At 39.0% G+C, this 50,668-nt stretch carries 35 protein-coding genes and 2 pseudogenes; 23 read left to right on the top strand and 14 right to left on the bottom strand.

The window, feature by feature from the left end:
* Nucleotides 1–126: 126 nt before the first annotated feature.
* Both C9E89_RS16015 and C9E89_RS16020 read right to left on the bottom strand, forming a co-directional pair.
* The gene (locus C9E89_RS16015; protein ID WP_107009342.1) at nt 127–1,500 is read right to left on the bottom strand and encodes a hypothetical protein; all 1,374 of its coding nucleotides are present in this window, start codon (nt 1,498–1,500) and stop codon (nt 127–129) included.
* Between the two features lie 80 nt (nt 1,501–1,580).
* Nucleotides 1,581–2,081 carry a flavin reductase family protein gene (locus C9E89_RS16020; protein WP_107009343.1) on the bottom strand — a complete coding sequence of 167 codons (501 nt, stop codon included), beginning with the start codon at nt 2,079–2,081 and terminating at the stop codon, nt 1,581–1,583.
* A 210-nt stretch (nt 2,082–2,291) separates the two neighbouring features.
* Between C9E89_RS16020 and C9E89_RS16025 the strand changes: the two genes are divergently transcribed.
* From C9E89_RS16025 to C9E89_RS16055, 7 genes are all read left to right on the top strand, one after another.
* Nucleotides 2,292–3,206, top strand: coding sequence for an alpha/beta fold hydrolase (locus C9E89_RS16025; RefSeq protein WP_107009344.1), 915 nt, complete (start codon nt 2,292–2,294; stop codon nt 3,204–3,206).
* 24 nt (nt 3,207–3,230) lie between these two features.
* Nucleotides 3,231–4,595, top strand: a complete 1,365-nt coding sequence (locus C9E89_RS16030) for an LLM class flavin-dependent oxidoreductase (RefSeq protein WP_107009345.1) — start codon at nt 3,231–3,233, stop codon at nt 4,593–4,595.
* A gap of 10 nt (nt 4,596–4,605) precedes the next feature.
* Nucleotides 4,606–5,025 (top strand): RidA family protein, encoded by a 420-nt coding sequence (locus C9E89_RS16035; RefSeq protein WP_107009346.1) that lies wholly within the window; start codon nt 4,606–4,608, stop codon nt 5,023–5,025.
* A 305-nt stretch (nt 5,026–5,330) separates the two neighbouring features.
* Nucleotides 5,331–6,830: an APC family permease gene (locus C9E89_RS16040; protein ID WP_171405153.1), complete on the top strand. Its 1,500-nt coding sequence runs from the start codon at nt 5,331–5,333 to the stop codon at nt 6,828–6,830.
* Between the two features lie 64 nt (nt 6,831–6,894).
* Nucleotides 6,895–7,221 (top strand): hypothetical protein, encoded by a 327-nt coding sequence (locus C9E89_RS16045; protein ID WP_107009348.1) that lies wholly within the window; start codon nt 6,895–6,897, stop codon nt 7,219–7,221.
* A 13-nt stretch (nt 7,222–7,234) separates the two neighbouring features.
* On the top strand, nt 7,235–8,635 hold the full coding sequence (locus C9E89_RS16050; RefSeq protein WP_107009349.1) for an NAD(P)/FAD-dependent oxidoreductase: 1,401 nt from the start codon (nt 7,235–7,237) through the stop codon (nt 8,633–8,635).
* The gene (locus C9E89_RS16055) at nt 8,632–10,095 is read left to right on the top strand and encodes an NAD(P)/FAD-dependent oxidoreductase (RefSeq protein WP_107009350.1); all 1,464 of its coding nucleotides are present in this window, start codon (nt 8,632–8,634) and stop codon (nt 10,093–10,095) included. Before C9E89_RS16050 ends, C9E89_RS16055 begins: the two co-directional genes overlap by 4 nt.
* A gap of 81 nt (nt 10,096–10,176) precedes the next feature.
* Here the strand turns inward: C9E89_RS16055 and C9E89_RS16060 are convergent, their stop codons facing one another.
* Entirely contained in the window at nt 10,177–11,112 is a 936-nt protein-coding gene (locus tag C9E89_RS16060) for an AEC family transporter (RefSeq protein WP_107009351.1), read from the bottom strand.
* A gap of 405 nt (nt 11,113–11,517) precedes the next feature.
* Between C9E89_RS16060 and C9E89_RS16065 the strand changes: the two genes are divergently transcribed.
* Nucleotides 11,518–12,435, top strand: coding sequence for a LysR family transcriptional regulator (locus tag C9E89_RS16065; RefSeq protein WP_107009352.1), 918 nt, complete (start codon nt 11,518–11,520; stop codon nt 12,433–12,435).
* A 117-nt stretch (nt 12,436–12,552) separates the two neighbouring features.
* Here C9E89_RS16065 and C9E89_RS16070 read toward each other — a convergent pair whose 3' ends face one another.
* The 4 genes from C9E89_RS16070 to C9E89_RS16085 form a co-directional block, all read right to left on the bottom strand.
* A complete protein-coding gene (locus C9E89_RS16070; protein WP_107009353.1) occupies nt 12,553–13,536 on the bottom strand; it encodes an LLM class oxidoreductase in 984 nt (327 codons plus the stop codon).
* 543 nt (nt 13,537–14,079) lie between these two features.
* Nucleotides 14,080–14,316, bottom strand: coding sequence for a VF530 family protein (locus C9E89_RS16075; protein ID WP_107009354.1), 237 nt, complete (start codon nt 14,314–14,316; stop codon nt 14,080–14,082).
* A gap of 215 nt (nt 14,317–14,531) precedes the next feature.
* Nucleotides 14,532–16,136: a PepSY-associated TM helix domain-containing protein gene (locus tag C9E89_RS16080; RefSeq protein ID WP_107009355.1), complete on the bottom strand. Its 1,605-nt coding sequence runs from the start codon at nt 16,134–16,136 to the stop codon at nt 14,532–14,534.
* 3 nt (nt 16,137–16,139) lie between these two features.
* Nucleotides 16,140–16,430, bottom strand: a complete 291-nt coding sequence (locus C9E89_RS16085) for a hypothetical protein (RefSeq protein WP_107009356.1) — start codon at nt 16,428–16,430, stop codon at nt 16,140–16,142.
* Nucleotides 16,431–16,855: 425 nt separating this feature from the next.
* Here C9E89_RS16085 and C9E89_RS16095 point away from each other — a divergent pair, with 425 nt between their 5' ends.
* The gene (locus C9E89_RS16095; RefSeq protein ID WP_107009358.1) at nt 16,856–17,578 is read left to right on the top strand and encodes a 4'-phosphopantetheinyl transferase family protein; all 723 of its coding nucleotides are present in this window, start codon (nt 16,856–16,858) and stop codon (nt 17,576–17,578) included.
* Between the two features lie 81 nt (nt 17,579–17,659).
* Here the strand turns inward: C9E89_RS16095 and entS are convergent, their stop codons facing one another.
* From entS to C9E89_RS16115, 4 genes are read right to left on the bottom strand one after another with little or no spacing between them, the layout of a single operon-like run.
* Nucleotides 17,660–18,913: an enterobactin transporter EntS gene (entS, locus tag C9E89_RS16100; protein ID WP_107009359.1), complete on the bottom strand. Its 1,254-nt coding sequence runs from the start codon at nt 18,911–18,913 to the stop codon at nt 17,660–17,662.
* Nucleotides 18,903–26,054: a non-ribosomal peptide synthetase gene (locus tag C9E89_RS16105; RefSeq protein ID WP_107009360.1), complete on the bottom strand. Its 7,152-nt coding sequence runs from the start codon at nt 26,052–26,054 to the stop codon at nt 18,903–18,905. Before C9E89_RS16105 ends, entS begins: the two co-directional genes overlap by 11 nt.
* A 12-nt stretch (nt 26,055–26,066) precedes the next feature.
* Nucleotides 26,067–26,282 carry an MbtH family protein gene (locus C9E89_RS16110; RefSeq protein ID WP_107009361.1) on the bottom strand — a complete coding sequence of 72 codons (216 nt, stop codon included), beginning with the start codon at nt 26,280–26,282 and terminating at the stop codon, nt 26,067–26,069.
* Entirely contained in the window at nt 26,245–27,615 is a 1,371-nt protein-coding gene (locus C9E89_RS16115; protein WP_107009362.1) for an alpha/beta hydrolase-fold protein, read from the bottom strand. Before C9E89_RS16115 ends, C9E89_RS16110 begins: the two co-directional genes overlap by 38 nt.
* 272 nt (nt 27,616–27,887) lie before the next feature.
* On the opposite strand from C9E89_RS16115, the gene C9E89_RS16120 reads away from it, so the two are divergent.
* The 4 genes from C9E89_RS16120 (at nt 27,888) to C9E89_RS16135 (ending at nt 32,509) form a co-directional block, all read left to right on the top strand.
* Nucleotides 27,888–28,658 (top strand): SDR family oxidoreductase, encoded by a 771-nt coding sequence (locus tag C9E89_RS16120; RefSeq protein ID WP_107009363.1) that lies wholly within the window; start codon nt 27,888–27,890, stop codon nt 28,656–28,658.
* A gap of 64 nt (nt 28,659–28,722) precedes the next feature.
* Nucleotides 28,723–29,943 carry an isochorismate synthase gene (locus C9E89_RS16125; protein ID WP_107009364.1) on the top strand — a complete coding sequence of 407 codons (1,221 nt, stop codon included), beginning with the start codon at nt 28,723–28,725 and terminating at the stop codon, nt 29,941–29,943.
* An 11-nt stretch (nt 29,944–29,954) separates the two neighbouring features.
* On the top strand, nt 29,955–31,604 hold the full coding sequence (locus C9E89_RS16130) for a (2,3-dihydroxybenzoyl)adenylate synthase (protein ID WP_107009365.1): 1,650 nt from the start codon (nt 29,955–29,957) through the stop codon (nt 31,602–31,604).
* 29 nt (nt 31,605–31,633) lie between these two features.
* Entirely contained in the window at nt 31,634–32,509 is an 876-nt protein-coding gene (locus C9E89_RS16135) for an isochorismatase family protein (protein ID WP_107009366.1), read from the top strand.
* A 75-nt stretch (nt 32,510–32,584) separates the two neighbouring features.
* Here C9E89_RS16135 and C9E89_RS16140 read toward each other — a convergent pair.
* Nucleotides 32,585–35,742, bottom strand: a pseudogene (locus tag C9E89_RS16140) (efflux RND transporter permease subunit).
* Nucleotides 35,743–35,911: 169 nt separating this feature from the next.
* Here C9E89_RS16140 and C9E89_RS16145 point away from each other — a divergent pair.
* Nucleotides 35,912–37,867, top strand: coding sequence for a TonB-dependent receptor plug domain-containing protein (locus tag C9E89_RS16145; protein ID WP_107009367.1), 1,956 nt, complete (start codon nt 35,912–35,914; stop codon nt 37,865–37,867).
* A gap of 113 nt (nt 37,868–37,980) precedes the next feature.
* On the opposite strand, the gene C9E89_RS16150 is transcribed toward C9E89_RS16145, so the two are convergent.
* Nucleotides 37,981–39,288, bottom strand: a complete 1,308-nt coding sequence (locus C9E89_RS16150) for an MFS transporter (protein ID WP_107009368.1) — start codon at nt 39,286–39,288, stop codon at nt 37,981–37,983.
* A gap of 376 nt (nt 39,289–39,664) precedes the next feature.
* On the opposite strand from C9E89_RS16150, the gene C9E89_RS16155 reads away from it, so the two are divergent.
* The 9 genes from C9E89_RS16155 (at nt 39,665) to C9E89_RS16195 (ending at nt 50,349) form a co-directional block, all read left to right on the top strand.
* The gene (locus C9E89_RS16155) at nt 39,665–41,305 is read left to right on the top strand and encodes an AMP-binding protein (RefSeq protein WP_213069648.1); all 1,641 of its coding nucleotides are present in this window, start codon (nt 39,665–39,667) and stop codon (nt 41,303–41,305) included.
* Between the two features lie 57 nt (nt 41,306–41,362).
* On the top strand, nt 41,363–42,130 hold the full coding sequence (locus C9E89_RS16160; protein ID WP_107009369.1) for a glucose 1-dehydrogenase: 768 nt from the start codon (nt 41,363–41,365) through the stop codon (nt 42,128–42,130).
* A 39-nt stretch (nt 42,131–42,169) separates the two neighbouring features.
* Complete coding sequence (locus tag C9E89_RS16165) at nt 42,170–42,967, top strand: enoyl-CoA hydratase-related protein (protein ID WP_107009370.1); 798 nt, start codon at nt 42,170–42,172, stop codon at nt 42,965–42,967.
* Nucleotides 42,968–43,485: 518 nt separating this feature from the next.
* Nucleotides 43,486–43,968, top strand: a complete 483-nt coding sequence (locus tag C9E89_RS16170) for a MarR family winged helix-turn-helix transcriptional regulator (protein ID WP_107009371.1) — start codon at nt 43,486–43,488, stop codon at nt 43,966–43,968.
* A gap of 66 nt (nt 43,969–44,034) precedes the next feature.
* Complete coding sequence (locus C9E89_RS16175) at nt 44,035–45,180, top strand: acyl-CoA dehydrogenase family protein (RefSeq protein ID WP_107009372.1); 1,146 nt, start codon at nt 44,035–44,037, stop codon at nt 45,178–45,180.
* A gap of 167 nt (nt 45,181–45,347) precedes the next feature.
* Entirely contained in the window at nt 45,348–47,366 is a 2,019-nt protein-coding gene (locus C9E89_RS16180; protein WP_107009373.1) for an FAD-dependent oxidoreductase, read from the top strand.
* 78 nt (nt 47,367–47,444) lie between these two features.
* Nucleotides 47,445–48,419 carry an NADPH:quinone oxidoreductase family protein gene (locus tag C9E89_RS16185; RefSeq protein WP_107009374.1) on the top strand — a complete coding sequence of 325 codons (975 nt, stop codon included), beginning with the start codon at nt 47,445–47,447 and terminating at the stop codon, nt 48,417–48,419.
* A 339-nt stretch (nt 48,420–48,758) separates the two neighbouring features.
* Nucleotides 48,759–48,941, top strand: a complete 183-nt coding sequence (locus C9E89_RS16190; RefSeq protein WP_107009375.1) for a hypothetical protein — start codon at nt 48,759–48,761, stop codon at nt 48,939–48,941.
* Nucleotides 48,931–50,349: an amidase gene (locus C9E89_RS16195; protein ID WP_107009376.1), complete on the top strand. Its 1,419-nt coding sequence runs from the start codon at nt 48,931–48,933 to the stop codon at nt 50,347–50,349. The genes C9E89_RS16190 and C9E89_RS16195 overlap by 11 nt, the downstream gene beginning before the upstream one ends.
* 118 nt (nt 50,350–50,467) lie before the next feature.
* Here the strand turns inward: C9E89_RS16195 and C9E89_RS16200 are convergent.
* Nucleotides 50,468–50,668: pseudogene (locus tag C9E89_RS16200) on the bottom strand (hypothetical protein); the annotation flags it as partial.

Here is a 50,668-nt window from a genome sequence, read left to right on the forward strand (position 1 = left end):
AGAATTTTCATTCAAATATTTAAATTTACTTAATGAAGTAAAATTAGATCTTTCTAAAGTGTATTATTTTTATCAACGATGGCAAGCCATTTATGATTATTTTTTTAGCTTGCCGTTGGTTAAACTTTAGTAGGTAATTGCTGCTATAAGCCCTGCAAAAATATTCGTTTTGTCTGAACCGATTTGACTCCCATTATTTTTTGCTGATTTTTCAGGCTTATAGAAACTTAATACAGGAATAAGAGAAAGAGTATCATTGACTTGATACATTGCAAAAAAATCGAACTCTTTGCCCGAATAGTTGGGTTGATTTTTGGTGTCAATAGATTCAAATTTATAAAAATTTGCACCCAATAATAAACTTTCATGAGGAAAAGCTTCTAGACCAATCATGTGAATATTTGCATTACTATTAAATGGTCCTGCAAAATTCCCTGCAACTTCCCCTAGAATCCAAGTACCTAATTTTTCCACACCTACAAACATCGCATCCCAATGTTCAGAATAATGTGTATAGCGATAATTTACAGTGGGCGTCCATGGTAATTGAGTGAAATGATAACCAGCACTTGCATACCAAGCTTGATCATGATGTTTTTGATCAATCACCTCATATTCATCAGTTAAATTTTTTTCTTTTTCTTGTCGGCTATAATTAAATCCAAGTTTGACATTTTCTATACCCATATTACTTGTGCCATATAGACTATAAACTTGCATATTGTCACGCATAAATATCGTTGGATTGAGTCGCATGGCTTGGTTGTGATTGAAATCTAAAAACTGAATATAGTCTGCACCAATATGATGATCGCCTATTTTATAACTTAAATCTAGCGAAGCAAATTCAGAAGATGCGTGAATGGGATTATCGGATTGTACCCACGCCAATTCTGTTTTTAAGCCTTCTGCCTGACCTACTTTAATCAATGCAGCTTTATGAAATGAACGACGAGCCGCTGTATAATACGCTCCACCACGGTTTACCATCTGACTGTCTGCATCTTCAAAGTTACGATTCTCACCTAAATTTGCACTATCATCGGTCACTAAAAAACCATCACCTAAATGATAAACTTGCGAACCAAAAGAAATATCTAAACCATTTTCCCCTAGAATTGGTAATAAATTTCCTGATTTCCAGCCAATGTAGGCATTTTCTAAAGAGGACTTATTTTCTGTGCCACGGCTATTACCTGCCATGTCTCCATCACCACGTGTAAAAGAAGTAACGCCTGCAATAGCACCATAAATATGGCTATCTGCTGCAGTATTTATTTTTCCTGAAAGACCATATTTAATAAAGCCTTCAGCCCATTGACTACCATTTTGATCTGTGGGGTAGTAGTTTTCTTGTGAATTAAATATTCCTACCCAACTACTTAAGTCAACATTGAGTTGTTTTTCGTTATCCTGATAAATTTGAGCTGCAAAACTATGCTGTGTAAAAATGAGATAAGACAATAAAATAGAAGGCTTAAATAAACTTTTTAGTTTCATTAATCGAAGTCCTTTTCCTTGGATCTGTGATATTTAGAAATAAAAAAGGTCAGTATTTTTTAGTTATACTGACCTAAACATTATTCAGATTTATCTAAAACTCTGAAATTTGATTTATGAAAAACGATAGGTTCATGATTGCCTTGCGTGAAAGATTTAACTTTGAGCAAAACCATGGTGTGATCACCTGCAGGATATTCAGCATATATTTCACAGGTAAAATAAAGTGATGCTTCAGGCAGGTACATTGCATTATTGACACCATAAGAAATATCAATATTTTCAAAGCGTTTACTTTTATCTTTAGCACTAATCTGGTGACACAAGCTTTTTTGGTGTTCTGCAAAGACAGAGATTCCCAACTCTTTTGCATTTTTTAGAATAGGCCATGTCGATGATGTGTTTTGAATGGCAACACTGACCAATGCAGGTTCAAGTGAGATTCCAACATTAAAAGCTGCTGCAACAAGTGCATGGTCTTCATCATGATGACGTGCAGCAATCGCAACAACACCTGATGGATAGTGAGAAAAAGCTGTACGGAGTGCAGCGGTATCAAAAATAGAAGTATGTGTGTTCATCGTATGTCCTTAAAGAGAAATGTGTGTTGATAAGTAAAGCTCAGCTCACAATCCTTTTTGATTGTTCCTAAATAAAATCTACATACGCTGCAAAAAAATACACTACTCCTGAAAGGTGACTTGTCATTTTGTTTGTCACCTTTTTATGTGATTGTTTAAATCCTATTTTCAGCCGAGATTAGTGAGCAAGATATTCTCGGAGTTTTCAACATGCCTCAAATTGAATTAATCAAAAACCTAAAGATTGACACTGCAAAGTTTGCGACACGTCAATGGAAAAATTGGACAGAACCAAAAATTATTGAGGTCGATGGGCTAGAAGTCGCATATCGTCGTGAAGGTCAGGGTGAAACTTTGGTGTATTTACATGGTGGTGCAGGAACACGCCAATGGGGACCTATACATCAAGCTTTAGCTGAAAAATTTGATGTGATTGCACCTGAGCATCCAGGTTATGGCGATACGCCACGTTTTGATGATCAAGATTCTTGGGCAGATTTTGTCTTACATTATGATGCTTTTTTCCGAAAAATGAATCTGACGAATTTTCATTTGGTGGGCACATCTTTAGGTGCGTGGTTAGCTGCAAATTTAGCGGTATATTTTCCTGAGCGTTATGCTTCTGTGACTTTAGTCACGCCATTAGGTCTTCATATTGAAGATGAACCCTTCATTGATGTATTTCGTTTTCAGCCAGATGCGGCTTTGGCTGCTTTATTTAATGGTCGTGCAGCTGAATATGAGGAATTATTAACACAAGAAGGTGGTGTTCAAGATATTTTGCAAGCTTTTCATGAAGATGCAACATCGGCACTTTTATTTTGGAATCCACGTTATGACTATAAACTCAATCGACGTTTACAGCGTGTTCAAGCACCGACATTGATTATTGCTGCTGAAGATGACCGTATTACAGGAAATTTACAACCTGTTCGTTATGCAGCGTTATTGCCAAATAGTGAGCTAAAAACGTTAAGTCATGTGGAAAATTCGCCTACCAGCCACGCTTTAGTTTATGAAAACCCAAAAGAAGTGACTGATCTCATTGTCAATTTTATTAATAAAAGTAAGCAAGCTGATGCATTGATTGGCAGCCTTAATCAAAAAGTTATAGAAAAAGCGTAAAAACAGATCAAAAAGGAATTGAATATGACAACATCAAACTCAGATGCATGCAAAATTAAACACGATGTCGAATTTTTCGGAACAGTGGAAGGCGTTTATCCAAATATTCCGTACTCTGGTGATCGTCCATCAAAGTCAATTTATATTGATTTACCAAATACTTATTATGATCCAATCCAAGGTCAGAACGTTTTAGAAAATACTTTGGACGTACTGGTGAGTATGGAAAAATATGGTTTAGACGGAGTGGCATTTACAGAGCAGCACAATGGACCAATTAACCCTTTTCCATCGGGTATGGTTGCAGCAGCTTATATTGCAGCCCGAACTTCTCGTTTAAAAATTGTGGCGAGTGGACCTTTGTTAAATGCTTACCAGTCTCCGATACGTTTGGCAGAAGAGATTGCATTGGTTAGTCAAATGTCACATGGACGTTTAATTGTTGGCTTACCGATGGGCTTAGGTCAACAATACCATTCTTTGGGTATGAATCCAGCAACTGCACGTGAACGTCATAAAGAAGGTCATGATCTCTTAGCGAAAGCTTTGAGTGAGCCTGGACCATTTACATGGCGAGGTAAGTTTTTTAATCAAAATTATGTCAATGTATGGCCACGTTTAGATCATAAAGTAGATTTTCTATTGCCAAGTGGGGGTTCTTTAGAAACCTTAGAACTCGCTGCCCAACGTCGTTATACCTATCAAACGGTATTGAATCATCGCCCTTTAATGAAAGCAACGATGGATAAATTCCGTGAACTATGTCGTAAAGAAGGCTATGAACCAGACCCAAAACAAAGTGCATGTGTGATTCAGGTACATGTTGCAGAAACCGATGAAATTGCACGTAAAGAGGTTGAGGCAGAATATTTATGGGATTACCAAAATTATTTTGAAACATCCGCAGTAGAAACCTTTCCACCAGGTTATACCTCGTTAAACTCAATGAAAGCTATTTTGTCAAATGGTTATGGTTTAGATACCAAAAAAATGACGCTACAAGATTTAATTGATAATAACTGGGTTGTTGTCGGCTCTCCACAAACAGTGATTGAAAAATTAGAAGAAACGATTTTAGAAACAGGCTGTGGTCGTGTTTTATTGAACTTTTCAACAGGTATTAAAAAACGTTGGTTATTGGATAAATGTCTCACCATTTTTTCACAAGAAGTATTGCCGCATTTCCGTAAAAATGGCAAACCATTGGATGAACGGACTTCTCCACAAGGTTTTGACACAACAATGGAATATGCTGTCAAACGTCGCAAAGATGTACCAAGCCCAGCCATTGTTCGTGATGGTTATTTAATTGATATTTGGAAAAATGCAATTCCTGGTGAAGATCCTGTGATTCGAAAATGGGAAGAAACCAACACGACACAGGGTTAAGGAATAGAACATGAATAAAGCTGTTTGGCATTCAAATTCACAACCAGAACCGCCCCATCCGTTTGCACATTTTTTGGCAAATGAGGAGTGGATTTTAATCAGTGGTATTGGTGGGCATGATGCTCAGGGTCATATTTCAGTTTCTGTTACTGAGCAAGCCATAAGCGCATTTGAGAAAATCAAAATGATGCTAGAAAGTCAAGGCAGCGCTTTGAATCAAATTGTATGGTTTAGACCCTATATCACAGATCAGAAAGATGTTTTGGCTGTTGATGCTGTAATACGTCAATATTTAAATGGTGTACGAACAGCAAGTGCCGCTTTGACAATCGTCGGTTTAGTAGATTCACGTATGAAGGTTGAGTTTGAAGTCTGGGCATATAAGGGCGCAGTCATACAGAATGACAACTCAAATGTGTTTATAGACTAGCGTATTTAATCAAAATTTCCGAATGGAGCATGGACGACGTTCGGATATCTTCTACAAGTCTTGCTTTGAAGGGATTGAATTCATCTAAAAATGTATTAAAAAATGATTTTTACATATTTAAAAAATAGAGAATATTCAATTGAGGATGCAATTTTTATTGCATAGCAAGTGAATGAGCATGGATGAACAAATAATATGTTGATATTAAATTAATTCCATTTGCAGTCATATATCTGCTGATCCTATCAGTATCCCTTTCAAAGCTTGCTTGTTGCAATTCATCATCAATGCTTGAAGGAACAACTATGAGCAATACATTAGAAAATCAATTTGCTCGTGCTGATGTGCAAGAAGTCGGCATGCCGCAAAAAACATTGACGACATGGAAAATCGTTGTACTTATTTTAGCCGCTTTAACGCCCTTATCTGTGGTGATGGCAACCTTGCCTTTAGGACTTGCCTTTGGTGGACCATCTTCGGCATTAACTTATTTACTTGCAGGTTCAATTATTGGCTTATTTTGCATTGGCTATGCTGAAATGGTACGTCAAATTAGCCGTCCTGGAGCTTTTTATAGTTATATTTGTCGTGGCATTGCTAAGCCTTTTGGGGTAGGTGCAGCCATGATCGCGGTTGTGGGATATGTATCAGGGTGTTTAGGTTCATTTGCTGTAGGTTCTGCGGTGATTGGCGAAACAGTTACATCTTTAGGATTTAATTTAAGTTGGCAAACGAGTCTGGTCGGCTTAGTTATTTTTGTTGCTGTGATGGTATGGAATCAGATTGATTTTAGCGCATTTATTGGTGGTCTGATCGTTATTTGTGAATTATTACTGATCGCAGCCTTACTGATAGGCATTATTAATTTACATGGCATTCAAGCGACATTTTCTCCTGAAGTGATTCAATGGAATATATTTCAATATGGTAATTGGCATGTTGCATTTATTTTTTCATTTTTGGTTTTTCAAGGCTTAGAAGCAGGTGCTTTATATGCACCCGAAACCCGTAATCCTGAAAAAATGATTCCCCGTGCTTTAGCAATATCAGTGACCATTTTATCTTTAACCTTTTTTCTTGTTTCATGGGCACTTATTTCATTTTCTAGTCCAGCAACTTTGATGGATCAAGTCATATCTCAACATATTTTTGGTTTTATTATTGCGGTTATTCAAGCATCGCTAGGCGAAACAGGATTGTTTTTATTTGGTGTTGTGACTGTGCTTGGAGTAATGATCTGTACTTTAGCCGTTGTTAATTTTATGGCGCGTTATTTAAATGGTTTAGCAGGTGATAAAATTTTACCTCGTTATCTTGCGACTTTAAATCGAAATGGCGCACCTTCAAATGCTGCATTTACCTTAATTGCAGTGTCATGCATTGTCATTATTTTTTCTGTGTCATGTGGGATCAGTCCTTATAGTCAGCTAAGCCCACTTGGTTTTGGTGTTGCTGCGATTAGTGGTACATCATTACTTATTTTGTCTTCTTTGGCTGTTGTTGGTTATTTTATGCGTAGTAAAAAGAGCCAAGGTCATTGGTGGAAAACTTTTCTTGCACCCATTTTTTCAATCATACTTTTAGTCATGGCGATGTATATCGAGTTAAAGGGATTTAACTTTATTACAGGAATGGAAGCTGCATGGACGAACTATTTGCCTTTATTGGTCTTGTTTGCATTTGTATTTGGCTTTTTTTATGCACTATTTTTAAAGAAAAACAAAAGCAGTATTTATCACCATATCGCAGCAGGCGACAACATGGAAGAAGTGATCCGTATTCGTGAAGAAAATCGTGAAGTCTAAAAATGAACACACTAAGCAAGTAGACCAAGCAAATAGATCATACACGTCTAATCTGAGAGAAAATATGAAAATTATTGCAACAGAAACACATATAGAAATTATAGAGCTAGATGACTTTAACAACTTTCATGTCGAAGCTTATGGTGATGTCAATCAAGTCATAGAACATTTTATCCAAGCGAAAGCAGGGCTTGTAATCAATCAGGAATATGCAGAGCTGAGCTTAGATTTTATTAAACAGCAAGCAGGACATAAATTACAAGATGCACATTGGATGTCGAGTCTAAGTCATATGCTGGATTATGCTTTAAATAAAGGCTGGTTCAATCCAGTTCAACAAACAATAAGAGCGCATATTGAATGGATGACGCTACAAAAATCTGAAGTATAGAAGGGCATAGATCATGAAAAAAACTATGATTTCTGATACGGCACTCAATTCAATTCAACTATTGCCGCAGCCACGTCACACTGCTTTAGGTGTGTTAAGGTCTGTGGAAGTAAAGGGCACGCATGTTTTACCGCAGTCTGCTGATGTTGTCATTATTGGAGCAGGGATTTGTGGTGTATTGAGCGCTTATTATTTAGCGAAACAAGGCAAAAAAGTTGTGGTATGTGACAAAGGTGAAATTGCTTGCGAGTCTTCTAGTAAAGCTTTTGGTTGGGTATCTCAATTGCTCACTTCGGAACATAAAGTAAAACTGACTCGACGTAGTAAGTGCTTATGGCGAGCGTTACAGCAAGAGATCGGCGAATTGGGTTATCGTGAACAAGGTATCACTTATTTTGCAGAATCTGCCGAAGAATTTCAGTCTTATCAAGATTGGTTGACCTCTGTGCAGTCACATGTCGATCCTGATATTAAAATTTTGCAAGCACATGAAGTCAGCCGCATTGCCACCGAATTTTCAGGTCAATGTTATGGTGCAATTACTGCACCAACCGATGGTTGTATTGAACCTGTGCTCACAACGGCTGCGATCGCAGAGGCTGCCAAAAAGCGAGGCGTCATTTTTGTGACACAATGTGCGGTACGTGGTTTAGATCTACAAGCAAAAAAAGTGCATGGGGTATTTACTGAAAAAGGATATATTCAAACTTCTCAGGTTATTTCAGCAGTCAATACATGGACACGGATTTTTTGCGCACATCATCATATTGATGTTCCTCAACTTTATGTAATTATGTCAATGGGAAGAGTAGAAGACTTTAAAGATAGTCCTATGGGATGTGGCGGGAAAGGTGCTTTTGCATGGCGTAAACAAATTGATGGTGGATATTCATTAGGACTGATCACTGGGATGAGCGCACCTATCACCCGTGATGCAATGAAACTATATAAAAAGTTTTTACCTATTCAGAAAATGTTAGGTGGTTCTAAAGGCGTTAAAGTTAATTTTGGTCAAAATACACTCAATGACTGGAAAATAAAACGAACATGGAATCATCATCAAAGCTCACCTTTTGAAACACATCGGAGCTTTACAGGTGCTGTTGATTTGACTGCTGCAGAAACCTCAAAACAATTGATGTCTCAATTTTTTCCGCATTTAAAAACAAAATCTATTACTGAGTCTTGGAGTGGAACAGTCGCTTTTACACAGGATAATGCACCTATTGCGAGTGCAGTAAATGATATAGAAGGTTTTTATGTTTTGATGGCAAGTGGTTATGGTTTTTCATGGGGACCTGCACTGGCAGAAATGTTAAGTGATTTATTATTGAAACAGTCAGAACATCCTGATTTACATACTTTTCGTTTAAGCCGATTTAGTGATGGTACGACTTTGGAGCCACAGTTATGAGCGAACAAGTGCATATTCAGGACTCTACTGTAGCGTATGGGCAAATATTTAAACATTTAACACGATCAGGTTTTGCTGTTTTAAAAAATAGAGGAGGAGTGAGTTTAGATCAGGGTATATCACGTGCACGGAAAGTACAAAGTGACTCAGTATTGCCTAAAACAGTGGATGTGGTCGTGATTGGTGCAGGCAATATAGGCAGTTTAACTGCTCTGACTTTAGTTGAACGTGGCTTAAAAGTTGTACTTTGTGAAAAAGGCAGCGTGGCAGGCGAGTCATCTGGACGTTCTTTGGGATATATCGAAAGCCTATTTTCAGACCGTGTTAAATTAGAAATGGTTGCACGTGCAAAAGTACTTTGGAAAGATATTGATCAGCGTGTACAAGGTCCTACAGGCTATGTCAAAACAGGTTCTGTCACAGGTTTTTTGTCTGAAGAAGGTCTAGCTGCTGCAGAAGATTGGGTGAATACCGTCAAAGATATTGAAGGCATTGATGGATATATAATGACCAAGACAGAACTCAAAGAAAAATCATATCATTGGAAAGAAGATTTTGTGGGTGGATTACATCAACCGAGTGATGCTTGTGCTGAACCTCAGCATTTTGCTTCCTCTGTTGCGGAAGCTTTTAGAGCCAAAGGAGGACAATTATTTCAAAACTGCGCGGTTGGAGAAATATTAACACAAGCTGGAAAAGTGATAGGCGTTGCAACAGAGTTGGGTGAAATAAAGTGTCACTCAGTTGTTCTTGCTGGGGGAGCTTGGACACCCTATTTAGCAAAAAGTTTGGGTTTAGATTTACCACAATTTATGGCATTTGCCAGTATTGCGCGTGTTGGGTCATCAGCTATAGATCTAAACAGATTTGAAATGAATCAAAAATTTCCTTTAATTTCAGCGGAAAGTGATATTGCTGTTCGTTATTCTAGTCAAAATAGCGTCGATATTTGTGCGCCTGCTGTACGCTTACCTATCACTGTGAATATGCTGAAAAACATGCCAAAATTAATGCAAGCATTGGTTGCGATGCAAGGGCAATTTTCACCTGTATTTGATATTAATACATTGAAGTTTGAATATAAAAATATGCATAGTTACAAGGCGAATGGCTTAGCACCATTACAAAAATATCGTGTATTGGTTCCTGAAGTTTTTACACCACCTTTAAATGATGCAATACAACGTTATACAGACTATACGGCAGATCATCAAAGAACTTTGCAGGAAAGTTGGGCTGGATTTTTAACAACAACGCCTGATCATTTACCATATTTATCACAAGTAGATAGCATTTCAGGTTTGTTTATTGGTTCAGGTTTTTATAATGGTTTGACTGTAGCGCCTGCTGCTGCTGAGGCACTGGCTGATTTAGTCATGCAAAGAACACCTAAAATTGATTTAGCATTATTCCGTTTTAATCGTTTTATGAATGGTAGCCCGATTATTTTCCGTCCTTAGTTTGATTTTGGTTTAACTTTTTATAAAAAATAAAACCCTGAAATTTCAGGGTTTTTATCATTTATTTTATATAGAATTTTCTTAAACGCGTAGATAATGAATCACTAAACTCATACTCACAATAGACAATAAAGTCGTCACCAGTAAAATAGGAGGAACTTTCTGCATATCATATTGTTGCCCAAAGACAGCATATAGCCCAACCATAGAAACACTCGAGAGTAACACGCCAGCAAAAATCATTTCTTTTGAAGTATTTGGAACGATTAAAAAAATAACATACACCAAGAGAGGCATGATAATCAGTTTTAAACCAGCAATAATGACAATATCTCTCGCTATTTTCTGCTGAGTATGGAGAGAAATACCGTATAAACTGCCACCAATGACACATAAACCTAATGGTGCTGAAGTTTGACCTATTGATCTTAACGTAAGTTGTAAAATTTCAGGCAATTGTCTTTGCGAAGCACTGAATATAAAGCCTAAAATAAGTGCAATAATTAATGGATTTTTAACAATATTCATCAGTCCTGATTTTAAAATTTGTTTTACTGATGTTTGCTGCTGACCTAACTCAAGACAAATGAGAAACATTAAAAAAACGATAAAATTTTCGACTAAAAAAGTCATACCAAAATAAATTGCTGCTTTTTCTCCTAAGAATAAATACAGTAAACCACTGCCAATAAATCCTGTATTTGACATTGCTGCGCCCATTCCCATAACAGCAGCATGGCTCAGAGGCATTTCAAATTTCTTCAAATAAATCAATACAGTCACAATAAAGACGATACTCGACGCAAGACCGTAACTCATGAGATAAGGTATTTGTATTAACGAATGAAAATCTTGAGATGAAATACTGACTAACAACAAACAAGGCAATGAAACTTTAATAATAAATAGCCCAATGACCTTCATCGCCTCTTTATTTAATATAGAAAAGTACAGACTCAGATAGCCAATAAAAATCGTTATAAATATTGGGAAAATAACAGATATAATTTCTAACATGTATATCCTTATACATTGAATGAGAAGTGAAATGACTATTTTGGATTGTGATTTTGACTTGGATCACAAAGAAGTATTTAAGTCGTGGTTTATTACATGATGCTTCATCGGCATTACAGATGAAAATCTATAAATATTGACAATAAATAAAAAATATTAGCATGTATTATTACTAAAAAAGTCATCCAATAAGGTGACAAAAGACTTGAGCGAGTTGATAAATTGATGGTGATTGGACTTCTTGCATTAGTTAATTTATTAGATGAAATTTCCAATAATCACAAAGGGTTTTTGTGTGTTTTTATGCATAAATTTGCTAAAAAATAAGATTAAATTGATTATAATTAAAATATTGTAGAATAATTTTCCCTTATTGAGGGGCTGTATTTAAACTAGGTAATATGTATGGAAATCAATCGTATCAGTGATTTATCTGCCTTTGTGAGTTCTGTGAAATATGGCAGTTTTACTCAAGCAGGCAAACATTTAGGACTTTCACGTTCGGCGATTGGTAAAAGTATTGTACGACTCGAAGAACAAATGGCAGTACGTTTACTCAATCGCACTACACGTAGTCTGAGTTTGACTGATGACGGGCGTATTTTATTTGAGTACTGCCAGCAATTATTACAAAATCTGGATGAAATTGATCAGGTGATGGCAACACGACGAATTCATCCGACAGGAACATTGAAGATTACAGCACCACATTCGCTAGGGCATCAGTATATTTTGCCTGTATTACATCAATTTTTAAAAAAATGGTCTGCTTTAAATGCAGATATTTCATTTACTGATCGTTTTGTCGATATTATTGATGAAGGTTTTGATATTGGTATTCGTGTTGGTGAACCTAAGGAAGATTCACGGCTTTTGACACGTACAATTGGTTGGCAGCGTATGCAAACGTGTGCTTCACCTGAATATTTAGCGTTAAATGGTTATCCAGAGCAGCCGCAAGATTTATACAAGCATCATACTATTTTTTTTAATGGCAGCGCACAACGTAAAAACTGGCGATTTAAAATTGATCATCAAATTTGGGTTTTTGATGGTACTGAAAAAATGAAAATAGATAGCTCAGATGCAATTTTGGAATCAGCTATTTTAGGATTTGGTATTATTCAGTTACCTGCTTATTTAACTAAAAAAGCGATTGATCAAGGAAAACTCGTTGCAGTGCTAGAAGATTATGCGCTTACAGATGAGCCTATTCGAATTATTTATCCAAGTAAAAAACATTTATCACCTCGTATTCGTATGTTTATTGATGATCTCGTGGAACAATGGGGAGATCTTCCACCTTGGGAACGTAATGAATAGACGCAAAATAGGGGCATTTCACGTCTAAATTGATCACTATGAATGAATGTTATGGGGGGTATTTATGTCCAATAAGCAGTATTTTGAGTTAAGACAAGACTCAATGATAAAATTTACTTATTCTAAATGATTAGAAATACTAAAGTGAGGAACAACATCTTCGATGAGTTCTTGCAAAACTTCTTTGGCAGGGCGACGTGTTGGTTTTAAATTCAGTGTAATATGGGCGACACCATCTAGACGCTGTTGTTCCCAAAATTCCATCAGTGCTTTACGACCTGTCCTTAAAAAAATATTATTATACAAATGTGCTGGCTCATCAGGATTTTCACTTAAGTCGAGAAAATTAGCATAGCCAAAAGGATGCCATGTGCTGCCATCTCCTAGATGTTCAATTTCTTGTACAATACTTTTTGAACGTTTTGGATCGACGCCATGCCAAATCCAAGCATCGGATTGATTGGCAAACCATGACATATCTTGACGTGCACGTCCAATCGTTAACATAGGCAGTCGACCTTGTATCGGTTTGGGAACTAAGTCGATTTGCCCTGATAAACAACCATGATGTTCTGTAGTCATTTTAGGGAATTTATTTTCTGTCAATGTACGAATCATGTGCCATGCTTCACGAAAGCGTTCTGCACGATTTTCAAACTCACAATCGAAAGCAGAATATTCTACAGGACGATCACCACTAGACATGCCTAAGAGAAAGCGCCCACCTGAGAGTTGGTCTACAGAGGTGGCTTGTTTTGCAGTGAGCACAGGATTACGTAATGGCGAAACGATACCTGCTGTACCTAAAGTAATATTTTCAGTGATCGCTGCTAGATAACCTAAGTCTACAAAAGGATCATAGATTTGTGCTACATCTCCAAAATTTGGATCATAGAATGGGACATCTCTGATCCATAAAGCTGAAATCCCGCCTTTGTCTGCCATTTTTGCAAGTTCGGCATGATCGGACATATCAGGTATAGGGCTGTTTGCATAGCCTTTAAAAGGAGCGATCAAACCAAAACTAAGTTTATTTGGCTGAAAAACACGTGTAAATGCACGATGCTGTGCCAAGTGGGGAGGGAGAACTAAATCAGTCATATTTTACTCTATTTTGCTACATATCCTCATCATAAAGCTTTAATAAGGGAATAAGATTCCCATATATAGGGTGAAAATAGCATAAATATAAATCTATTTTAAATTCATATAGATATGTTTAAATGAAGTTAAAGTATTGATCTAAAATTGACTAGATAACTCAGGTTGATCAGATGATGGAAATTTAACAATTTATGTCACGCCATGCAGCAGGGGTGGTTGAAAAATGCTGATTAAATAATCGAATAAAAAAACTGACATTTTCATAGCTCACCTGAATAACCAACTTGATGAAAAGTCACCGACATAAAATACTTGAAAAAACATAAATAGTATTTTAATAAACACTATATAACGGATATATAGTGTTTTTATTTTGTGTGATGTCATTTAAGGAAGGGAAGTGTATTTTGATTTTTGGTCACAATATTTTGTGGATAAATCAACAATAATAACCAACATATAAATGCTCAATCAATCTCATCTACACTTTGGTATAAATTTATATGACGAAGCTAAGCAGGAATATCTGATTATTAACAATTATGACTTCTGTTTAGCCTTTTGGCGTAAGACGTATAAATATAAGCTTTCTACTTTTTCACGTGCCCATGGCGTGGTACGCAAGAATCGCAATGATGATTTAACGCTTGGATCTATGCAAAAACATCTAATTTCAATTTTACGACTTAAGCCTTCAAAGCCACCATAGTAGTCTAGTAATTCATCTAAAATATCAGCAAGTTTTTTGCCATGTAAAGGGTCATTAGAGGTGCTCATATTGGATTAATCATATTTGAGAAAAAATACATTATAACCTAGGTCAGATAGAAAATTTCTTGGATTGAGTATGAATGCTAATCATCAAACAAACATCTCCTGACTGATCAGCATTATCCTAAAATGGGTATATGTGCATAGAGTTTTGGTCAGGATCTATCTTAAGCATAAATCATGATGATCGTGTAATCACGATTATGCTTAAGATGGCAAGCTTATGGTGCCCAGAGTGAACCTGCGCTCGCTATTTTAGCGCGATCTTGTGCTTGCTGATAAAAGCGCATAAACATAAGTGCAGTACAGAACGCGATGATATCAATCCAAATCACCATATTATGATGCAGCCAAACCCCAGTATGTGGGATGAGAAATGCAAATAATGAGGTCAATGGAATGAGAGCTAAACTGATCGCAATAGCGGCGAGTAAGTGTGGTAGAGCTTTGGCATACCCGATAACAAAAGCATAGGCAGTACAGATCAGAAAAATACTGTAATAGCTATACATAAAGAAATGATTCATGCTAGAAATATCTAAGATGGCATAGAACCAACGGCTGAATAGAAGTGTCCCTGTAATGGCTAAAATACAGCCCAAACATGTGCCAATCGTGAGATTAGCAAAGAATGTAACATCTTTACGCTGTGTAGGAATTGGGTCTTGAGCGCGTTTTTGCTTTTTAGCCCGTGTTTCAATCCATAGAATATTGCCTGAATAAAATAAAAATGCGCCGCCCATGCCAAAAATAAAATAAATCCAACGTACAGTATCACCACCAAAACTGCCAAAATGTAAGCTGAACATGGCATTAATGAGTTTGTTACCTGCATCGGTTTGAGTATTGATTCCGCTATAATTAAACTTTTCAACTTGATAGGGATGCATGCGCATAAAATCATTGGACGCACCACGCAGCATTTGTTCGCTGCTATATAAAGCGATACGAGCTGAAGCCTTTTGGGGTTGATCTAAATTATTAAACTCAATGTAATCGACAGCATATTCAGGAGCGACTTTTTTCGCTTGTGCCAAAATTTTATCAATATCGAGTTGAGTTGAAGGAATATATATTTGCTCTTGCTTGCTTGGACTAAACACAGGTTTGCCTTTAAGTGCAAGATGTCCAATCGAGTCATAAAAGAAATCATGAAATGCAAAAACAATAACCGAAATGCAAATAATGATGTGAAAGGGCAGACTGGTAATCCCAACCACATTATGTGTATCCAACCAAAAACGCTTTTTATTTTTGCCGGGGCGGACTGCAAAATAATCTTTAACCAAAGTCGGCAAGAGTAGAAGCAGACCTGTCATGAGTGCCAAAAAATATAAAATGGCAACCACACCCATGACATAGACGCCAAATCCATGGTGACCAGCCATTCCGGGGATACCAGCTGTTTCATGTAATTGTTCAATGAGCCAACCCGCTTTGGAAAGATTGGTCTGCTGTGTAATTAATTGACCTTGTGAGTCCAAACTGGCAAGCCATGTGCTTTGTGCAATATTAAAACCCTCATTACGTTTAGATTCTTTCCATAGTAATGGGGCATATTGATGCTCTGTCGAACGAAGATTTAAAGTAAAGGACTTTTCCGTTGCTGGATATTGAGCCTGAACTTGTTGAATGAGTTGCTGATATTGTTCAGGTTTAATTGCAGGTAAGATCTGCTCCTGCGGGGTTGCCCATTGGCTAATTTGATGTTGAAACATACTCAAACCACCTGCAAAGAAGCAAATGAAGAGTAAAATTCCTGAACTTACTCCCACCCAAGTATGCATACTTTTAGCGAGTTTCATGAGATCGGAACGGACTTTCATGGATTATCCTCGTAATAGAAATAGACAGGCGTAGGCAAGAAGATTGGCGGCTGCCATATAAAAAATTGCGGCTTTGCCAGTGTGAAATAAAAAACTGATGAAAAGTAGTGGCATCCATAACCAAGGAATACTCCACATGGCGAGCTGTACCAATAAATCCATTGCAATAAAGTGCTTGCCAATCACCACGATTAAATTTCCTAAAGCGATCGCCAAACTTAATCCAAAGATTGCCCCAGCGAAAGATTTAGACCACCAGTCTGGTTGAATGGTCTTTTCAATTTTATTTTTCATGGGTTTAACCTGCGTTTAAAGAGTGTAATAAATGGAATATGCGACCAAACCAAGATCATTAACACGACCCAAACAAAGCAGGCGACGACTTTAGGCAAACTGATTAACAGCACAATGAGTGCGAGCAACAGCAATCCAAGACCAATTATTTTGAAAATCTTGGGGAGCGGAGATGCGAGTAAATTTTGATTGTAATGACTGCAATAAATACTGAAGGTGCCTAAGAGCGTAAGTATGATTCCGAACGTTTTCATAAGGATGATAAATCATAAGCGATTGTTTATTTGCTAGACAGTATATATAATTGATAATCATTTACAAATGAAATTTAATACTATTTACTAGCATATCTAATGATGAATTCTATTTAAATTTCCTTTAACAATGACGTCCTTTGTGAACCTTCAACTTATTTTGTATTTTCAATGAATGAGCCATTATATTTTCAAAAGTATTTTACCGATTACGTCTTTGAACATGCACAAAAACTTGAGCTGATGCAGGACTGCGTCTGTTACCAGTTGGATTTAGAACATATTGATGTGCATCTTTTTAAAAATCTCACACCACCAAAATATCTAGAGCAAGCTGTATCAACACGGCTGAGTGAGTTTTATAGTGGGCGAATTTTAATACAAGCAATACTGATGCAGTATTATGAGGTTTATGAAGGAGTAACTTCACTTTCGCAGCGATTACCACAGTGGACTCCACCATTTCGAGGTAGTATTAGCCATTCGAAAAATCAGATTGTAGTCGCGGTATCGGCATCTACAGCTTATTTGGGTATTGATATTGAACATTGGGTTAGTGAGGCTTTGATTGCAGAGGGTCAGCATCTGATTCTGAACCATCAAGATTATAAAATTTGGGATGAGATAAAATCAGAATTAAGTTTTCAGCAATTTTTGACTTTGGTTTTTTCCATTAAGGAAAGCTTGTATAAAGCGGTTTATCCTGAAGTTAAGCACTATATTGATTTTCTAGATGCGGCGATTACTGAAATTTCATTACCAAACCGATGTGTTAAATTAAAGTTTTCAAATGAAATTCAGAATAAATTTCAATTGGTTCAAGAGTATGAGGGCTATTGGGAGATACAGGAAGATTATGTACTGACTTGGGTATATAAGACCAACCAAAAATAGCATTGATCTAGAGATACAGCCACTCATATAGATATTAGTACTCAGAAGGAAGCATGGCGCTTTCTTCTGAGTTAAAACAGATTAACTTTCCTGTAAATTCGGATCTTGCAACCCAGCTTTACGAATTCCTGTAAAGCCAATCAGACAGAGTAAACCCAGCAATAGACTGATCAGACCAAAATAGAAAATGCTGCTCGTGATTGGAAGTAATCGAGTGAGTAAGCCCATGCCCGTAGTGGCGATAGAATCTGCTGAAGCATCTTGAGCCAACCAAATGGCATTAATGCGTCCTAAATAGTCATCTGGTGTATGACCTTGTACGATGCTGTATTGCAGTAAATTTGCAACAGCAGAGCAATAACCAAATACTGTCAGAATGAACAAAGTCAAATTGAACCATGAACTTAAACCGATCGCAATCATGCAGGCAAAAACAGCTAGGCAGAAATACAGCATGATATTGCCAGGACGAATCAGTTGATTGGTCCAACCACTGAGAAATGCAGCGATGATGCCGCCTAAGGGGACAGCCGAATACATCAATCCTAATTCAAATGCACCGCCTGCAAACTGTTGTTCTACCATTTGCGGGAAGACGATGCGGATGGCACTGCTGAAACTCAAGAGAGTGCCAATCAAAATGGTCGTACCGACAATCTTATTTTGAAAAACGAATTTAAAACCTTGCAAGAGCTGTTGTAGCGGGGATTCCATGACAGCACCGTGTTGTGAAGGCTTGAGGCTCGGTAAGTTTAGTAACAGAATGACAGTCAATAAAGTACCGATGGCTGCAATCCAATAAGCAGCAGCGACATTGCTCGCTGCAATAATAATGCCACCCAAGGCTGGGGCAATCACGGTGGCGAGTCGCACGGAAAGCATACTCACCGCGCGCGCTTGCACAATGTTTTCGCGCCCAACAATCATGGGCATGACTGCCATCATCGCCGTGACACCTAAGGCACCAAAGAAACCATCCCATGCACTAAAAACATAAATCAAACTCAGCGAGGGTTGGTTGGACATCGCATTCAAAGCCAATCCGATAAAGCCAATGCCACAAAAGCTTCGGGCAAACAGAATCAGCTTTTTTCGATCATAGCGGTCAGATAGAACCCCACCCAGCAATAAACCAATAAACATGGCAATGCCTTCAATCGCAGTGGCAATCGCAACATGAAATACATCATGCGTCATTTGATAGACTTGTTGCGGAATTGCCACAATCAACATTCCAATAGTCAATAAAGACAAGGTACGTGCAACAAAGACATTGCGAAAATGGCGATTGGTTTTGAGTATACTAAAATCTGTCAGCAGCATTTTAAAGGACATGATCTGCACCTTTTAACTGACGTGCATGCTCAATGTGTGTATTTAAAATAAGACCTAATTTTTGCAATTGTTTTGGGGATAGAATATTGCTGTGATTTGCATCTGACATGGTTGTGATAGAAAGCTGTGCCACCAACGGTTGCCACTGGGCTTGAGGCTGAATGTAAGACAGCAAATCTTTTTCTGCAACGACTACATGTAAATGACCATCAAACTTTGGCATTTTATACGGTTTTAACAAGCGTACTGCATCACGATAGTTGGCAAAAATGTCCTGTTGTAAGCGCTGAGTTTCTTGGTACAGGCTAACATCAGCCTCTTCTAAAATATCATTAAAGAACTGCTCTTGTTCGGCTTCAGCATTCATTTCTTCTACCGATGGGTCTAACCATTGGTGGATTTCCGCAGGGTAAGTATCTAATAAACCGAGATAATCAACGCGTTCATTTTGTTCACGAAGTTTTGCTGCCACTGCATATGCGACTGTGCCACCTAAAGAATGACCTAAGAAACTATAGGGTCCCTGTGGTTGTATAGTGCGAATTAACTCCAGTTGTTTCTCTGCTAACTCATCCATTGATGCACTATTGGCGAGTAAACCCTCTGGACGTGGCGACTGTAAACCGATGATCGGGATATTTGGGTCTAAATACGGGGACAAAGCGGTGTATTGCCATGCAGAGCCTGAGCCAGGAGAGAAACAGAACAGTGGGTGAGTCGTTCCTGAACGGATGTGCAAGATTGGTTGCATTCCGTTTTGTTCTACATGCTGTAAGCGCTCTTGTGAAAGTAACAGTGCAGCAATACGTTCAATGCTGACTTGAGTCATGAGCATGCCCATCGGTAGGGATTGGTTGAATACTTTACGCAGCTCAATCACCAATTTCATGACTAAAATCGAATGCCCACCTAGTGCAAAGAAATCGGCATCAACTGATATATCTTCTTGAATATTTAGAAGTTTTTTAAAGATGATGGCAACTTTATGTTCGGTTTCAGAGTTGGGTAAACGCTTGATTTGTGTGTCTAACTGAGTTGGTTTTGGTAGAGCTTTGCGATCCAACTTACCATTATGACTGAGGGGGAATTCAGCCAGCGACATAAAATGACTTGGGCACATATAGGCTGGTAAGGCTTTTGCCAGTTTCTTTTTCAGAGAGGCAGTGTCTAAGCTAGTGTTTGTTTTTACATAAGCGATTAATTGGGGTTCTTGTGATGCGTTCAATGCAACAGGGTGTACGACCACATCATCGATCTGTGTGATTAGACAGATTTGCTGTTCAATTTCACCTAGTTCGACACGTTGACCGCGAATTTTTAATTGATCATCAGCACGTCCAACATACTGAATACTGCCATTTTCCTGCCAATGTGCAATATCACCCGTACGATACATACGTTTGCCAACTTGGAATGGATTGGCAACAAAACGGTTTGCCGTTAGATCAGGACGATTGTGATAGCCCAACGCCAATTGCTCACCCGCAATATAGAGTTCGCCATGCACGCCTACGGGAACAGGGCGCAAATATTGATCCAAAATATACAGCTCGGTGTTCCATACAGGATAGCCAATAGGAACACTATTTTCCTGAGTTGCTGATGGCGCACGAGCATTCATATAACTCACATCTACCGCAGCTTCAGTCGGACCATATAGATTGTATAAAGCACAACTGAAATGCTGAAAAAAGTTTGTAGCTAATGCGATCGGCAATGCTTCACCACTACAGAACACGCGTTTCAGCGGAAGTGATCGACGCTGTTCTGCACTCATCAAGGTGCTCACCGCATTTTCAAAAACCGATAACATCGAAGGTACAAAATGTAGTGTGGTGATTCCTTGCTTTTGAATAATATCTAACAGTTTTAGTGGGTCTTTATGCGCATGTTCTGGTGCCATGACCAATCGTGCCCCGACTAAATATGACCAGAAAAACTCCCAAACAGAAACATCAAAAGTACTTGGAGTTTTTTGCAAAATCACATCTGTAGTATTGAGTGGATATTGGTCTTGCATCCATAAAATTCGATTGACAATTGCTTGGTGGGAAACCAAAACGCCTTTAGGTTGCCCTGTTGTACCTGATGTATAAATCATGTAGGCAGGGTGTTGTGGACTCACAAGCGTCGTTTGATAATCTACCAATGCGAGTGCGTCGGGGGTGAGTAAGGCATCAAAGTTAAAACGCGGTATTTGAGCATCGGGCAGTAAGGATGGTTCAGTAATGATGAGCCGTGGCTGTGCATCTTGAAGCATATATTGAATACGCTCATTTGGATGCTGTAGATCAATCGGTAAATACGCTGCTCCTGCTTCAATCACAGCAAGAATTGCGAGACTGAGCTTGACCGAACGAGGTAAGGCAATGGCAATCACATCACCTGCTTGAACGCCGTGCTGTTGGAGTTGCTGTGCCAAGCCATAGACCTGTTCGCGAACCTGTTGCAAACTCAGTTGATGCTGTTCATCGACCAAAGCTAAGGCTTGAGGATGTTGCTTCGCAGCTTTGTTTAAGAGTTGCTGTAAAGTGGTTGCTGGCACAGCATGCTGTGTTTGGTTGATGGCTTTTAGATGTTGTGCTTCTTTAGGAAGCTGTAAAGGATATTCTGCTAATACCCGATCAGGTTGATCTAATGCAGTTTCAATGAATTGAACCATGCGTGCCATCAATTGTTCAGGTTGAGCGATTACACCACGATGTTCTAACAGTAATTCAATCGATTGATCAGGAATGACCAATAATGCCAATGGATAATGGCTATAGCCGCGATTGGTCAGTTTTTCAATTTTAGCATCACCCAATTGTTGCTTTAAGTAATGATGATCAGGATAGTTTTCAACAACTAATAATGTATCGAACAAATTGCCTTTACCCAACAGGGTTTGAATTTCATTGAGTCCTATACCATCTTGTTCGAGGTGGCAAATATGGCTGTGTTGCAAATGATCCAGTTGTTGCCACAGGCTTTGTTGCATGTTCAATTTTACTTGAACAGGAATGGTATTTAGGAACAAACCAATTTGTTGTTCTAAACCCATAATTGGGGCAGTGCGCCCTGAAACTGGCGTACCAAAAACAATTTCTTCGCGGTAGGCATAAGTCTGTAGGGTCATTGCCCAGATCATTTGCATGAAGACATTTAATGTAATGCCTGCCTTACGTAATCGTTGCTCCAATTGGGTACTCAGTGCTGGACTAAGTTGATAAGCATATTCTTCGACAGCTTGTTTTTTTGCATGTTCAAATAAAATGAGAGGTTGCGTATCCTGTAAATCTTCAGTCCAAATGCGGCGTGCAGCAGTATGATCTTGCTGAATAAGTTGCATCACCACGTCATGGTATGAATCAGTTAAGCTTTTGAGTGGAGTCAATGGATGTTGGTAGGCATCGATCAGGTCTTGTATAAATAAGGGGGTAGACCAGCCATCCGTCAGCAAGTGATGGACGATAATGATTAATTCCGCATGCTGTGCAGTATGTTGAATCAAGATCGTACGCAGTGCGCCATATTCTTGATCCAATTGCATAGTGTGTTGCAAGGCGTGTTGAATTTGCGTTTCTAGTTGATCCGTACCGCAGACCAAACTTGTTAACGGCCAATTTTGAGTTGGCTGTTGTGTATAGATAAAAATCGGTTCTTCAGTATTTTGGGTATCAAACCAACCACTCAATTGAGGGTGTTTGCGTAAAACAGTATTCAGTGCTTGTTGTAAGCGTAAGGGATCGATTTCACCGTGCAGACTGATTTGAGTAAAGGCATTATAGCTTGCTTGCTGCTGTTCTAGTTGAGCATGGAATAACATGCCTTTTTGTAATGGCAACAAGGGCAAAACATTGTACTCATTGCCATATTCAGCTTTGATCTTTTGGGTGATATTTGCATCTATAAGTGAATGTAGCTGCTGAGGAATGCTAGGTTGCTGCTCCAGTTTTTGCAAGCATGTAGATAAAGCTGCAATATTTTTAAGTTGGAATACATCACTTGGTTTAAGTATGTAACCCTGCTTGCGTAAGTGTGTACACAGCATAATGGCAGAAATACTGTCGCCACCCGTCATGAAAAAGTCGTCATCAATACCAATATTTTCTATTTTCAAAATCTGAGCACACAAATCACAGAGCAATTGTTGCTCAGGTGTTTGTGCGATGCGACTTTGTGTCCGAATTTGTGGGCGTGGCAAGGCTTTTTTGTCGACCTTACCGCTGACATTTCGCGGGAATTGCTGCATGACCGTTAATGCCGAAGGCACCATATAGTCAGGGAGGTTTTGGCGTAATTGGCTTAAATAAGTCTCACTTAACTGTTCCGCTTGTTCTTCATTCCATGTTAAATCTTTGACTACACAGTAGCCCAATAGGCGATGACTATTGTTAATCGGTTCAGCAATGACCACCACACTTTCTATATTAGGCAGAATGGATAAGGCATTTTCAACCTCACCAATTTCTACCCGATAACCTCGGATCTTGATTTGATCATCACAACGCCCCATAAATTCCAATTTACCTGCATTGTTCCAACGCACTAAGTCGCCAGTTCGATACATACGTTGCCCAACATCAAAGGGATTGGCAACAAAACGCGTTGAACTTAAATCAGCGCGCCCAAGGTAGCCATTAGCAATCCCAAAGCCAGAAATATATAGCTCTCCAATCACGCCTGTAGCACACAATTGTAAATTGCGATCCAGTACATAAGCTTGGGTATTGCCAATTGGGTTGGCAATCACTGGACGATCCGTCTGTTTTAATTCAGCACGGAAGGTATCGACGGTATATTCGGTTGGACCATATAAGTTATGTGCAAATAAATGAGTTTGCGCATTTAATTGCTGCCATAAAGCCAAAGGTGCAGCTTCACCGCCAATCAGGATCAGACGAGGATGATGTTGATCTGTGGCAAATAAACCGTTGGTGATCATTTGTGCGCAAAAAGAAGGTGGTAAATCTAAAGTATCGATATGACGATGCTGAATTTCCTGAACTAAGCCCCAAGCATCGCGGCGCATATTTTCATCAAAAATATGCAGCTCTTGACCCCATAACATCCAAAAAACTTGCAACCACGACGAGTCAAAAGAGAAAGAGTGGGTATGTGCTGCACGTAGTGGACGATGTGGATATTGTTGATTCACCGCATTTAAGGCAGGTTGGTAAATGGTGTCACGATGCGAGAGAATGAGATTCAGTAATGAACCATGTGTATTCATCACCCCTTTAGGACGCCCTGTACTACCTGACGTAAAGATAACGTAAGCTACATCTTGAAAATCAAAATGGCGCTGTATTGCTGGAATGGTACTTGAGTCTTGATCTTGGATGGCTGCAATGACATTGGGATCATCAAGATGGATTTGCTTTAAGTTTTTGGGTAATTGATTGGTCAGTGACTGCGTAGTAAGGGCAAACAGCGGATTTGCATCTTCACACATCATTTGCATCCGATCAATCGGATAATCCAAATCGAGAGGCAAGAAACTCGCCCCTGAATTCAGGACAGAAAGCATCACAACCACAGATTCCGCAGAGCGTGGAATTGCCCCTGCAATCACAGTATTCTTTTGCGCACCTTGTGCTTGAAGGTAGCGTGTTAGTTGATTGATTTTAAGACTTAATTCAGAAAAACTGAGCTGATAGAGCTGCTCTCTCTCACCACTGATTAGTGCAATGCGGTCAGGGTATAGCGCCGCTTGTTCATAGAAAATATCTAAAATATTGTTGTATTTTTCAGGGTGAGAAATCTTCGCACCAGTTCCTGCTTTGATCAGTGCTTGCGCTTCTGACTTCGGCAAGATATTAATATCTTGAATGGCTTGGCGAGGTGATGATAAACCTTGTTCTAAAAGCAGCGTGAGACGTTGCCCATGTGCAAATAATTCATTTTGGGTATAACGCAGCGCATCGGCACGTAACTCAATGATGAGTTCCTGATTTTGTACAATAAAAGAAAACTCAAAATCATCAATCGGACCTGTCGAAATATGATGTGTTTTCACCTGATGATCGTTCAAGTTCAGGTCTTGATCGAAAGCTTTATAGTTCAGAATTGGACCGTAAATGCGCTCGTGAATATCAATTGAATTAAGATCGCGTAGAATTTGTTCAGCATCATATTTTTGATGTGGACGGATGCGTTGTAATTGTTGCTGCACCTGCAAGGCTAAACTCAGCCAATCTTCTTGTGGCGAGAGTTGAAATTTAACGGGTAGGACATTGACTGTAGGTAGGGTCGAGCGGATGGCTTTAGAGCCAAGACGACGCATGAATGGAATGCCCACGACTAACTCAGCTTTGTCACTCATTTTGTAAAGATACAATAATGACAAAGCCATCATCATATCGGGAAGTGCGACTTTGTATTGTGTAGCAAGATCTTGAGTTTCTTTTAGAATACCTTGAGAAAAGCGTAATTGATGCTTAATAAATCGCGCTGTAGTTTTCGCTGCAGCATGATGAATACTGAGCGTGATGGGTGAAGGGAGATCTTCACAATAATGCTGCCAAAATTGTTGATCGGTCTTGAACTGTTGACTATTTTCATAAGCCAAACGCTCTTGAATTACCTCTTGTAAAGCAATAAAGGGAGAAGGTTTTGGTGTTTGTTGAGCAGCCATTTGCTGATAAATTTCAATAATCCGCTTGCTCAGATTAATTAAACTAAAGCCATCTAACATAATGTGATGATAACGTTGATACCAATAGATCGTGTCATGCGTGATAAATAGAACTTGGCGGTACAATTGCTGTTGATCTTGCTTTAACGATTTAGCATGTTCACGATCGGTCGGCATCCAATCCCACACCCGTTGCATTGCCTGTTTAGGTGGAAGATGGCGGAAATCAAACTCTTCAATCACCATTTGAGATTCAGGTTGCACGTGCAAAACAGCATGATCAGGCTGTGTAGAATAAGTTGCAGTCACGGATTCTGCTTCTGAAAGCCCCTGTTGAATAGCCTGCTTAAATTGGTGCAAATCAATATTATTCGGCAGTTCCAAACAATGTGCAATCGCGTATAAATCTTCAATTTCGCTTAAATGGTCAGCAAGGAAAATGCCACGCTGCGTAGATAACAGCGGAAACTGCATTGGATAACTCGCATCATGATGAAGTACGTAGGATAATGGTTGATTCATGCTGCTACTCCCTTAAGCCTGCTGAAATGGATTGATTGAATGCCAATGCTTTTCGACATAGTCAATGCAAGCCCCACGGCTATCAGGACCAAACTGACTATCCCATCCTTGTGGTACAGGATGTGTTGCAGGCCATAAGCTATATTCATCGTGTTGATTTTTTAAGACTTGAAAAGGAAGTTGCTCATTATCAAATGGATTCAGATAGTTTTCTTGTAGCTGGCTCATGTTTGTTATCCTTACTGAGATGTTTTGATGAAAGAATGTTGTTTAAGGTTTGAAGTAAATCTTGGTGCCAATTGACAGGATCATGCCCGCCGTAATAGCGATGAAATGAGGAGTGACTGCCATTTTGTTTTAAGTGCAGATCGAGTTGTTGCGAAAGCTCGTACATATCGGTTTCACAATGTCCTGCACTAATGTGGAACTGGGTTGGTGTCCAAGTCATTGACATACTGCTGTGCAGACAATGTCTAAAAAATAGGTTCTGCTGAGATGTTTGTTTAGAGATAAAATTTAAGTATTTTTGAGATTTTTCATTTGCTTTAGTCAATGGGTTTACAAGGTATTGATGATGACGACTTTGTAAAAATGGACTATTTTTTAAATCAGACCACCAATAGGAACCTGACTGCGCCACTACATGCTGGAAGAAGTTGGGATATAACAAACTACTGTGTATCGCGCACAATCCACCTAAACTTTGCCCGATAATCGACGTTTGTTGGGTATCTATCCGCAGATCAAACTGTTGTAACCACGGAAGCAGCTCAGTAACCAACGCATGACTAAAATCATCATGACAACCATAGTCGTGCTGACGTTTCGCAGCATCAGAATGAATAAATACAAATGTGGCAGGAAAAATACTTTGTGACGCGGTTCGATCTGTTAGAAAGGGCAGTAAAGGTAGTTGTTCACTCCAAATCTGACCGTCTAAAAAAAGCAATACTGGCAAACTATGAGGTTGGTTTTGTTGATGATGGAGCGATGCTGTTGAAAAAAAATCGATTTGATATTGCGTTTTTAATCGATGGCTAAACCATGTTTTAGACTGAACCTCTGGTAGATTATTGAGCTTTTCTACTTTGCTTGGTGTATGTGGATTTAGATGTAATTGATTGATCACACATGCAATTTGTCCTGAATAACGAGGATGTGTACTCAATGGATCAGCTTGAGCAAAATGCTGTAACTGGCTCATCCACCATTTGCGACGTAACACCGCTTCATTTGTCATAGGTGGATCATCTTCAGTTTCAACAATCACATAACTGCCAAACCAGTCTTGAGGTAAATCAATTTCATAGACACAAACATCAGTGCCTTCGAGTTGATGAAATAGATTCCATTGTTGATAGATAGAAGGTGTTTGTGAGTAAATATCAATTAAGATATTGTTTTTATTTTCCTTTTTTTTCCAAATAAAGCTACATCGACTGTTGCCATTATGGTGAGTAATGAGAGGGTTAGAATATGGTTTTATTTGCTCCCACCACGCGCTTGAACCAACATTTTCTTGATTCAACAGTGGATGAGTAGGATGAAATTTTAGCTCCATCTAAAGTCCAAGTATTGGGAAATTTCCGCACCAATTTATCAGAATGATTATCAGTCGTAAATAATAATGATTATCATTATAATCAATTAAAAAACCGATAATAAATTTAAAACAATAAATATCAATAAGATATGTCTTAATTTAGATTGAATTTTAAACGAAACCATGAGGGTGCGACGTTATGCGTAATAAAATGCTATTGATAATAATGATAATTATTTGCGATTATTTTGCCTGACTTCATTTATGGTCAAAATGACTCGGAGTAATTTATGAGCTCTACCATCGTGGTAACAGGAGCCGCAAGAGGAATTGGAGCAGCAATTGCCCTGAAACTATTAGAACAAGGTTTTGATGTGATTGGTATTGATACCAACCCAGACTCCAAAAGTTGGGATATCGAACAACAACTGCACACTGAACAAAAACGACATTGGCAAGCCGTAACTCAAGATATTACCCAATACGATCAGGTACAAAATTTACTTGAAGAAATCGTCCAGAAAAACACGGTGATTGGTTTAGTCAATGTGGCAGGTATTCTGAAAATGACATCGCTTTTAGGTGCCAAATTAGAAGACTGGCAACATTCACTTGCGGTCAATTTACAAGCACCAATTATGTTGAGCCAGTACATGGCAAAGCATTTGAGTGAGCATGGTGGCGGCAGTATTGTCACTGTAAGTTCAAACAGTGCACGTATGGCAAGAACGCAGTTGGGCATGTATGCCACCACCAAAGCAGCCTTAAGTCATTTCAGCCGTAATTTGGGCTTGGAGGTTGCACCTTTTAACGTCAGGGTAAATGTAGTTTCACCAGGCTCAACATTGACGCAGATGCAGAAACAGTTATGGGAAGATGATCAACCCCCAGCGAGTATTTTAGATGGCGATTTATCTCAATTCCGTACAGGTATTCCCTTAAAACGTATGGCGCAACCCGAAGACATTGCCAATACCGTTGCATTTTTACTTTCAGATCAAGCCTCACAAATTACCATGCAAGAAATTGTGGTAGATGGTGGCGCAACGCTTGGTGTTTAACGCAATTTTTAATTTAAATAGTTATTAAAATCATTGGATTATGAAATAAAAAAGGAGAAGAGGGATGTCCATTCAACCCCCTTATTTTATTCAGCAAAATAATTTGACCGAAACTCAAATCGCCCTAGCTTCTGAGATTTTACATTGTGGTGATAGACCGGCATTTTTATTTAGCACACCAGACTATGTATTGCATAGCAACCAAAAACTGGCGGATGTAAAGGTTGATTCACAGCAGAGTTTGTCCAATTGGCTGAGGCAAGCAAGATTACAATTACAAGACGCACTCCAACAAGGTAATCCACATGCACTTTTGATGGGAGGGCTTCCATTTAGCAGTGCAGAAGATGTGAATTTGATGGTGATGCAACAGGCACAGTGCTATCAAAAAATTCTGTTTTCTACGCCAGATTATGATTTAAGTAACACATTCAATGGTTCAATTTATTTGCCGAGTGCTGATGCCTTTCAGCAATCGGTAGAGGGGCTAGTACACGCTTTAAAAAATAAAGAATTGGATAAAGCGGTTCTAGCCCGAATTTTACAATTAGATTTCGATCAAAAAATTGATATATCGAAACTATTTTATAATTTATCCAAACATAATCCAGATGGTTATAACTATGCAGTCGCACGGAATCCGAAGCAAGAGGGCTGGTTTTTGGGTGCAAGCCCAGAGTTATTAATCGCCAAGCAACAACAAAGAATTTGGAGTAAACCTGTTGCAGGTACTGCACCACGCAGCATAGATCCAGTGCAAGACCAGCACAATGCACAGCAATTGTTATCTTCTGAAAAAGATCAATACGAACATGCTTTAGTAATTGAAATGATTGCTGATCAACTCAGCCCATTTTGTAAAAATTTGCATGTTCCCAAGCAGCCAAGTTTGATTCGTACCAAACGTTTGTGGCATTTAGCGACACAAATAGAAGGGGTTTTGCAGGATGAACGCACACATGTATTCGATCTAGTAGAAAAGTTACATCCTACACCTGCGATTTGTGGTCAGCCCACTGCGTTGGCACGTACAAAAATTGCAGAGATTGAACCATTTAATCGAGAACTTTTTGCAGGAACGATGGGTTGGGCAGATGCCAAAGGCAATGGCGAATGGTCGGTGACTGTACGTTGTGCACGAGTATATGAGCAAACGGCTCGTCTTTTTGCAGGAGCAGGCATTGTTGCTGCTTCAGATCCATCTGCCGAATGTGCAGAAACAGCTGCAAAATTTAGAACAGTTCTTGATGGCTTTGGGCTGTCACCTGAACAGATTTCCATATAAGGATGAGAACAATGCCACAAACATATTTAGACGGTGCGGTCGCATATCCAGCAGAATTTGCACAAAAATATCGAGAAAAAGGCTACTGGATTGGACAGAATTTAAGTGAGTTTTTACATGAAGCCACTGAAAAATATGCCGATAATATTGCAATTTATTGTGCTGAGCAAAAAATTACTTATCGGCAGTTTAATTCTGCTGTTGATTGCTGCGTTGCTAGTTTATATCAACGTGGTTTGCGAAGTGGTGATAAAGCTGTTGTGCAATTGCCAAACCATCATGCCTTTTACATCATTTTTTTTGCACTTATTCGATTAGGTGCATTGCCAATTATGTCACTGCCAGCGCATCGATTTTCAGAAGTAAATAGTTTTTTTCAACAAACTGAAGCCAATGCATATTTTTGTGCTGATTTTGGTACGCAAAAATTTGATTATCGTGCTTTGGCTCGGCAGTGCCAACAGTCCAATCCAAGCTTAAAACAAGTTTTTGTTTTAGGTGAAACAGCAGAGTTTGACTCCATCTCAGCATTATACACATTGGAAATTCAAGACAATCCAGTGCAGCCCATAGTCAGCCAAGCCAGTACTGCAGATCAAGTTGCATTTTTACAACTTTCGGGCGGAAGTACAGGAATTCCTAAATTAATTTCACGTACACATGATGACTATCTATATAGCGTGCGGGAAAGTGCCAAGATTTGTGAATTAAATCAGTACTCTAAATTATTAATGGTACTTCCTGCGGCACATAACTTTTCCATGAGTTCTGCGGGGGCATTAGGTATTTTCTATAGTGGTGGTGCAGTGGTTTTAGGTACAGATCCAAGCCCAGAAACTTCATTCACTCTCATTAGAAAACATCAAGTCACAGATGCCTGTCTAGTTCCTGCTTTAGTGCGCCCATGGATGGATAAAGCCGCATGTGATCAAGATGATATCTTGTCGAGCTTGCACTGTTTGCAAGTGGGAGGTGCACGTCTGGCTGATGTAGTTGCGAACCGTCTTATAGATGAATTCAATGTAAATTTACAACAAGTCTTTGGAATGGCTGAAGGCTTGGTCAATTACACTCGCTTCGGTATGCACAAAGACCAAATCATCCATACGCAAGGTCTTAAAATTTCCGAAGACGATGAAATTCTTGTTTTAGATGAAGATGATCAGCCTGTGGCTCAAGGTGAAGTTGGGCATTTGCTCACACGCGGACCCTATACCATTCGTGGCTATTATAAAGCGGAAGAACATAATGCTCGCTCATTTACCCCAGACGGCTTTTATCGAACGGGAGATCTCGTTCGTATTTTAGAAGATGGATGCATAGTGGTTGAAGGACGTTCTAAGGAACAGATTAATCGCGGTGGTGAAAAAATTGCTACTGAAGAAGTTGAGCAAGCTTTGATTACTCACCCACAAGTGCAATTGGTGTCATTAGTCGCCATGCCTGATGATGTACTGGGCGAAAAGAGCTGTGCTTTTGTTTCGTGGCAAGCGCAGCAAGATGATCCAAGTGAAATTCGCCGAGGCTTAAATTTACGTCAGTATCTCAAAGATTATGGTTTAGCACATTATAAAATTCCAGATCGAGTTGAATTTATTCAGCATTTTCCTTACACCGCTTTTGGGAAAATAGACAAAAAAACACTAGTGAAACAACTTTAAAACTTCTACATATCAATTAGGTCTAAACAATGAGTATCCCTAAAATCGCAAGTTATCCTATGCCACAGGCAGATGATTTTTTTAACAATAAAACCCGTTGGGCACTTGATCCTGAAAAGTCAGTTTTGCTGGTGCATGATATGCAGCAATATTTTTTAGATTTTTATGATCAATCACAAGCACCCATTCCTGAGTTGATTCAGCATACCAAAGCCTTGATAGAACAGGCTCGCGCGCTCAATATTCCAGTGGTTTATACCGCACAATTGGGTGATCAGACCCCAGAGCATCGCCAATTATTAACCGACTTTTGGGGCACAGGTTTAAAAGGTGACCCAGAGCAGACCAAAATTCACGATGAATTAAGTCCTGTTGGCGAAGATATTGTGCTGACAAAATGGCGCTACAGTGCCTTTAAATTTTCTAATCTTGAGCAGCTTATGCAAGATTGGGAACGTGATCAACTCATGATTTGTGGCGTTTATGCTCATATTGGCTGTTTATTAAGTGCCGCGGAAGCTTTCATGCTGAATATTAAGCCCTTCTTAGTGGGGGATGCTTTGGCTGATTTTAGTCGTGAAGAGCATGATCTCGCCCTAAAATATGCAAGTACCCGTTGCGCGCAAGTGATGTCGACACATCAAGTGTTGACAGCATGGTCGAGCAGTCGCGAGAAAAAAGTTCACCCCTTATCTAAGGCTGGTATTTTACGTGCAGTAAGTGAACAATTGCAGCTTCCTGCTGAAGAAATTCAATTACAGGATGACTTGCTGCTCTTGGGTTTAGATTCGGTCAGATTAATGACCTTAGTGGGTGTATGGCAAGCCTATGGAAGCCGTGTCAGCTTTGAGGATTTAGCAGAGCAACCCACCTTAGATGCTTGGATCGAGAAAATTGCCGCTTAACACATAGCAACAATAGAAAAACCGAGTGATTATATCACTCGGTTTTTTAATGACTTCTTAAATGTTTATTTAAAATTAAATCGGATCACTGGTTTGGTCATCTGCATATTTTTGTTTCGCAGAGAATATGGAAAGTGCTGGACGTCGTGCAGTTTGAATCAAAGTAAATAGAAATACCGTAAATAAAGGGACGAGGATCGTACCAAACACCACACTGCCCAAAATACTCATGCCAATTTCATAACGACTATTAGCACCTGCACCTGTTGCCAAAGCAAGTGGAATAATACCTGCCCCAAAAGCCAATGACGTCATTAAAATAGGGCGAATCCGTAGTGTTAATGCTTGAAGTGCAGCTTGTACGGCATTTTTATGTGCTAAATAGTTTTTCGAAGCAAACTCCACAATTAAAATCGCATTTTTACAAGATAATCCAATACCTGTAAGCAGTGCGATTTGGAAATAGACATCATTGGGTAAATTGAAGATCCATGCCACAATAATTGAACCTACAATTCCCAATGGCAAGCCTAATAAAATAATGAAAGGAATTTTCCAACTTTCGTAGAGTGTAGCTAAACATAAGAAAATAAAAGCAATGGATGCAATGTACAGATAAATGGCTTGATGACTAGATTGTAATTCTTGCAAGGATAAGCCACTCCAAGCAATATCAACCTCTTGTTGTTGCTGAGCCAATGCTGTAATTTCCTGCATGGCTTGTCCAGAGCTATAACCCGCAGCAACATTCGCTTCCAATTCAATAGCGGGTAATCCCATAAAGCGATTAAGCACTTCTGGTGCACCCGTCCAATGTGATTCTGCAAAATAGGATAGGGGAATCATGTCACCTGAACGATTACGTACATGCCACTGGTTTAAATCTTCGGGTTTAGAACGATATGGTGCATCGCCTTGTAAAATAATGGGTTTAATCCGTCCACGTTCTATAAAGTCATTTACATCGCTTCCGCCCCATGCCGTTGCTAGGGTACTGCGAATGACATCTGATTCTACATCCATAATTTTGACTTTATTCTGATCAATATTCACAAAGATTTCTGCTTTATTTTCAGGCACTAAAGGAGAGAGATGTTGAAAGGCCTTGTAATGCTGACTCATACTTTCCATTTGTTCAAACTTTTTACTCAAGTTCTCACGACCTTGCCCATTTAAATCACGTAACCATAGCGAAATCGCATCGGATTGCCCTAAGCCTGAAACACTTGGTGGTAAACCAACCATTACTTTAGCTTCAAGATTTTTCTCTAAATCGGCTTGAATGCTTTTACGTAAAGCAAAAGCAGTTCGATGTTTCGAATCTCGAATATTCCAGTGTTTTAGAGAAACAAATACCAAACCTAAATGTGCGCCATTACCTGAAAAATTTTGCCCATTAACGACTAACACAGTGTTCACATTGTCTTTTTGTTGTGTCAGTAAATAGTCATTAATTTGTCGACCAATCGCTTGAGTTTGAGATAAAGAGGCACTGTTCTGCAAACTATATTGGATGGCAATTAAACCTTGATCCTCATTAGGAATGAAACTGGTGGGGAGGGCACGATATAGTATGGTTAAGACCAGACTAAGAAAAACAATAAATATGCAACTGCTCCATTTATATTGAATCAGGGCTTGTGCACATGTAGAAAAAAAGCCAGCAACATTTTGCATACTCTTATCAACCCAAATTTGCCACTTCTGTGGAGGTTTACGAGGATGGGTCTTTCGTTTTTTTAATAATAAAGTGCACAGAGAGGGGGTAATGGTAATAGCGACCAGTAACGATAGCAGCATGGAGGATGCCAATGTGATCGAAAACTGTCGATAAATGACGCCTGTAGAACCCGTGAAAAAACTCATGGGAATAAACACAGCGGTAAGTACCAGTGTAATTCCAATCAATGCTCCAGTAATTTGCTGCATTGATGCTAAACAAGCCTGTTTAATGTCCATGTCATGTTCATGAATGAGACGCTCGACGTTTTCTACCACCACAATGGTGTCATCAACCAATAAACCAATTGCCAGTACCAAAGCAAATAAGGTTAGAGTATTAATACTCATGCCCAGTAGATGCAGGACAATGAATGTGCCACAAATCACGATTGGAACGGTAATGGTCGGGATAAGAGTTGCGCGCCAATTTTGCAAAAAGAGGTACATTACGATGACCACCAACAAAATCGCTCGACTAAGGTCATGATGACTTGGCGGATGGATTCTTGAATAAATGGCGTGTTATCACGTGGATAAACCAGTTGATACCCTTCAGGGAGATGCTGCTGAATTTGATTTATTTTTTCTTTGATCAGGGCTGCTGTTTCAATCGCATTAGCGGCAGGTGTAAGCGTAATGCCTAGACCTGCAGATGGGTAGCCATTTAAGGTGTTGATACTTTCATATTCTTCAGCCCCTAACTCAATTTTTGCCACATCTTTTAAGTACACCAAACTGCCATCTGTGTTGGCTTTGATGACGACTGACTTAAAATCATCAATAGTTTTTAAGCGCGAACCTGCGGTGACTTTGGCATAAATATTTTGCTCGGTCGATGATGGCATTGCACCAATTGAACCTGCGGCAATTTGTGTATTGTAATCATTCAACGCGCTTTCAATATCATCTGGAATGAGATGATAATTTTTCAGTTGGAGTGGATTGAGCCAAATACGCATGGCATAACCAGAACCAAACACATCGACTTCACCTACACCTTGAATTTGCGAGAGCGGTTGTTCCAGGTGATTGACCATATAATCAGCGAGGTCAATGTTACTGGCACGTCCTGTTTGGTCATATAAACCAACAATAAGCAATAAATCACCTGTAGATTTCCAAATACCAACCCCTTGTCGTTGGACTTGTTCTGGCAATCGGCTTAATACCGCATTCATCTGATTTTGAACTTGAATTTGCGCTTGGTTTATGTCGGTTCCAATCTTGAAATAGATGTCGATACTGCTGCGACCAGAAGCTTGACTACTGGAGGTGTAATACAATAAATCATCTAACCCTTTGATTTGTTGCTCTAAAATTTGCGTAACACTATGTTCTACGGTTTCGGCAGATGCACCACGATAGGTTGCACCGACACTTACACTGGGCGGAGCCAGATTTGGATAGCGTTCGATTGGCATTTTAAACATGGACAAAATGCCAATAAATAAAAGCATCAGTGCAAAAACGGTAGCGAATATGGGGCGGGAAATAAAGAATTTGGATAGCATTTTCTTGTCATTTTCAATGGTTTGAGAATTAATAAAGATAATAACAATAATGGTAATCATTATCATTAAATTTATTAATTATGTTTGCATTAAGGAAATATGATCTATAAGATACCGAAAAATTAAAGTGATAATCATTATCAATTTGTGATGACGTGGAGAACAAAGAATGAAATTGGTAAAAACAAGACTGGGGTTAGCTATTACAGTAACAATGTTTCTGGCAACGCAGGTATATGCTACAGATGCTAGTGTACAAACCGAACAACAGGTACAAACGCTAGAAACCCTTGTGCTGAGTGCATCATTAAAAGAACAGGATGTACAAAAAGCACCTGCGTCAATAAGTGTGATTACCAGTGAAGCAATTGAGCGTAGTGCAGCATTAAGCGTCGCTGATGTATTACAAAAAGAAGCAGGCGTATATAACTATAATACAGGACAAGACAAAATCATTATTCGTGGTATGCAAGATACTTCGGGTAGTTATACGCTCATATTGTTAAACGGAAAGCGTATGTCTTCATCAGGCGCAATGTGGCGTGGTAATGACTTTGACTGGAGTGCTATTCCATTAAACAGTATTAAGCGGATTGAAGTGATTCGTGGTCCAATGTCTTCATTATATGGTTCAGATGCTATGGGTGGTGTGATTAATATCATCACCAAAAAAGCTAAACCAGGTGAAATCACAGGTTCAGTGTTCGGACAGTTTAACCGCGCAGATAGTGGCGATGGTAAAAATCAATTCCGTTATGGTTTTAATTTAAATACAGGCATTACAGATCAACTCTCGTTACGCTTAACAGGTGATGCGTATCAACGTGATGCTTGGTACCGTGATGGTACAACTGCAAATGATGGTGCTTATTTCGTAGAGAAAGATACCAAAAATATTAATGGTACATTGACTTGGGATATCAATGATCAACAAGAGATTGATGTTGATGTGAACTATAGCAAAGACGACCGTCCTTTAACACAAGACCATGCGCGTGGTTCTCAAGAAATGCAGATGGAGCGTACTAATATTGGATTAACGCATCGAGGGAATTGGAGTTGGGGTAAGACTGAAGCCTATATCGGTAAAGAAACTGGCGAAATTTATGATTACGATACCGATTATGATGCTCCCAAAGCTCGTAACTACAAACAAGAGAATTCAATTGCGCGCGTCTTTACAAATTTTGATTGGTGGTTAAATAACACAACATTGGGTGCTGACTATAAAGACCAAGAAGTCACAGATACAGCAGGTTATCCAAGTACAGGTGGTACAGAACAAAAATCCTACGGCGTATTCTTGCAAAATGATACACACATTACGAATGATTTAACCCTTACGCTTGGTGGTCGTTATGATGATTTTGATAACTTTGATGGTAAAGCCACAGGAAAAGCTTATTTAGCATATGAACTGCTTGATGGCGTTGTGGTCAAAGGTGGTATTGGTCAAGCCTATAAAGTACCTGGTCCATATCAGTTAGATAATAATTATCGTTTCATCTCGTGTGGTGGAAGTTGCTACATTACTGGGAATTCAGATTTAAAACCTGAAGAAAGCACCAGTTACGAAGTTTCACTCTCGGTTAAACGTCCGCAATGGAATTTTGATGTAACAGCATTTAATAATAATATCGAAAACCTGATTGAACGTGTGACCAATAAGGCATCGACTGATCCAGTAAACTTTCCATATAAGTGGGACAATATTGCAAAAGCGAAGCTACGTGGGGTGGAACTAGCAGCAGGCTATAATTTCAATGATGATTTTGGTGTAAAAACCAATGCTACGTATTTAGACACTGAAAATAAAACCACGGGCAAAGAGTTGAATGAGCGCCCAGAATGGATGTGGAATACCTCAGTGTATTGGATGCCAGTAGAAGACTATAAAATTAATGTCGGTGCAAATTATATCGGTACACAAATGTTGAGCAATGGTAAAGAACTACCATCATATACAACGTATGATCTTGCATTTTCTACAAATCTAACACCAAGTGTGATTTTGGATTATGGCATTAAAAACATTACTGATGTTGATTTAGAGGATGAAGATACAGGTTTTAATACCAAGTTGTATGGTCGTAACTACTTTATTAAAGCAACCTATAGTTTCTAAGCAATGCAGACCTATCATCTAAAAGGTGATAGGTCTTTTTTAATCATTCAAATAGCTTTGTTATATAAATGCATTTTTACCCACAATAATTCATGAGGCGGGTTCATCTGAGTTTATGCAGCAGCACGGTCATGCTGAATAAACGCTAAGGCAATTGCCCCGATTAAACCTGCTGAAGCAATCACTAAAAAATTTTGTTCTAATGGTAAATTCAGACTGACAATAACACCTATAATCAATGGTGCAACAATCGCACCTAAACGCCCAACGCCTGTTGCCATTCCAACGCCTGTTGAACGAATTGACATTGGATAAAACTGACCACTATATGCATAAGCCACAATCTGAGCGCCTGTAGAACATGCTCCAATGGCAGCCACAACCAGATAAAGCAGTGTGCTATCCATTTTAATGGTCATCAAATACAGGAAAATACTGCCTAAAAAATACATGCTGATCAATACCCATTTAATATGGAAACGGTCAGCTAGCCATCCACCAACTGCACAGCCCATCACAGCACCTAGATTTAAAGCGACCACAAAACTCAGTGCTGAACCTAGACTATAACCTGACATTGCCATCAATTTGGTGAGCCATGTACTTAAGGCATAAACCATAAATAAACCTGTGAAAAATGCGATCCAAAACATGAAAGTGCTGAGCATTCTACCGTGGCTAAACAACTCTTTGATGGGTGCAGCACTGCTTTGATTGACTTCATTGAAATGTAACTGAGTCTCGGGGTGAATGATTAAATCAGGCTGAATTTTGACTAATGTTGTGTGAATTTCATCAAATTTTTGTTTTTTAACCAAATAGGCAAAGGACTCAGGCATATATTTTAAAATAAATGGAATTAAAAGCAGAGGAACGCCTGCGGCAAAAAAGACAATTTGCCAACCAAAACTTAAGATAAATTGTTTGCCAATCAATGCAGCCAAAATACCGCCAATGGCATATCCTGAGAACATCATTGTCGTCATGAAGCTACGAATTTTTTTAGGTGAGTATTCTGTCATTTGCGCAACAATGTTTGGCATGACGCCTCCAATGCCTAAACCTGCAATAAATCGCATAATGCTGAAACTGACAGGGTCTTTACATAAGCCTGCTGCGGCGGTAAAAAAACTGAAAATAAAGACACAAATGGAAATAGCCCACTTCCGCCCAATTTTTTCAGACAGTGTACCAAAGAAAATTGCACCAAACATCATGCCAAACAAGGCAGAGCTTGCCATAAAACCTGCTGTCGATGCTGTCACCCCCATTTCTTCCATGATTGATGGAATGGCTGCGCCAGATACAGCAATATCATAACCATCAATAATAATGATCAGGAAACACCATAAAAGTACTTTCAGGTGGAAAGGGTTGAACTTTGCATTATCTATGGTTTTTTGTACATCTATGTACTGCATTTCTGATCTCCTTGATCAAATGAAATATGTCACTATATTTACCTATAATTGAAATTCTTTAGGTGTTTTTGATTGTTTTAAACTGCGATAAATACCATGTTAAATGTATTTATTAAAAAATATTTGTCAATATATTTACTTATTATTTTTTAATTTCTATTTTATATATTTGATTTTATTTATTATATTTTATTTTTAAATTTGGTTTAATTATATATTTGAATAATTTTCTATTTTTTCGAATAAAACAGGGTGTTGACATATATGACAATATATTGATATAAATATTTCATTGCTTAGCATTGGTGCTCATTTTTTATTGATGTGGTTTGCGATGTTTGGGCTGCACAGGGAATTATTGAACGAAGGGAAAATCATGTCTAAATTTGAACAGGGAATGTATCAGGGAGCAGCCAACTATCAGGCATTAACTCCGCTCAGTTTGCTAGAACGCGCACGTGATGTTTATGCAGATCAAATTGCCGTGATTGATGGCGAGCGTCGTTTTACATGGAAGCAGTACACAGAGCGCTGTTTTCAATTGGCAAGAGCTTTAATTCATGCGGGTGTTAAAAAAGAAGATACGGTTTCATTTTTTGTGACCAATCGCCCTGCCATGCTTGAAGCGCAGTTTGGTGTGCCTTTATCTGGTGGGGTGATTAATACACTGAATATTCGATTGGATGTGAACACAGTTGCTTATATTTTGCAGCATTCAGAAAGCAAAATTATTGTGGTGGAAGACCAGTTTATTGAGCTGATTCGTGAGGCAGTTAAGCTGTCTGAGCGAGAGATTCAGATTATTCAGGTACTTGATGATGCTGCAAAGGCGGATTTAAGAGCAGCAGAAATTGACTACGAAACCTTTATAGCACAAGCACCAGAGCTGATTGAGGTGCATTTTCCTGAAAATGAAATGAATGCTATTGCATTGAGTTATACCTCAGGCACTACAGGTAAGCCAAAAGGAGTGATTTATCATCATCGTGGTGCATATTTAAATGCACTGGGTACTGTGATTTATACGGGTTTTAATCAGGTTGCTCGTCCAGTGTATTTATGGACATTGCCTGTATTTCATTGTAATGGCTGGTGTCATGTCTGGGCACTTACAGCAGTGGGCGGCACACATGTTTGTTTAAGAAAAGTAGTTGCAGAAGATATTTATACGTTGATTCAGGAACATGGCGTCACACATTTTAGTGGTGCCCCTGCGGTATTGGCAACTTTGGCAGAAAATAAACCTGAGCATTGGCAGCAGCCTGATCGTGAGATCACAGTGTGCTGTGCAGGTGCTCCGCCACCATTTTCAGTGCTGAAACAGACTGAAAAATTGGGTTTTAAAGTTTTGCATGTTTACGGTATGACAGAGCAGCACAGTGTTAATACGGTCTGTGAGCATCAGCCAGACTGGAAGACTTTGTCTGAAGATGAACGTTTACACAAGATGTGTCGCCAAGGCGTAATTACCACAGTGGGTGGGCGACTCAAAGTTGCAGATCACCAAACGGGTGAGCCTGTACCTAAAGATGGTATGACAATGGGTGAAATCATGTTTCAGGGCAATCTTGGCATGAAAGGTTATTTAAAGAATCCTGAAGCGACAACCGAAGCATTTGCAAGTGATTGGTATCACTCAGGCGACCTTGCAGTTTGGCATGCAGATGGCTATATCGAAATCAAAGACCGTTTAAAAGACATCATTATTTCAGGTGGTGAAAATATTTCCTCTATTGAAGTGGAAGAAGCTTTACTGACACATCCTGCGGTGCATGAAGTAGCAGTCGTGGCAGTACCTGATGAAAAGTGGGGCGAGGTGCCTTGTGCGATTGTGCAATTACATCCTGAATATATACAGACGACACGGGAAGAGCTGTTTGCTCACAGTAAAAAAATATTGGCAGGCTATAAAACACCAAAACATATTTTCTTTGAGGATGTAGAGCGCACCTCTACTGGAAAGTTGCAAAAATTTAAATTGCGTCAACATGTTATTGAATTATTAAGTGGAAATTAAGTGTTGAATTTTGAACAGAATAATTTTGTCAAAATTTCAAATGATTGGAGTATAAACATGCGTGGATTAAAAGATAAGGTTGTACTGATTACGGGTGCAGCGGGTGGAATTGGAACGAGTCTGGTACAGTGTTTTCTTGAGGAAGGGTCTAAAGTCGCTGCCTGTGATTTAAATGAACAGGGTTTGCAGCAGTTAAAAGAAAAGTTTGCACAATATGATGCACAGTTAATGCTGGTAAAACTTGATATTACGGATCATGCGGCAGTGAGTGCGGCAGTGCAACAGATTAAAACACAGTTCAATCAAATTGATGTACTTGTAAATAATGCAGGTTGGGATATTGCGAAACAGTTTGTGGATACTACACCTGAATTTTGGGAAAAAGTGGTGTCTATTAACCTGATGGGTCCACTAAATTTACAACATGTGGTTGTCCCTGAAATGGTGGCGAATGGCGGTGGTAAGATTATCAATATCTCATCCGATGCAGGTCGTGTAGGTTCATCGGGTGAGTCGGTTTACTCTGCATGTAAAGGTGGCATTATTTCATTCAGTAAAACACTTGCACGTGAAACAGCACGAAATAATGTGCGTGTAAATGTGGTTTGTCCTGGTCCTACAGATACGGCTTTATTACAGTCATTTACAGGTGATGGCGAGTTTGGTCAAAAAATTTATGATGGTTTAAAACGTGCAATTCCATTAAAGCGTTTGGGTCAACCTGAAGATATTCCGGGTGCAGTGGCTTTTCTGGCAAGCGATGATGCCAATTTTATTACAGGACAGGTTATTTCTGTATCTGGCGGTTTAACCATGCACGGTTAAGCGATTGAATTCATCAATTTTACGATAGAGGTTTTACAAATGACAAATTACACCGATATTTTATATGAAGTTAAAGATGGCGTTGCACGCATTACTATTAATCGTCCAGAAAAGTACAACGCATTTCGTGGAAAAACCTGCGATGAACTGATAGATGCATTTCAACGCGCGGGTTGGGATAAATCCATTGGTGTGATTGTATTGACGGGTGTGGGTGAAAAAGCCTTCTGTACAGGTGGTGATCAGTCGGCGCATGATGGTGGTTATGATGGTCGTGGCACGATTGGCTTACCTGTGGAAGAGCTTCAAACTATTATTCGTGATGTACCAAAACCTGTCATTGCTCGTGTGAATGGTTATGCCATTGGTGGCGGTAATGTATTGGTAACGTGTTGTGATTTGGCGATTGCGGCAGATTCTGCACAGTTTGGTCAGGTTGGTCCTAAAGTGGGTTCAGTCGATCCCGGTTTTGGTACCGCGTTGTTATCACGTGTGGTTGGTGAAAAACGTGCCCGTGAAATCTGGTTTATGTGCCGTCGCTATAAAGCTCAGGATGCTTTGGCAATGGGGCTGATTAATGCTGTTGTACCGATGGTAGATTTAGATGCCGAAGTTGATTTATGGTGCCGTGAACTGATGGAAAAAAGTCCGACAGCATTGGCAATTGCGAAAAAATCGTTTAATGCCGATTCAGAAAGTATCCGAGGGATCAGTGCAATGGGAATGCAGGCATTGGCATTATATTATGACTCTGCTGAATCTCAGGAAGGTGTAAAAGCATTCCTTGAAAAACGTAAGCCAGATTTTCGTCAGGACTTTTCTAAAAAAGGGGAATGACCTTGAGTGTAAAATTATCGGTGTTTTTGATGAGTTGAAAATTAAACATTTCAGCAACATTATGAAGTCACTCAATTGACTGATTTGCTAAGAAGGCACTTTTTGCATTGAAAGAGGTGCTGACAGCATTCCAATATGCAGAGAATTATGCACTGCAAAATGGCTTGGTCTTTAAAGCTGAAAGTTTTAAACAAGTGGTGCATTCTGAAAATGCATAGGAAGATCTACAGGCATTTCTTGAGAAAAGAAAACCTGATTTTACAGGACGTTAATCGTCCAAAATTTATGTAATAATTCGGCATATCACTTAAATTTATTACGCTTGAGATCGATATTTTCAAAATCTCAGTTGAAATTTAAGGGTTGCATGGGCATGCTAAGTAATACTGAATATGATGATTTGATATGATCAGCGTCTTAGTCAAAAGAACAGCATACTCTCCGATTTATTATATAGGCACAAAGATGAGTCAATTGATCATTCGAAATTGTAGAAAAAATACGAAGGAATTTATCTAATGCAAGAGGATCAAATTCCTGAGTTGGATCCAACTTTATCAGCCATTCATAACCGACTGTTTTTTAGATTGTTTCAGGCAGGAAACCTGCTTGATCGACAAAGCAGTAAAGAGCTTGGCATTTCACCCGTCAACTGGGCTGTTTTGGGCGCATTATCCCGTAAAAAAGTGATGGATGGTATGTCATTTTCAGATTTGACTGAGTATCTCAGTGTAAGTCGACAAAATTTGGATGGTGTACTCAAGCGACTGGAGCGTGATGACTATGTGGTGCGCTTTTCTGATGAGGTTGATCGCCGTGTCAAATTGGTCAAATTAACAGACAAAGGGCGTATATATTGGGATGGCTTGCAAGTGAGAATTTATGAATTTTACAGTCAGGCACTCAATGGTTTTATGTTTGATGACAAAGTGGCACTGGTTCATTTTATCAATAAGTTAAATCAGGGCATGAGTCAGGTTTCATTGAATGATCTGGATTAAATTGCGCTACAAAATACATTTTTAGTGGTCATTGTCTCATCTTTATCAATAGTTAAGGATGAGATTATGCAAGCATATGATGCTGATTTAGAATTATTTCGCGATACATTTAAACGGTTTTTACAAGAACACATCGCACCCTTTTATGAGCAATGGGAGCAAGATGGCTTAATGCCACGTACAGTATGGAACCAACTGGGTGAAAATGGCTTTTTATGTGTAGACATGCCTGAAGAATATGGCGGCTATGGTGTTCCGACTCAATATTCATTTATGTTGGTGGAAGAATCTGCTAAAGCAGGTTTTTGTGCATTGTCCACAGGTTTATTGTGTCATTCAGATATCGTTGCACCCTATCTGGAGAAAAAAGGCTCACATCAACAAAAGCACTATTGGCTGCCTAAAATGGCATCGGGTGAATGTGTGGGTGCAATTGCAATGTCAGAACCAGGGGCGGGTACAGATTTACAATCCATTCGCAGTACTGCTTTACGAGATGGTGAAGATTATATCTTAAATGGTTCAAAGACGTTTATTACCAATGGTCAGCATGCTGATCTGGTATTAACTGCGTGTAAAACTGATATGAGAGCAGGTGCGAAAGGTGTTTCATTGTTATTGGTGGACAGTCATTTGCAAGGCTTTCAAAAAGGCAATAATCTGAGCAAAATTGGCTTACATTCACAAGATACATCAGAGCTGTTTTTTGACAATGTCAAAGTACCTAAGTCACAGTTACTCGGTGAGGAAGGGCAAGGTTTTGTTTATATGATGCAGGAGTTACCACGTGAGCGTACAGTCATTGCTGCGCATTCAGTCGGTGCGATTCAGGGTGCATTGAATGTCACAATTGAATATGTACAACAGCGTAAAGCTTTTGGCAGCAGTATTGATAAATTTCAAAATACCCGTTTTGTATTGGCACAGGCTCAGATTGACTTTTTGGCAACACAATCATTTTATCAGCGTAATCTGAATTTATACCAAGAAGGGCTGTTAAGTGTGGATGATGCCGCTGCATTAAAATGTTTTAGTACAGATATGCAAATGAAAATAGCCGATCAACTTCTACAATTATTTGGTGGTTATGGCTATATGACTGAATACCCAATCTCAAGATTTTTTGTGGATGCACGTGTTCAGAAAATTTACGGCGGAACCAATGAAATTATGAAAGAAATTGTCGCAAGAAAACTGGTCGGCAGAGTTTAATCGTTATGTTATAAGAAGCACCCTAAGAGGGTGCTTTTTGTTTTTAGTATCATTGTATTGACTTAATTCTAATAATTATTGCAAAAATAGTTGAAAAATTGTGCTAAAAATATTAAATATAGGTAAATATCTTGATATATTTATCTTAATAGCACAGGACGCAAAGAATGGAATATTATCCTCATTTGGTAGCCCCGATTACAATCGCAGGAATTGAAATCCCGAACCGTATGGTCATGGGTGCGATGCACACCCGTTTGGAAACATTAGATCGACCACATGAGCGCTTGGCAGCTTTTTATGCAACCCGTGCCAAAGGGGAGATTGGATTTATTTTAACAGGTGGATATTCTCCTGTGCCTGAAGGCGTTATGGACGAAGGCGGATTGTATTTAAATGATTCGACGCAATTGCTTGAACATCAAATCATTACACAAGCGGTCACTCAGGCAGGTGGAAAAATTATTTTGCAGCTTTTACATGCAGGGCGTTATGCCAAAGTGGAAAACTGTGTTGCACCATCAGCAATAAAGGCACGTATTAATCAATTCAAGCCTAAAGCATTAAGTACAGAAGAAGTTTGGGCAACGATTGAAAGTTTTGCCCATAGTGCTGCTTTGGCACAGCAAGCAGGTTATGCAGGTGTGGAAATTATGGGCTCGGAAGGTTATTTGCTGAATGAGTTTACTTCTGCACTGACCAATCACCGTGAAGATGAATTTGGTGGTTCATTTGAAAATAGAATCCGTTTTTCACTTGAAATTATTAAAGCTGTAAAAGCGCGCGTTACACAGCCGTTTATGGTGATCTATCGTATTTCCTGTATTGACTTGATGCAAGATGGTATGACTGCGCAGGAGATTGCTGAATTTTCCCGTCAGGTTGAGGCTGCGGGTGCTGATTTGATTAATACAGGTGTGGGATGGCATGAGTCTTCAGTACCCACTATTGCTGCTACAGTACCACGTGCCGCTTGGTCAGATGCAGTCAAAAATATTAAACAGGCAGTGAAAATTCCTGTCATGGCATCTAACCGTATTAATACACCTGAAATTGCAGAAGAATTGATTGCATCGGGTGCCTGTGATTTGGTTTCAATGGCGCGTCCTTTGTTGGCAGATCCTGATTTTGCACTGAAAACTCGTTTGGGTAAAGCAGAAGAAATTAATACCTGTATTGCATGTAATCAGGCATGTCTGGATCGTATTTTTACAGATCGTACAGCTACCTGTCTCGTCAATCCCCGTGCTGGTCATGAAGTTGAATTTGATGAGCAACTTACACAACAACCACGAAATGTTGCGGTGATTGGGGCAGGTCCTGCAGGTTTAAGCTTTGCGATTAATGCTGCTGAACGTGGTCATCACGTGACCTTATATGAAGCTGCAGATCAGATTGGTGGTCAGTTAAATATGGCAAAACAAGTGCCTGGGAAAAATGAATTTAATGAAATGCTGCGTTATTTTAATGTCTCACTGAAAAAAGCAGGCGTAACGCTACATTTAAATACTCATGTTGAAACTGATCTATTGGCACTGCAAAAATTTGATGACATTGTCATTGCAACAGGTGTCACGCCACGCATCCCTGAAATTGAAGGGATAAATCATTCTAAAGTTGTGATTTATTTGGACGTCTTAAGCAAAGCTGTTCATGTTGGTGAAAAAGTTGCCATTATTGGTGCAGGCGGTATAGGTTTTGATACGGCTGAATTCTTGTTGGGTGACTGGGCAGAATCCCTTGATAAAAAGGTCTTCTTTAAAACATGGGGTGTGGATGCTCAAATTCAAAGTCAGGGTGGTTTGATAGAAGCCCAACCGCATCGAGTCAGTAAAAAAGTCACGATGTTGCAACGAAAAGCAGAATCTTTAGGACGACATTTAGGGAAGTCTACAGGTTGGATTTTAAAATCACGTTTGCGTCAGGCAGGAGTGAACATGATTGGGGGTGTCAGCTATGACAAGATTGATGATGCAGGATTACATTACACGCTAAATGGTCAGCAACATGTATTGGATGTAGATCATGTCATTTTATGTGCAGGGCAAAATTCAAATCGGACGCTCTATGATCAACTGAAATTAAGAAATCTAGATGTGCATATTATTGGGGGAGCAGATGTTGCCGCAGAGCTTGATGCACTAAGAGCCATTAATCAGGCAACACGTTTGGCTGTGCAGTTCTGATATTAATCAATTTTTATAATTTGGGATGGGTTTTTTAAAAGTATTCATTCTGTTGTCTTTTTAAGTTAAGGAAAAACCATGAAAGCAGTTACCGTTCGGGCATTTAGTGACAATAGTTCGGATCATCAATTTGAGGAGCAGCAGTTGACTCCATTGCAACAAGGGCAGGTACGTATTGCCATGAAAGCAACATCGGTTAATTACCCTGACTTGCTGATGATGTCAGGACAGTATCAATCTATTCCTGAATTTCCTTTTATACCAGGCATGGATGGTGCAGGCGTGATTGCGGAGCTTTCAGCCGATGTGAAACATCTGAAAGTTGGTGACCATGTTTTAGTGAATACTGAATATGGTTGTTATGCACAGCAATTACAGGTCGATGCTGCAAAATGTCTCATTATTCCTGAAGATCTGCCTTTTGCAGATGCAGCAGCCTTAGGCTTGGTTTATCAAACTGCATATTTTGCATTAGTGCATCGTGCTGATCTAAAAGCAGGGGAAACTGTTTTAGTTAATGGTGCAGGTGGTGGCATAGGTATGGCAACTGTGCAAATTGCTAAAGGTTTGGGTGCAAAGGTTATTGCTGTGGTGCGTAATCAGGCTCAGGCAGATCTTGTTCAGCAAAGTGGTGCAGATCAGGTGATTTTTGTAGCCGAAAACATCAGTAAAAACTGTATCCGTGATCAATTAAAAAATACGCAGATTGATATTTTAATTGATCCTGTTGGTGGTGCATTATTTGATGAAAGTTTGCGTGCGTTGTCATGGTGTGGTCGTGCGGTCATCGTTGGATTTGCAAGTGGTCAAATCCCTGTCATTAAAGCCAATTATGTATTGTTAAAGAATATTACGGTTACAGGCGTACAATGGACGAGTTATCAGAAGTTTAAACCTGAACTGGTACAACAAGCACATGAACATATTATTGAGTTATATCGCGCAGGTCATGTTCAGCCTTTGATTTGTGGTCGTTATCCTATTCAGGATTTTGCGCAGGCACTTGAGCAATTTAAGCTGAATAAGCAAGGAAAGATCATTATTGAGATTTAATCTTAATCAGGTGATCGTGAAAATTATTGGATAATGGGACGCCTGATCAATTATATTGGGCGTTTTTTTATTGAATTTTATTTTAAAATAAAAATAATCAAAGTTAGATGTTTTCACTACTAGTGTTTATTGTAGATTTTACATAAAAAATAAAAATATGATTTTTATATATTTAAATTTAAAAAATATTCCATTTGGTAAAATTATACTGTAAGTTACTAGAGGCTTGTTTAAATTTCATTCACTATATGGTTGGGGTTTTTACAGCTATTTTATTGGATTAATAAAATATTGATATGCGTAATAATAGATAAAAATTCAAGGAATAGGAGAATATAAATGGATATTAGTGCAGCGGACATGTTAAAGCGCCTTTCTGTGCCTGTAAATCCAAAAACCCAAACAGAACTAGAGCAACGTTGGAATGGCATAAAAGCTTTGAAAGAGCTAGTTCAAAGTCAAGCGAAAAATGATTATGACATTGCTCTGGTGAATACTGCGGGAGGTGATCATGTTAAATAAAGACTTACTTAGCCTCTCTGTTACTGAATTAGCACAGCACATTCAAACACGAAAAATTAGCTCAGTTGATTTAACTAAACTGATGTTACAACATGCTCAAGATCGTAATGCAGAAATAAATGCTTATATTTCTTTTCGTACAGAAAAAGCCTTAGCTGAAGCGGCTCAAGCTGATGCAGAGATTGCGCAAGGGCAATATAAGGGCGTATTTCACGGTATCCCGATGGGTATTAAAGATAATATTTATCTTGGCGGTGAAGTCACGACTATGGCATCCAAAATTCATGCGAATTTTATTTCTGATGATGATGCAACTGTGATTGAAAAACTCAAAGCTGCTGGCGCCATTATTATTGGTAAATTAAATATGCACGAATATGCATGGGGAATTACCAATAATAGCCCTCATTTTGGTGCATGTCATAACCCTTGGAATGTAGAAAAGATTCCGGGTGGATCAAGTGGTGGTTCTGGTGCAGCTGTTGCGGCTGGAATGTCAACCATTACTTTAGGAACAGATACCGCAGGTTCAATACGAATACCGTCCTCTGCATGTGGTTTAGTTGGCTTAAAGCCAACGCATGGTCTTGTTGCAAAATATGGTTGCTTTCCATTGGCATGGACTTTAGATCATATTGGTCCAATGGCTAAAACAGTGACCGATGCTGCTGCAATGTTAAAAGTAATTGCTGGTTTTGATGCACGTGACCCAACATCTAAACATGTTGAAATACCAGACTATGTTGCGTTATTAGATCAAGATGTGAAAGGTAAAGTAATTGGAATCAACGAGGAGTATTTTTTTCATCAAGTTGATCATGAGATTGAAAATCTCATTCGTAAGCAATTAGAGCAGCTTGAGCAGCGTGGTGCGATCATTAAAACAGTTTCCATTCCTGCTTTGAAAAATGCTGAATATGCTGAATTAATTACAAGTTTGGCAGAAGCCGCAACGATTCATCATGAAGATTTACAAAAATGCCCTGATGATTTTGGTGATGACATTCGCTTATTATTTGAATTGGGAGAATTGCCGACGGCTGTTGAGTATTTGCAAGCTCAGCAATTAAGAAGAGAGTTAAAGCAGCAATTTACAGATATATTTAAAGAAATTGATGTACTTATTGCACCAACTTTACCTATTTTGCCTCCAGATATTGGCAGCGCTACTGCTAAAATGAATGGTGAAGATGTTGATTTATTAAATCATATTATTCGTTTTACAGGTCCAAGTAATTTAACGGGACTGCCTGCTTTAAGTATTCCTTGTGGTTTGATTGAAGGTTTACCTGTTGGATTGCAAATTATTGGACCAGCATTCCAAGAACAGAAAGTGTTTAATATTGCTTTGGCGATTGAAGAACAAACACAGTTTAATTATAAACAACCAACATTAGATCGAATATAGGTTTGAATTTATTCAACATCTACTTGAAGTAAAAAAGAAATAAAGTTTCGGCTTTATTTCTTTGATTTACACAACATATTGTCTTTAGATCAGCTTTGAATATTGGTTTAACGATCAATCATACCGCTGCTTTTTCATGATTAATAAAGGCAAGGGCAATGGCACCAATTAAGCCTGCGGATGCAATAATTAAAAAGTTCTGTGTCAGTGGTAAATTCAGCATCACAATAAAACCAATAATTAAAGGGGCTAAAATTGCACCTAAACGTCCAATGATGTGTGCTGAAATACTAGGACACTTCCACTTGGGAGATTCTAG

Source organism: Acinetobacter sichuanensis (assembly GCF_003024515.2).
Classification (GTDB): Bacteria; Pseudomonadota; Gammaproteobacteria; order Pseudomonadales; family Moraxellaceae; genus Acinetobacter; species Acinetobacter sichuanensis.

Excerpts from the sequence above, each read along its gene's own strand:
- C9E89_RS16015 (WP_107009342.1), bottom strand. The coding sequence starts at position 1,500 with ATGAAACTAAAAAGTTTATTTAAGCCTTCTATTTTATTGTCTTATCTC.
- C9E89_RS16020 (WP_107009343.1), bottom strand. The coding sequence starts at position 2,081 with ATGAACACACATACTTCTATTTTTGATACCGCTGCACTCCGTACAGCT.
- C9E89_RS16025 (WP_107009344.1), top strand. The coding sequence starts at position 2,292 with ATGCCTCAAATTGAATTAATCAAAAACCTAAAGATTGACACTGCAAAG.
- C9E89_RS16030 (WP_107009345.1), top strand. The coding sequence starts at position 3,231 with ATGACAACATCAAACTCAGATGCATGCAAAATTAAACACGATGTCGAA.
- C9E89_RS16035 (WP_107009346.1), top strand. The coding sequence starts at position 4,606 with ATGAATAAAGCTGTTTGGCATTCAAATTCACAACCAGAACCGCCCCAT.
- C9E89_RS16040 (WP_171405153.1), top strand. The coding sequence starts at position 5,331 with ATGAGCAATACATTAGAAAATCAATTTGCTCGTGCTGATGTGCAAGAA.
- C9E89_RS16045 (WP_107009348.1), top strand. The coding sequence starts at position 6,895 with ATGAAAATTATTGCAACAGAAACACATATAGAAATTATAGAGCTAGAT.
- C9E89_RS16050 (WP_107009349.1), top strand. The coding sequence starts at position 7,235 with ATGAAAAAAACTATGATTTCTGATACGGCACTCAATTCAATTCAACTA.
- C9E89_RS16055 (WP_107009350.1), top strand. The coding sequence starts at position 8,632 with ATGAGCGAACAAGTGCATATTCAGGACTCTACTGTAGCGTATGGGCAA.
- C9E89_RS16060 (WP_107009351.1), bottom strand. The coding sequence starts at position 11,112 with ATGTTAGAAATTATATCTGTTATTTTCCCAATATTTATAACGATTTTT.
- C9E89_RS16065 (WP_107009352.1), top strand. The coding sequence starts at position 11,518 with ATGGAAATCAATCGTATCAGTGATTTATCTGCCTTTGTGAGTTCTGTG.
- C9E89_RS16070 (WP_107009353.1), bottom strand. The coding sequence starts at position 13,536 with ATGACTGATTTAGTTCTCCCTCCCCACTTGGCACAGCATCGTGCATTT.
- C9E89_RS16075 (WP_107009354.1), bottom strand. The coding sequence starts at position 14,316 with ATGAGCACCTCTAATGACCCTTTACATGGCAAAAAACTTGCTGATATT.
- C9E89_RS16080 (WP_107009355.1), bottom strand. The coding sequence starts at position 16,136 with ATGAAAGTCCGTTCCGATCTCATGAAACTCGCTAAAAGTATGCATACT.
- C9E89_RS16085 (WP_107009356.1), bottom strand. The coding sequence starts at position 16,430 with ATGAAAAATAAAATTGAAAAGACCATTCAACCAGACTGGTGGTCTAAA.
- C9E89_RS16095 (WP_107009358.1), top strand. The coding sequence starts at position 16,856 with ATGAATGAGCCATTATATTTTCAAAAGTATTTTACCGATTACGTCTTT.
- entS (WP_107009359.1), bottom strand. The coding sequence starts at position 18,913 with ATGTCCTTTAAAATGCTGCTGACAGATTTTAGTATACTCAAAACCAAT.
- C9E89_RS16105 (WP_107009360.1), bottom strand. The coding sequence starts at position 26,054 with ATGAATCAACCATTATCCTACGTACTTCATCATGATGCGAGTTATCCA.
- C9E89_RS16110 (WP_107009361.1), bottom strand. The coding sequence starts at position 26,282 with ATGAGCCAGCTACAAGAAAACTATCTGAATCCATTTGATAATGAGCAA.
- C9E89_RS16115 (WP_107009362.1), bottom strand. The coding sequence starts at position 27,615 with ATGGAGCTAAAATTTCATCCTACTCATCCACTGTTGAATCAAGAAAAT.
- C9E89_RS16120 (WP_107009363.1), top strand. The coding sequence starts at position 27,888 with ATGAGCTCTACCATCGTGGTAACAGGAGCCGCAAGAGGAATTGGAGCA.
- C9E89_RS16125 (WP_107009364.1), top strand. The coding sequence starts at position 28,723 with ATGTCCATTCAACCCCCTTATTTTATTCAGCAAAATAATTTGACCGAA.
- C9E89_RS16130 (WP_107009365.1), top strand. The coding sequence starts at position 29,955 with ATGCCACAAACATATTTAGACGGTGCGGTCGCATATCCAGCAGAATTT.
- C9E89_RS16135 (WP_107009366.1), top strand. The coding sequence starts at position 31,634 with ATGAGTATCCCTAAAATCGCAAGTTATCCTATGCCACAGGCAGATGAT.
- C9E89_RS16145 (WP_107009367.1), top strand. The coding sequence starts at position 35,912 with ATGAAATTGGTAAAAACAAGACTGGGGTTAGCTATTACAGTAACAATG.
- C9E89_RS16150 (WP_107009368.1), bottom strand. The coding sequence starts at position 39,288 with ATGCAGTACATAGATGTACAAAAAACCATAGATAATGCAAAGTTCAAC.
- C9E89_RS16155 (WP_213069648.1), top strand. The coding sequence starts at position 39,665 with ATGTCTAAATTTGAACAGGGAATGTATCAGGGAGCAGCCAACTATCAG.
- C9E89_RS16160 (WP_107009369.1), top strand. The coding sequence starts at position 41,363 with ATGCGTGGATTAAAAGATAAGGTTGTACTGATTACGGGTGCAGCGGGT.
- C9E89_RS16165 (WP_107009370.1), top strand. The coding sequence starts at position 42,170 with ATGACAAATTACACCGATATTTTATATGAAGTTAAAGATGGCGTTGCA.
- C9E89_RS16170 (WP_107009371.1), top strand. The coding sequence starts at position 43,486 with ATGCAAGAGGATCAAATTCCTGAGTTGGATCCAACTTTATCAGCCATT.
- C9E89_RS16175 (WP_107009372.1), top strand. The coding sequence starts at position 44,035 with ATGCAAGCATATGATGCTGATTTAGAATTATTTCGCGATACATTTAAA.
- C9E89_RS16180 (WP_107009373.1), top strand. The coding sequence starts at position 45,348 with ATGGAATATTATCCTCATTTGGTAGCCCCGATTACAATCGCAGGAATT.
- C9E89_RS16185 (WP_107009374.1), top strand. The coding sequence starts at position 47,445 with ATGAAAGCAGTTACCGTTCGGGCATTTAGTGACAATAGTTCGGATCAT.
- C9E89_RS16190 (WP_107009375.1), top strand. The coding sequence starts at position 48,759 with ATGGATATTAGTGCAGCGGACATGTTAAAGCGCCTTTCTGTGCCTGTA.
- C9E89_RS16195 (WP_107009376.1), top strand. The coding sequence starts at position 48,931 with ATGTTAAATAAAGACTTACTTAGCCTCTCTGTTACTGAATTAGCACAG.